This window comes from Flavobacterium sp. (assembly GCF_044348915.1).
GTDB lineage: Bacteria > Bacteroidota > Bacteroidia > Flavobacteriales > Flavobacteriaceae > Flavobacterium.
In genome coordinates this window covers 1-50,915 of record NZ_JBIKRX010000014.1, presented here as the reverse complement: position 1 = coordinate 50,915, position 50,915 = coordinate 1, and the positions used below count along the sequence as shown (strand labels likewise).

49 protein-coding genes are annotated in these 50,915 nt (G+C 35.6%); 25 read left to right on the top strand and 24 right to left on the bottom strand.

What is annotated here, in order from left to right:
* The 6 genes from ACIQ1E_RS04295 to ACIQ1E_RS04270 all read right to left on the bottom strand — a co-directional run.
* Nucleotides 1-188: c-type cytochrome (locus ACIQ1E_RS04295; protein WP_396169004.1), on the bottom strand; the 188-nt coding region annotated here is incomplete at its 3' end.
* Between the two features lie 315 nt (nt 189-503).
* Nucleotides 504-1,820, bottom strand: coding sequence for a Fe-S cluster assembly protein SufD (sufD, locus tag ACIQ1E_RS04290; RefSeq protein WP_396169002.1), 1,317 nt, complete (start codon nt 1,818-1,820; stop codon nt 504-506).
* Nucleotides 1,821-1,894: 74 nt separating this feature from the next.
* Entirely contained in the window at nt 1,895-2,641 is a 747-nt protein-coding gene (gene sufC / locus ACIQ1E_RS04285) for a Fe-S cluster assembly ATPase SufC (protein ID WP_396169000.1), read from the bottom strand.
* Between the two features lie 11 nt (nt 2,642-2,652).
* A complete protein-coding gene (locus ACIQ1E_RS04280) occupies nt 2,653-3,141 on the bottom strand; it encodes a flavodoxin family protein (protein WP_396168999.1) in 489 nt (162 codons plus the stop codon).
* Between the two features lie 7 nt (nt 3,142-3,148).
* The gene (sufB, locus tag ACIQ1E_RS04275; RefSeq protein ID WP_396168997.1) at nt 3,149-4,597 is read right to left on the bottom strand and encodes a Fe-S cluster assembly protein SufB; all 1,449 of its coding nucleotides are present in this window, start codon (nt 4,595-4,597) and stop codon (nt 3,149-3,151) included.
* Nucleotides 4,598-4,693: 96 nt separating this feature from the next.
* Nucleotides 4,694-5,023, bottom strand: a complete 330-nt coding sequence (locus tag ACIQ1E_RS04270; RefSeq protein ID WP_315145104.1) for an iron-sulfur cluster assembly accessory protein — start codon at nt 5,021-5,023, stop codon at nt 4,694-4,696.
* Nucleotides 5,024-5,191: 168 nt separating this feature from the next.
* Here ACIQ1E_RS04270 and ACIQ1E_RS04265 point away from each other — a divergent pair, with 168 nt between their 5' ends.
* The 8 genes from ACIQ1E_RS04265 to ACIQ1E_RS04230 all read left to right on the top strand — a co-directional run bounded on the left by ACIQ1E_RS04265 (nt 5,192) and on the right by ACIQ1E_RS04230 (nt 13,893).
* Complete coding sequence (locus ACIQ1E_RS04265; RefSeq protein WP_396168995.1) at nt 5,192-6,052, top strand: MBL fold metallo-hydrolase; 861 nt, start codon at nt 5,192-5,194, stop codon at nt 6,050-6,052.
* Nucleotides 6,053-6,125: 73 nt separating this feature from the next.
* Nucleotides 6,126-7,745: a S8 family peptidase gene (locus tag ACIQ1E_RS04260; protein WP_396168993.1), complete on the top strand. Its 1,620-nt coding sequence runs from the start codon at nt 6,126-6,128 to the stop codon at nt 7,743-7,745.
* Between the two features lie 66 nt (nt 7,746-7,811).
* Nucleotides 7,812-9,686 (top strand): M1 family metallopeptidase, encoded by a 1,875-nt coding sequence (locus ACIQ1E_RS04255; protein WP_396168990.1) that lies wholly within the window; start codon nt 7,812-7,814, stop codon nt 9,684-9,686.
* A 51-nt stretch (nt 9,687-9,737) separates the two neighbouring features.
* The gene (locus tag ACIQ1E_RS04250; protein ID WP_396168988.1) at nt 9,738-10,913 is read left to right on the top strand and encodes a geranylgeranyl reductase family protein; all 1,176 of its coding nucleotides are present in this window, start codon (nt 9,738-9,740) and stop codon (nt 10,911-10,913) included.
* Nucleotides 10,914-11,049: 136 nt separating this feature from the next.
* Complete coding sequence (locus ACIQ1E_RS04245) at nt 11,050-11,580, top strand: hypothetical protein (protein WP_396168986.1); 531 nt, start codon at nt 11,050-11,052, stop codon at nt 11,578-11,580.
* Nucleotides 11,577-12,443 carry an ABC transporter ATP-binding protein gene (locus ACIQ1E_RS04240; protein ID WP_396168983.1) on the top strand — a complete coding sequence of 289 codons (867 nt, stop codon included), beginning with the start codon at nt 11,577-11,579 and terminating at the stop codon, nt 12,441-12,443. The genes ACIQ1E_RS04245 and ACIQ1E_RS04240 overlap by 4 nt, the downstream gene beginning before the upstream one ends.
* The gene (locus ACIQ1E_RS04235; RefSeq protein WP_396168981.1) at nt 12,440-13,276 is read left to right on the top strand and encodes an ABC transporter permease; all 837 of its coding nucleotides are present in this window, start codon (nt 12,440-12,442) and stop codon (nt 13,274-13,276) included. Before ACIQ1E_RS04240 ends, ACIQ1E_RS04235 begins: the two co-directional genes overlap by 4 nt.
* Nucleotides 13,273-13,893, top strand: a complete 621-nt coding sequence (locus ACIQ1E_RS04230; protein WP_396168980.1) for a hypothetical protein — start codon at nt 13,273-13,275, stop codon at nt 13,891-13,893. The genes ACIQ1E_RS04235 and ACIQ1E_RS04230 overlap by 4 nt, the downstream gene beginning before the upstream one ends.
* A gap of 73 nt (nt 13,894-13,966) precedes the next feature.
* Here ACIQ1E_RS04230 and ACIQ1E_RS04225 read toward each other — a convergent pair whose 3' ends face one another.
* Nucleotides 13,967-15,718, bottom strand: coding sequence for a DUF885 domain-containing protein (locus ACIQ1E_RS04225; RefSeq protein WP_396168978.1), 1,752 nt, complete (start codon nt 15,716-15,718; stop codon nt 13,967-13,969).
* 115 nt (nt 15,719-15,833) lie between these two features.
* Entirely contained in the window at nt 15,834-16,772 is a 939-nt protein-coding gene (locus ACIQ1E_RS04220) for an L-threonine 3-dehydrogenase (protein ID WP_396168976.1), read from the bottom strand.
* 223 nt (nt 16,773-16,995) lie between these two features.
* On the opposite strand from ACIQ1E_RS04220, the gene ACIQ1E_RS04215 reads away from it, so the two are divergent.
* Complete coding sequence (locus ACIQ1E_RS04215; protein ID WP_396168975.1) at nt 16,996-17,604, top strand: hypothetical protein; 609 nt, start codon at nt 16,996-16,998, stop codon at nt 17,602-17,604.
* Nucleotides 17,597-20,959 (top strand): transcription-repair coupling factor, encoded by a 3,363-nt coding sequence (mfd, locus tag ACIQ1E_RS04210; RefSeq protein ID WP_396168973.1) that lies wholly within the window; start codon nt 17,597-17,599, stop codon nt 20,957-20,959. Before ACIQ1E_RS04215 ends, mfd begins: the two co-directional genes overlap by 8 nt.
* A gap of 60 nt (nt 20,960-21,019) precedes the next feature.
* Here mfd and ACIQ1E_RS04205 read toward each other — a convergent pair whose 3' ends face one another.
* The gene (locus tag ACIQ1E_RS04205; protein ID WP_396168971.1) at nt 21,020-22,057 is read right to left on the bottom strand and encodes a hypothetical protein; all 1,038 of its coding nucleotides are present in this window, start codon (nt 22,055-22,057) and stop codon (nt 21,020-21,022) included.
* A gap of 172 nt (nt 22,058-22,229) precedes the next feature.
* On the opposite strand from ACIQ1E_RS04205, the gene ACIQ1E_RS04200 reads away from it, so the two are divergent.
* Both ACIQ1E_RS04200 and ACIQ1E_RS04195 read left to right on the top strand, forming a co-directional pair.
* Nucleotides 22,230-22,454 (top strand): hypothetical protein, encoded by a 225-nt coding sequence (locus ACIQ1E_RS04200; RefSeq protein ID WP_396168969.1) that lies wholly within the window; start codon nt 22,230-22,232, stop codon nt 22,452-22,454.
* 32 nt (nt 22,455-22,486) lie between these two features.
* A complete protein-coding gene (locus tag ACIQ1E_RS04195) occupies nt 22,487-22,738 on the top strand; it encodes a type II toxin-antitoxin system RelE/ParE family toxin (protein WP_396168967.1) in 252 nt (83 codons plus the stop codon).
* A 63-nt stretch (nt 22,739-22,801) separates the two neighbouring features.
* Here the strand turns inward: ACIQ1E_RS04195 and ACIQ1E_RS04190 are convergent, their stop codons facing one another.
* From ACIQ1E_RS04190 to ACIQ1E_RS04170, 5 genes are all read right to left on the bottom strand, one after another.
* Complete coding sequence (locus ACIQ1E_RS04190) at nt 22,802-23,458, bottom strand: aspartate kinase (protein WP_396168966.1); 657 nt, start codon at nt 23,456-23,458, stop codon at nt 22,802-22,804.
* Nucleotides 23,459-23,578: 120 nt separating this feature from the next.
* The gene (locus tag ACIQ1E_RS04185; protein WP_396168964.1) at nt 23,579-23,938 is read right to left on the bottom strand and encodes a YraN family protein; all 360 of its coding nucleotides are present in this window, start codon (nt 23,936-23,938) and stop codon (nt 23,579-23,581) included.
* 37 nt (nt 23,939-23,975) lie between these two features.
* The gene (locus ACIQ1E_RS04180) at nt 23,976-24,872 is read right to left on the bottom strand and encodes an LD-carboxypeptidase (protein ID WP_396168962.1); all 897 of its coding nucleotides are present in this window, start codon (nt 24,870-24,872) and stop codon (nt 23,976-23,978) included.
* A 232-nt stretch (nt 24,873-25,104) separates the two neighbouring features.
* Nucleotides 25,105-26,502 carry a DUF5689 domain-containing protein gene (locus tag ACIQ1E_RS04175; RefSeq protein ID WP_396168960.1) on the bottom strand — a complete coding sequence of 466 codons (1,398 nt, stop codon included), beginning with the start codon at nt 26,500-26,502 and terminating at the stop codon, nt 25,105-25,107.
* A 13-nt stretch (nt 26,503-26,515) separates the two neighbouring features.
* Nucleotides 26,516-29,275, bottom strand: a complete 2,760-nt coding sequence (locus ACIQ1E_RS04170) for a carboxypeptidase-like regulatory domain-containing protein (RefSeq protein WP_396168959.1) — start codon at nt 29,273-29,275, stop codon at nt 26,516-26,518.
* A gap of 131 nt (nt 29,276-29,406) precedes the next feature.
* Here ACIQ1E_RS04170 and ACIQ1E_RS04165 point away from each other — a divergent pair, with 131 nt between their 5' ends.
* Together ACIQ1E_RS04165 and ACIQ1E_RS04160 are read left to right on the top strand one after the other, a co-directional pair.
* Nucleotides 29,407-30,510: an endonuclease/exonuclease/phosphatase family protein gene (locus ACIQ1E_RS04165; protein ID WP_396168958.1), complete on the top strand. Its 1,104-nt coding sequence runs from the start codon at nt 29,407-29,409 to the stop codon at nt 30,508-30,510.
* 299 nt (nt 30,511-30,809) lie between these two features.
* Complete coding sequence (locus ACIQ1E_RS04160; RefSeq protein ID WP_396168956.1) at nt 30,810-32,363, top strand: aldehyde dehydrogenase family protein; 1,554 nt, start codon at nt 30,810-30,812, stop codon at nt 32,361-32,363.
* A 261-nt stretch (nt 32,364-32,624) separates the two neighbouring features.
* On the opposite strand, the gene ACIQ1E_RS04155 is transcribed toward ACIQ1E_RS04160, so the two are convergent.
* The 6 genes from ACIQ1E_RS04155 to ACIQ1E_RS04130 form a co-directional block, all read right to left on the bottom strand.
* Nucleotides 32,625-33,110: a DUF6646 family protein gene (locus tag ACIQ1E_RS04155; RefSeq protein WP_396168955.1), complete on the bottom strand. Its 486-nt coding sequence runs from the start codon at nt 33,108-33,110 to the stop codon at nt 32,625-32,627.
* Between the two features lie 117 nt (nt 33,111-33,227).
* Nucleotides 33,228-33,953, bottom strand: coding sequence for a metallophosphoesterase family protein (locus tag ACIQ1E_RS04150; protein WP_396168954.1), 726 nt, complete (start codon nt 33,951-33,953; stop codon nt 33,228-33,230).
* A 105-nt stretch (nt 33,954-34,058) separates the two neighbouring features.
* The gene (locus ACIQ1E_RS04145) at nt 34,059-35,198 is read right to left on the bottom strand and encodes an ATP-binding protein (RefSeq protein ID WP_396168952.1); all 1,140 of its coding nucleotides are present in this window, start codon (nt 35,196-35,198) and stop codon (nt 34,059-34,061) included.
* A 50-nt stretch (nt 35,199-35,248) separates the two neighbouring features.
* Nucleotides 35,249-35,572 carry a hypothetical protein gene (locus ACIQ1E_RS04140; protein WP_396168951.1) on the bottom strand — a complete coding sequence of 108 codons (324 nt, stop codon included), beginning with the start codon at nt 35,570-35,572 and terminating at the stop codon, nt 35,249-35,251.
* Nucleotides 35,560-35,838 carry a hypothetical protein gene (locus ACIQ1E_RS04135; protein WP_396168949.1) on the bottom strand — a complete coding sequence of 93 codons (279 nt, stop codon included), beginning with the start codon at nt 35,836-35,838 and terminating at the stop codon, nt 35,560-35,562. Before ACIQ1E_RS04135 ends, ACIQ1E_RS04140 begins: the two co-directional genes overlap by 13 nt.
* Nucleotides 35,813-36,574 carry an SDR family NAD(P)-dependent oxidoreductase gene (locus tag ACIQ1E_RS04130; protein ID WP_396168948.1) on the bottom strand — a complete coding sequence of 254 codons (762 nt, stop codon included), beginning with the start codon at nt 36,572-36,574 and terminating at the stop codon, nt 35,813-35,815. The genes ACIQ1E_RS04135 and ACIQ1E_RS04130 overlap by 26 nt, the downstream gene beginning before the upstream one ends.
* A 313-nt stretch (nt 36,575-36,887) precedes the next feature.
* On the opposite strand from ACIQ1E_RS04130, the gene ACIQ1E_RS04125 reads away from it, so the two are divergent.
* From ACIQ1E_RS04125 to ACIQ1E_RS04090, 8 genes are all read left to right on the top strand, one after another.
* Nucleotides 36,888-37,892: an AAA family ATPase gene (locus tag ACIQ1E_RS04125; protein ID WP_396168946.1), complete on the top strand. Its 1,005-nt coding sequence runs from the start codon at nt 36,888-36,890 to the stop codon at nt 37,890-37,892.
* A gap of 80 nt (nt 37,893-37,972) precedes the next feature.
* Complete coding sequence (locus tag ACIQ1E_RS04120; protein WP_396168944.1) at nt 37,973-38,836, top strand: DUF58 domain-containing protein; 864 nt, start codon at nt 37,973-37,975, stop codon at nt 38,834-38,836.
* Nucleotides 38,837-38,890: 54 nt separating this feature from the next.
* Complete coding sequence (locus ACIQ1E_RS04115) at nt 38,891-40,516, top strand: hypothetical protein (protein WP_396168943.1); 1,626 nt, start codon at nt 38,891-38,893, stop codon at nt 40,514-40,516.
* Entirely contained in the window at nt 40,516-41,517 is a 1,002-nt protein-coding gene (locus ACIQ1E_RS04110) for a VWA domain-containing protein (RefSeq protein ID WP_396168941.1), read from the top strand. Before ACIQ1E_RS04115 ends, ACIQ1E_RS04110 begins: the two co-directional genes overlap by 1 nt.
* A 49-nt stretch (nt 41,518-41,566) precedes the next feature.
* Complete coding sequence (locus ACIQ1E_RS04105; RefSeq protein WP_396168939.1) at nt 41,567-42,601, top strand: VWA domain-containing protein; 1,035 nt, start codon at nt 41,567-41,569, stop codon at nt 42,599-42,601.
* A 62-nt stretch (nt 42,602-42,663) separates the two neighbouring features.
* Nucleotides 42,664-43,425: a BatC protein gene (locus ACIQ1E_RS04100; protein WP_396168937.1), complete on the top strand. Its 762-nt coding sequence runs from the start codon at nt 42,664-42,666 to the stop codon at nt 43,423-43,425.
* A gap of 45 nt (nt 43,426-43,470) precedes the next feature.
* A complete protein-coding gene (locus tag ACIQ1E_RS04095; RefSeq protein ID WP_396168935.1) occupies nt 43,471-45,225 on the top strand; it encodes a BatD family protein in 1,755 nt (584 codons plus the stop codon).
* A gap of 70 nt (nt 45,226-45,295) precedes the next feature.
* On the top strand, nt 45,296-46,042 hold the full coding sequence (locus ACIQ1E_RS04090) for a tetratricopeptide repeat protein (protein ID WP_396168933.1): 747 nt from the start codon (nt 45,296-45,298) through the stop codon (nt 46,040-46,042).
* Between the two features lie 136 nt (nt 46,043-46,178).
* On the opposite strand, the gene ACIQ1E_RS04085 is transcribed toward ACIQ1E_RS04090, so the two are convergent.
* The 3 genes from ACIQ1E_RS04085 to ACIQ1E_RS04075 form a co-directional block, all read right to left on the bottom strand.
* Nucleotides 46,179-46,634: a hypothetical protein gene (locus ACIQ1E_RS04085; RefSeq protein WP_396168931.1), complete on the bottom strand. Its 456-nt coding sequence runs from the start codon at nt 46,632-46,634 to the stop codon at nt 46,179-46,181.
* A 68-nt stretch (nt 46,635-46,702) separates the two neighbouring features.
* Nucleotides 46,703-46,942, bottom strand: coding sequence for a T9SS type A sorting domain-containing protein (locus ACIQ1E_RS04080; RefSeq protein ID WP_396169007.1), 240 nt, complete (start codon nt 46,940-46,942; stop codon nt 46,703-46,705).
* A complete protein-coding gene (locus ACIQ1E_RS04075; RefSeq protein ID WP_396168929.1) occupies nt 46,939-47,442 on the bottom strand; it encodes a CvpA family protein in 504 nt (167 codons plus the stop codon). Before ACIQ1E_RS04075 ends, ACIQ1E_RS04080 begins: the two co-directional genes overlap by 4 nt.
* A gap of 176 nt (nt 47,443-47,618) precedes the next feature.
* On the opposite strand from ACIQ1E_RS04075, the gene ACIQ1E_RS04070 reads away from it, so the two are divergent.
* The 3 genes from ACIQ1E_RS04070 (at nt 47,619) to ACIQ1E_RS04060 (ending at nt 49,629) form a co-directional block, all read left to right on the top strand.
* Nucleotides 47,619-47,975, top strand: a complete 357-nt coding sequence (locus ACIQ1E_RS04070; protein ID WP_396168928.1) for a hypothetical protein — start codon at nt 47,619-47,621, stop codon at nt 47,973-47,975.
* A gap of 111 nt (nt 47,976-48,086) precedes the next feature.
* Nucleotides 48,087-49,106, top strand: coding sequence for a phenylalanine--tRNA ligase subunit alpha (gene pheS, locus ACIQ1E_RS04065; protein ID WP_396168926.1), 1,020 nt, complete (start codon nt 48,087-48,089; stop codon nt 49,104-49,106).
* A 115-nt stretch (nt 49,107-49,221) separates the two neighbouring features.
* The gene (locus ACIQ1E_RS04060) at nt 49,222-49,629 is read left to right on the top strand and encodes a hypothetical protein (RefSeq protein WP_396168924.1); all 408 of its coding nucleotides are present in this window, start codon (nt 49,222-49,224) and stop codon (nt 49,627-49,629) included.
* Nucleotides 49,630-49,706: 77 nt separating this feature from the next.
* Here ACIQ1E_RS04060 and ACIQ1E_RS04055 read toward each other — a convergent pair whose 3' ends face one another.
* Nucleotides 49,707-50,702: an NAD(P)H-dependent glycerol-3-phosphate dehydrogenase gene (locus ACIQ1E_RS04055; protein WP_396168922.1), complete on the bottom strand. Its 996-nt coding sequence runs from the start codon at nt 50,700-50,702 to the stop codon at nt 49,707-49,709.
* Between the last annotated feature and the right edge of the window lie 213 nt (nt 50,703-50,915).

Sequence of the window (50,915 nt, the reverse complement as noted above, 5' to 3'; positions counted from 1 at the left end):
GCTCCATTAATCTGATGGCAAGCCGCACAATTCTTGTTGTATACTAATTTTCCGTTATTCAATTGTTGCAAAACCGGGTCTTCTGAAAGATTGTTTTTTGGAATAAAATAATCTTCAGTGTTTGGTTTAAAGGTAAAACTTTGTAAAACCAAGGCAAACAATATTAATATGACTACATACTTTTTCAAAAGGTATGATTTTGATTTTAAGAATATGCAAATTTAAGGATTATAGGTTAAAAAAAGCAATAAAAAAAGCAGTAGAAAATCGACTAAATAGCTTATTTTGTTATAGACACAACATTAAAACGTTGTAGTACTTTCAATAAAGAAAAACCGTTTAAATTTATGGTTTACAGCATTTGTTAAAAATCAATTTCGTGAGTATTGACAAATAGTCTGATATTTTGGACTATTTTTTAACGTTATTGGTTTACTGTATAAACGGAAAAACCCTTCTAAAAAAATGTTTTTAGAAGGGTTAATGCTAATACAGTTTTGCCTTTACAAATCAAATCCAATTTTCACACCCAATTTTAAGGCTATAATTTTAGTGATTCTTTGCTTCAATTCTGGGATTTTGATGTTTTCGATAACGGCATTCGAGAAAGCGTACATCAATAATGCTTTGGCTTCTTTCTTAGGGATGCCACGTTGTTGCATATAGAAAAGTGCAGTTTCGTCTAATTGTCCAACAGTACAACCGTGAGAGCATTTGACATCGTCTGCAAAAATCTCTAATTGCGGTTTGGCATTGATAGTCGATTTATTCCCTAATAAGATGTTGTTGCTTTTTTGGAAAGCATTCGTTTTTTGCGCTTCTTTTTCTACATATACTTTCCCGTTGAAAACGCCCGTTGAATTCTCTGAAAATATTCCTTTGTAATCTTGAAAGCTTTCGCAATTTGGCGTTGCGTGGTGCACTAAAGTGTAATGATCTACGTGTTGTTTTTCGCCAATTATCGTAATTCCATTGAGTGTACTAGTCAAACGCTCTCCAAAATGATAGAAATTCAAATTGTTTCTGGTCAAATTTCCTCCAAAGGAAAAAGTCTGAACGGAAACATGGCTTTCTTGTTTCTGAGAAACATAAGTATTGTCAATTAAATTGGCAAGGTGATTGTCGTTTTGGATTTTATAATAATCAACTATCGCCCGTTTTTGCGCAAAAATCTCGGTAACTGAATTGGTCAGAACTGGATTTTCGTTCAAGCTTTGGTGCCTTTCGATGATTTGAACATGTGAATTTTCACCTACTACAACTAAGTTTCTTGGCTGAACCAAAAGCGCTGCTTCGCTTCCTGTTGAGAAATACATGATCTCAATAGGCTTATTGACCACCTTGCTTTTTGGGATATTGATGTAGGCTCCTTCATTTGCGAAAGCCGTATTCAAAGATGTTAAACTCTCTTCTTTATTGGCAATTTGGTTGAAATAAGCATCAATAATCATCTTGTATTTTGGCTTGTTCAATGCTGATGACATCAAACAAACGTCTATGCCTTGGTGGGTAGTTGAAGACAAATGCGAGCTAAATACGCCGTCTATAAAAACTACTTTGTAGGTGTCGATTTCGTGGATGAAGTATTTTTTTACGTCCTTGAATTCAATGGCTACTTCGTGTTTTGGAAACACAGAAAAGTCATTTTTCAGGATAGCATTCAACGAAGTATATTTCCAAGACTCCTCTTTTTTAGTTGGAAAGCCTTTATTTTCGAAGTTTTTTATAGCCTCAGTTCGCACATCGTGAAGTTCAGAATGAACATCGACTTGCTCCTCGAATGCCATAAAAGACGATACTAATTTTTCTTTTAATTCCATTTTAAATAGTTGTTAGTTATGAGTTGTAAGTTATAAGTTGTGCTTTCTGCAAACTGTAAACTGTACACTGCATACTAGTTCTCGGCTTTTATCCAGTCGTATCCTTTTTCTTCTAGCTCGTAAGCCAACTCTTTTCCTCCTGATTTCACAATTTTTCCGTTGTAAAGTACGTGAACAAAATCAGGAACGATATAGTCTAACAATCTTTGGTAGTGTGTAATTACCACAAAAGCATTTTTCTCACTTTTGAGTTTGTTTACCCCATTGGCAACAATCCTTAAGGCATCGATGTCTAATCCTGAATCGGTTTCGTCAAGAATAGCCAATTTTGGTTCGAGCATTGCCATTTGAAAAATCTCATTACGTTTTTTCTCTCCACCCGAAAACCCTTCATTTAATGAACGAGACAAAAACTTACGGTCGATTTCTAACAATTCCGATTTCTCGCGAATCACTTTCAACATTTCGTTGGCTGGCATTTCCTCGAGTTTGTTGGCTTTTCGGTTTTCATTGATAGCAGTTCTCATAAAGTTGGTCACCGAAACTCCCGGAATTTCAACAGGATATTGGAAAGAAAGAAAAACACCTTTGTGCGCTCTTTCTTCTGGAGCCAATTCTGAAATGTCTTCGTTATCCAAAAGGATTTCGCCTTCGGTTACTTCGTAATTTTCGTTTCCAGCAATGATAGAAGCAAGCGTGCTTTTTCCGGCACCGTTTGGTCCCATGATTGCGTGAATTTCTCCCGCTTTTACCTCAAGGTTGATTCCTTTTAATATTTCTTTGTCTCCAATGGAGGCGTGTAAATTTTTTATTGATAACATTGTTTTTTATTTTATATAAAAGCTAATTCTATTTTATCTTTTGGGTTAAATTTATCTGCGTTGAAATGAACGTTTCCTATGTATTGCATTCCTAAATATTCGGCCGATTTTCGAAAAGGAATATAAAAGTCGGACTCTATTTCATCTGTATGACAATTTGAGATCACTCCGCATTTTTTTCCTTTAAGACTTTTTCCTGTTTCTTTTTCGATGTGAATTATATCTGTACACCTATCGAAAAACACCTTCATAATTCCACTCATATTGTACCAATAATTGGGCGTGGCAAAAATTATTGTATCGTATTTTTCTATTATGGATTTTATTAAAGGATAAAAATCATCGTCTTTGTTTTTACCTTCATAATCATAATAAGAAATTTGATAATCATTCAAATTTATAACATCAACAGCATATTGATTTGCAATTTCGGCTGCTATTTTTGTTGTATTTCCGTTGTTACGGGAAGTTCCTACGATGATTACTTTTTTATTTTCCATTTTTGGATTAACCTACTGAACCTTCTAACGAAATCTCTAACAATTTCTGTGCTTCCACAGCAAATTCCATTGGCAATTTATTCAAAACATCTTTGCTGAAACCGTTTACGATTAATGCAATCGCTTTTTCGGTTGGAATACCACGCTGATTGCAATAGAAAACTTGGTCTTCGCCAATTTTACTCGTTGTAGCTTCGTGTTCTATTTTGGCCGATGGGTTTTTACTTTCGATGTATGGAAAAGTGTTGGCGCTGCAATTATTGCCCATCAAAAGGGAATCGCATTGCGAAAAGTTCCTTGCATTGTCAGCATTTGGACCAATTTTTACCAATCCTCTATAGCTATTATGTGATTTTCCAGCAGAAATACCTTTAGAAATAATCGTTGATTTGGTGTTTTTCCCAAGGTGAATCATCTTGGTTCCTGTATCAGCTTGTTGGAAATTATTGGTAACCGCAATCGAATAAAATTCGCCTACCGAATTATCTCCTTTCAAGATACAAGAAGGATATTTCCAAGTGACTGCAGAACCTGTTTCAACTTGCGTCCAAGAAATTTTTGCGTTTTTCTCGCACAATCCTCTTTTGGTTACAAAATTGAAAACGCCTCCTTTGCCTTCTTTGTTTCCAGGATACCAGTTTTGAACGGTCGAATATTTAATTTCAGCTCCATCCATTGCAATTAGCTCGACAACTGCTGCGTGCAATTGATTTTCGTCACGACTTGGAGCGGTACAACCTTCCAAATAAGAAACATAACTACCTTCATCGGCAATTAGTAAAGTTCTTTCGAATTGCCCTGTTCCCGCTTGATTGATTCTAAAGTATGTTGACAATTCCATTGGACAATGAACGCCTTTTGGAATATAACAGAAACTTCCATCAGAGAAAACAGCCGAATTTAATGCAGCATAAAAATTATCTTTTTGTGGCACAACAGTTCCGAGATGTTTACGAACCAACTCAGGATGTTCTTTGATGGCTTCGGAAATACTCATAAAAATAATTCCTTTTTCGGCTAATGTTTTTTTGAATGTAGTAGCTACTGAAACCGAATCGACCACGATATCCATCGCTACATTATTCATCATTTTCTGCTCATCGACAGAAATTCCCAGTTTTTTGTACATTTCTAAAAGCTCCGGATCTACATCGTCTAAGGTTTTATTAGGATCGATTGCTTTGGGTGCTGAATAATAAGAAATAGCTTGAAAATCAGGTTTTTCGTAATGGACATTGGCCCATTGAGGTTCTATCATTTTTTCCCAAGCGCGAAACGCTTCAAGACGCCAATCGGTCATCCATTGCGGTTCTTCTTTTCTAAGGGAAATAGCGCGAACAATATCTTCGTTCAAGCCTATAGGAAAAGTATCTGATTCTATATCTGTATAAAATCCGTACTCGTATTCTTTGCTTTCGAGTTCAACTCTTAAATGGTCTTCGGTGTATTTTGACATTTTTATATGGTTTAAAACCAATTAAGTAATTTAAATATAATTAGGCTAAATTAACCTAATTTCCTTTTTGGTTCAAATCTTTTTTTCCTTTTTTGGTTATAATGAAAAACTCTCCCCGCAACCACAAGTTCTGCTTGCGTTTGGATTATTGAATACAAAACCTTTACCGTTTAGTCCTCCCGAAAACTCCAAAATAGTTCCCGCTAGATAAAGAAAAGATTTTTTTTCTACGGCAATGGTTATTTCATTGTCTACGAAAATTTTATCGTCCTCGCCTTTGTTTTTGTCAAACTTCAAATCATAGGACAAACCAGAGCATCCACCACTTTTTACTCCTACTCTCACATAGTCTTTAGCAGCGTCAAAACCATCGTCTTTCATCAAATCGATGATTTTATTTTTGGCAGTATCAGAAACTTTAATCATAATCGTTATTTTGATTTTGTCTAAATAAAAGGCAAAGGTATTACAATTTAGGTATCATGTCAAACAAGATAACATTTTTATAACTATAATTGGATAGAAAAAGTCTATTTAACTAACCTAAAACAAAAGCATTGCCTAAATTTGTTTCTTTTTTTAAAACAAATATTAATGAATTTATATCCCATAGAAACTGGTAATTTTAAATTGGACGGCGGCGCAATGTTTGGCGTAGTGCCAAAAACAATCTGGAATAAAACAAACCCTGCAGATTCAAACAACTTGATAGACTTAGCCGCAAGATGTTTGCTTATCGAAGAAGGAAATCGCTTGATTTTGATAGACAACGGAATGGGCAACAAACAATCCGACAAGTTTTTTGGTTATTATTCGCTTTGGGGAACGCATTCTTTGGACAATTCCTTGGCAAAATACGGTTTTCATCGGGATGACGTCACCGATGTTTTCTTGACACATTTGCATTTTGACCATTGTGGAGGAAGTGTCAATTGGAATAAGGATAAAACAGGTTACGAATTGGCTTTTAAAAACGCCAAATATTGGACCAATGAAAACCATTGGGAATGGGCAACAAAACCCAATCTTCGTGAAAAAGCATCATTTTTATCTGAAAATATTTTACCTATTCAGCAAAGTGGACAATTGCATTTTATAAAAAGACCCGAAGGTGATTTGTTGGATAAATCAGAATTGGGTTTCGGGATTTTCTTTGCCGATGGTCACACCGAAAAACAAATGATGCCAATGATTCAATACCAAGAGAAAACAATCTGTTTTATGGCTGATTTGTTGCCAACAGTGGGTCATATTCCTTTACCTTATGTAATGGGCTATGACACGAGACCTTTATTGACAATGCCTGAAAAATCAAAGTTCCTGAATGCCGCAGCTGAGAACAATTATTATTTATTCTTGGAACACGATGCCCAAAATGAAATCATAACAGTCGAAAAAACAGAAAAAGGGGTTCGTTTGAAGGATGTTTTTACCGTTAATCAAATCTTTATATAATGTTAATTTTGTTTTGATATATGCCAAAATTGATATTTTTACATCAAATTTTAACTTTTTTAAAAAATCACCTATGATTAATTTTAAACCTATTTTGATCTCTGCCTTTGCAGTAGTGGTATTAGCGGGATGTGGAGCTTCAAAAAACGCTTCGAACAGCACTGCTTTGATGATCCAAGCTCCCGTAAACGTTCAAAAAAAGACACCTCTAAAAGAAGCTGATTTAAACCGTTGGAGCCATTTAGATATTATAAAAGACACCGTTCCAGGAATGAGTGTTGATAAAGCTTATGCAGAATTGTTAAAAGCCAAAAAAGGCAAAAAAGTAATCGTAGGAATTGTAGATTCAGGTGTTGATATTGAGCACGAAGATTTAAAAGCCGTTGTTTGGACTAATAAAAAAGAGACTCCAGGAAACGGAATTGACGATGACAAAAATGGATATATTGATGATATTCACGGGTGGAATTTTCTTGGAGATATTGTCAAAGAAAACATAGAATACGAAAGAATTATTGCCAATAAAAGCTTGGTGAATGAAGCAACTTACCAAGAAGCAAAAGCTTTGAATGACAAAAAAATTGTGTCCTCAACTAATGGAAAAACACAATTAGAAACAATGTCCGCAGAGGTTACAAATGCAGACAAAGTTTTGACAAAACATTTTGGAAAAACAAGCTATTCAATCGAAGAGGTAAACGCTATCGATTCGAAAGACGAAGAACTTTCCAAAAGTAAAATGATGCTGCAGCGCGTGAATTCTTTTGGGATGACAGTGCCTGAATTTAAAATAGCTTTACAAAAAGAATTGGATGGCTACAATAAAGTAATTAATGGCGACAACCTAAAGACCAATTACAGAAAAGTATTAGGAGACAATCCAGATGATATTACCGATACCAAGTATGGTAACAATAATGTAATGGGACCAGACAAAGAAGAAATTCTTCACGGAACCCATGTTGCTGGAATAGTTGCCCAAGTTAGAAACAACGGTTTGGGTGGAGATGGAATTGCAACTAATGTCGAAATTCTTACTGTTCGTGCTGTGCCAGATGGAGACGAATATGATAAAGATATCGCTTTAGGAATTCGCTATGCTGTGGATAACGGAGCCAAAGTAATCAACGGAAGTTTTGGAAAATCATTTTCGCCACACAAACAGTGGGTTTATGACGCCATAAAATATGCTGAAAAGAAAGATGTTTTGATCGTACACGCAGCAGGAAATGATGCTAAAGATATTGACGTGGCCAATAATTTCCCTAATGATTCAGATGATAAAATAAATGAATTCGCAGATAATTTAATCACCATTGGAGCCTTGAATTATGAATATGGGAATAAGGTTGTGGCTAGATTTTCAAACTTCGGAAAAATAAATGTTGATGTTTTTGCTCCAGGTGTAAAAATATATGCTTCAACACCTAACAATACTTATAAATTATTACAAGGAACCTCAATGGCTGCACCAAATGTTGCCGGCGTAGCTGCTTTAATTCGTTCGTATTATCCAAAATTATCAGCTAAGCAAGTGAAGCACATTTTGATGGATTCAGGCGTAGCGATTCCAATTGATGTTATCGTTGGAGGAAAACCTGCAGACGTTCGCCCATTTGCTAATTTGTCTAAAACAGGCAAAATGGTCAATGCCTACAACGCTTTGTTGATGGCTGAAAAAATGTCAAAATAATAAAATTTTAATTTTAGTTAAAAAATGGAAGGGATAAAACTCTTCCATTTTCTATTTTATCAAAACATGAAAAAAATATTAATAATTGCTTCCATTTCATTGAGTTTTGGAACTCTTTTAGCGCAAAGTTCAACCTATTGGCAACAACAAGTCGATTATAAAATGAACGTGCTAATGAACGTCAAAAATTACCAGTACAAAGGCAAGCAGGAATTGGTTTATACCAATAATTCTCCCGATACTTTGAAACGTGTTTATTATCATTTGTTCAATAATGCATTTCAACCCGGAAGCGAAATGGACGCCAGACTTCAAAGCATCAAAGATCCAGATGCTAGAATGGTCCATAAAATAAAAGTAGGTGATACCGAAATAAAAGAAAGCCGAATCAAAACTTTGAAACCCGATGAAATTGGGTATTTGAATGTTTCAAATTTCAAACAAGATGGAGTAGTTGCCAATGCAAAAACAGTAGGGACAATCCTCGAAGTGACTTTGGCCAAACCGATTTTACCCCACACGAAAACCACTTTTACTTTAGATTTTGACGGCCAAGTTCCAGTTCAAATTCGTCGTTCGGGCAGGAATAATGTTGAAGGAATCGAATTGTCTATGGCGCAATGGTATCCAAAAATAGCCGAATTTGATTTTGAAGGTTGGCATGCTGATCCTTATATAGCTAGAGAATTTCACGGAGTTTGGGGAAATTTTGATGTGGAAATTACCATCGACAAAGACTATGTATTAGGGGGAACTGGATATTTGCAAAACAAAAACGAAATTGGTTATGGCTATCAAGATGCCGGAATTACTGTTGTGCACCCAAAAAACACCAAATCTCTAACTTGGCATTTTTATGCTCCAATGGTACATGATTTTACTTGGGCTGCTGATAAAAATTATCTTCACGATATTGTAAAAGGGCCTAACAATGTCGATTTGCATTTCCTTTATAAAAATAATCCAAAAATTATTGATAATTGGAAAGCTTTACAACCATTGATGATAAAAGTTATGGATTTTTACAACAAGACCGTTGGCGATTATCCTTATAAACAATATTCCTTTATTCAAGGAGGCGATGGCGGAATGGAATATGCAATGTGTACTTTAATCCTTGGAGAGGGCAAAATGGAAGGGCTTTTGGGAGTTGCAACACACGAGTTAGGGCATTCGTGGTTTCAACATATTTTAGCTTCCAATGAAAGCAAACACTCGTGGATGGATGAAGGATTTACTTCCTACATCGAAGATTTGGCAATAAATGAAATCTCAGTGACGAAAAAAGAAAATCCTTTTGAAGCTTCGTACAAAGCGTATTACCAATTAGTACAATCAGGCAAAGAGCAGTCGCAAACTACTCAAGTTGATCGGTATGACGAAAACAAATCATATTCAATTTCAGCCTATAGCAAAGGCGAAATATTTTTGTCGCAATTAGGATACGTAATTGGCAAAGAAAACCTCGATAAAACCCTCAAAAAATTTTTTAACGATTTCAAATTCAAGCATCCGACGCCCAATGATATTAAGCGTACTGCCGAACGTGTTTCAGGAGCCATCCTAGATTGGTATTTAACCGATTGGACTCAAACTACCAATACAATTGATTATGGAATTAAGGAAGTAAAAGGAGATGGGAATTCTTCAAAAATCACCTTGGAAAGAATCGGCAGAATGCCAATGCCAATCGATCTTTTGGTCGAATATACCGATGGTACCAAAGAGAGTTTTTACATTCCGTTGCGAATGATGAGTTTTGAGAAAAAGAATCCGAATAGTTTAATAAAAAGAACTGTTTTGAGCGATTGGGCTTGGGCTTATCCTACCTATGAATTTAGTATTTTCAAAAACAGGACTGCAATCTATAAAATAACCATCGACCCAAGCGGATTAATGGCCGATGTGAAGCAAGCAGACAACACTTATGAGATAAAATAACTCTGAAATTAAACCAAAAAGCTGCAAATCGAATGAAATAATTTGTTTTTAATGGCTAATAATTTAGTTTTGGAAAAAAAACGAATGAAATCATTTGATGTAGCCATAATCGGAAGTGGTCCTTCGGGCGCTTCAGCAGCGTTTGAATTGGCCAAAAGTGGAATTTCTACTGTGATAATCGAAAAAGAAATTTTGCCAAGATATAAAACCTGTGGTGGTGGTTTAGTGTTCAGAGGAAGAAAAAAAATGCCTTTTGATGTATCATCTGTTGTGGAAAGAGAATTCTATGAAGTCGACACTTATTTTGCAAATACGCCTTTAAAATTCACCACAAACAGAGACCAACCCATTGTCAGTATGATTATGCGTGATGCTTTTGACAGTTTAATTGTTGAAAAATCAAAAGAAAAAGGAGTTGTTCTTTTACAAAATCATAAAGTTTTAAACATTAGTTTCGGCGACATACAAACGATTCACACCTCGGAAGGGGATGTACAAGCAAAATTTATCATAGCCGGTGACGGAGCACTAAGTCCAGTGTCAAAAATGGTGGGCTGGGAAGAAACTAGAACTATAATTCCGGCTTTAGAATATGAAGTTGAGGTTTCTGCGGCAGATTTCGAACGCTTGTCAAAAAATGTTCGTTTTGATGTGGACGTCATTCCATTAGGTTACGGTTGGTGTTTTCCTAAAAAAAATCATTTGTCTATTGGAGTGGGAGCTTTTGTGAAGTCCAAGCAGAAAATAGATTTGAAAAAAATTTATGCCGAGTATCTGAAAATTTTGGGTATTAACGAAATCATTAGCGAAGAAGCTCATGGATTTGTAATTCCGGTTTCGCCCAGAACCGATACATTTGTTAAAAAGAACGTTTTTTTAATCGGGGATTCAGCAGGATTTGCCGATCCTATTACCGCCGAAGGCATTTCCAACTCCATTTTAAGCGGTGTCTTGGCTGCTCAATCAATCGCAGAAAGTAAGCTTGACTCTGCCCGAGCTGCACAATTGTATCAAGAAAAATTAGAAAACAGTCTTTTGCCAGAAATTCGAACAGGAGTTATTTTGGCTAAATTTTTCTACGAGAAAAAATCCTTGCGCAACCTTTTCCTCAAAAAATACGGTCAGGTTTTAGCCAATGCAATGACCGACGTTTTTATGGGAGACAGAACTTATCCAAAAGATTATAAGGCTTCTATTCGCAGAAAAATCAAAGAAATTATTTTTTGATACCCAAAAGCGCTTTCGAATGGAAAGAATCATTATTGTTTAATTGGATTTTAAGCTGATTTCAAAAAAAATGGTACTTTTACTTTTTGAGCAATAGTTGCCTGATGTTTTTCCAATCTTTAAACCACCAAAACGCATGCTGATAGAAGTTTGTGTCGATAAACCAGTTTCTAGACCCTACATTTTATTGAAAAGGGCAGAATCCTATGTAAAATCAACAGCATCTTTACAGGCATTTTGTATTACGAGTATTTTGTTAAGTTACTACAATTATATAGCATTACAAGACGCAGACGGAGCCTTTTATTTGTTTCATTTATTTTTTTTAGTTTATTTTTTTAGTTTGGTAATCACCACTCAATTGGACGCTTATAGCCGATACCAAAATTATAAAATGGCCAAAGACTTATTGCATCAATATGGGTTTAAAAAACCGCTGATTAGAGTTTTCTCTAAATCGAAATGCCAAAGAGAAGCCGCAGCCGCAGCAGGAAATTGTTTGGGATTTAAGAAAGAAGTCAACGATTATTTTTACAGTATGGGTTTTCGATGGTATCATATTTTACCGCATATAATCTTAAAGAAACCCCAAATTTTCTTTACCAAAGACTACTGGTTATCCACTTTTTTTGTAGCGAATTACAAAAGCAAATATTTTTATTGGTGAGAAAGCTAGAAATTCAAAACATGGCTTTGAGCTATGGCAATCAAAGAATTTTAAAGGGAATTGATTTTGAAATTACCGAAGGTAAAATTACAGCACTCATTGGTCCCAATGGCGCAGGAAAAAGTTCTGCTTTTAGAGTATTGGCTGGATTGGTTGCGCCTGAAAGTGGAAAAATTTCTTTGGATGAAAAACCATTAAAAGATTTTAGTATCCTCCGAAATCATTGTGGCTATTTGTTAGAAACCGCCGACTTTTATCCCTATCTCAGTGGTAAAAAAAATCTAGAACTTTTTATAGGTCTTACGAATTCCAAAGCCAATGCACTTGATTTATTGGAAAAAGTTGGACTATCGCAAGCCGCCGATAAAAAAGTGCAGCATTATTCCCGTGGAATGAAACAGCGATTGGGATTGGCGCAAGTTCTTATAGACAATCCATCCTTTTTAATTTTAGATGAACCTTTTAATGGACTCGATCCAGAAGTCAAAGAGCAAATTCTTAAACTTTTGGTCGAATTGAAGAAACAAGGAAAAGGCATTTTGGTTTCCACACATCTTTTAGAAGATATCGAAGTCATCGCCGATGATTTTATACTATTGAATCAAGGCGAAATCTATCTTTCTGGAAGTATGGAAAGCTATCGCACTGACAAACAAAATGTAACGTTGCATTTTGAAGAAACGGTACCAAAAGATATTGAAATTGAGTTTGATTTTTTCATTATAGATCATAAAATAGGACTCAGCGCAAGCATCGAAGAAACCAAAACCGTTGTCAAAAAGCTTCATGAATTGGGATTTATTCCCTACAAAATAGAACGCTCCAGTATTTTGTATGATAAATATATGGAAATAGCCAAATGAGACACTTACTACAATTTGAAGGGATAAAATTACTCCATCGACCAAGAACTTTTTTAAGTATTGGCTTGATGTTGGTTTTAGTTGGACTCATTTTTTGGGGATTAAATGCAGAAGGCGAGAATGCTTTGGGGTATTTATTCCAATCCCTCGGCGACAATTTTCTAATGCAAGGTTCAATTCTCAACGGTTATATGGTCAGTTTTTTAATTCTGAACACGCTTTGGATTCATATTCCTATTTTGATAGTTATTGTAACCGGTGATTTATTTAGTTCCGAATTAGAATCAGGCACCATTCGATTATTGATGACAAGACCCATTAGCCGAAATCGTGTAGCATTGGGCAAATTTGCTACTGCGGTGCTTTATGTGTTCGTTTTTGTATTGATTTTTTCCTTGGTTTCATTAGGACTTGCGTTGCTTTTGTTCGGTAGCGGTGATTTGATTGTGGCTTTCAATGGTTTGCAAATTATTCCAGAAGCCGATTTGCTTTGGCGCTTTTTTGCAGCGTTCGGATATGCTTTTTTGGCAATGAGCACTTTTGCTATTTTCTCGGTCGCCATTAGTTTCTTTACCCGAAAATCATTGGTAGCGATTTTAATCACTTTGGGAATCATCGTGATAAGTACCTTGCTGCAAACATTGGCTTCATCACTTTTTATGGGCTGGGAATTTTTTCTAATAACCTATCATTTTGCCCAATGGCAATTATTTTTTTATTCAGAAATAGATTGGGTTTCTTTGCTCAATTCCTCACTTTGGTTGATGGTTTTTTCAAGTTTTTGTATAGTTGTTTCATTGATCAGATTCAATAAATTAAAAATTACCGAATGAAACATTTTATACTTTCCATTGCGCTTGTTTTTATTTGTTTTGGCGTCAAAGCTCAAACGGATCTCGCCGACAATCTCAAGAAAAAATACACCATTAATCGAGGTTTTGAAACCATGGTCAATATTAGCATTGATGTTCCAGGGCTGACGATTCCTCCTAAAGACATTAGTGCTATTTATGAAAAAGGCAAAAAACCACAAATCAAAGGCAAAGGGATTTTATTGTTACCAAAAAAGGGATTTTTAAACCAATTTTCAGACTTATTGAACGTCGAGGCGCATTGGATTCTTTTGGAAGAGAAAGGAGATGTATTGCATTACAAATTAGTGTCTTTGGACCCGAAAAGTGATTGGGTCACGGCAGATTTAAAAATTTCGAAAACCAATCTTTGCATCGACGAAATCAATTTGACTACCAAGGAATCGGGTGTATATCTGATAAAACATTCTTATGGAAAAGGAGTTTTTCCAACGACAACAGAAATCAGTTTTTTGACCAATAAATTCAATATTCCGCTGAAGTTTTTGGGCAAATCGAGTATCAAAAACATCAAAGACAAAGAGGGAAAAGTAAAAGGAAAAATAGTTTTACGCTTTACTAATTTTAGGATGTTGTAAAATCATTTGGAATTAAAAAAGGGCTAGTTTCAATTGCGAAACCAGCCCTTTTTTAGACAAAGAATTCCAATATTTATAAAATATTATTCCAGGTGTTTTTGTCTTTCAATAACAATTCGCGCATAATTTGAATAGGAGGCATTCCGTTATCGAGCATTGCATCATTAAATTTTTGTAAGCTATAATTATCGCCTTCTTGTTTTTTGTAATCTTCCTGTAATTTCAAGATTTGTAATTTACCTAAAGTATAAAACAAATAACCGGGATCATAAGTGCCTCTCAAGGCTTCTTGACTTGAAGATTTTTCACCTTGATACCAGTTATTCATAAAGAATTTGGTAGCATCATCCACATTCATCCCGTAGCAATGTGTTTTGACCGACACACACAAACGACAAAGACGTAACAAGGCTTCGCCTGATTGTGCCATACGGTATTTGGCAGCTTTTATTGGGTCTCCAGAATTGCCAAATCCTGCGTCTAGCATCATTTTTTCGGTATAATGAGCCCAGCCTTCGATAAAGGCATAGCTACCAAAAATCTTCTGAATTTTTGAAGCATCTGAAGCATTCAAGTGCAAAAACTGAGTATAATGGCCCGGATAGGCTTCGTGCACAGACACCACATCAGTCGTATAGAAATTAAATTGTGCCAACCAATCTTCGGCCTGTTTTGGCGTCCATTTTGGATCAACGGGAGTAATGTAATAGTATGCTTCGGTAGCTTTGGTTTCAAAAGGACCAGGAGTATCCATCGATGCTGTGCTTGTTGCTCTGGCAAAAGCTGGAGTTTCTTCAAGCTTTACACGAACTTCTGAAGGGATAGTAATAATTTTATTGTCAATCAAAAACTGCCTAATGGCTTCTAGGTTTTTCTTAGAATCCGGAATCAAATTTGCTGCCGTTGGATGTTCCTTTTGCATATCATTGTAGACATCTATAGGCTTTTTGTTGGGGTTAATAATTTTTGCGGCAGCATTAAATGAAGCTTGTTCTTTTTGTAACTCTTTCATCCCAATGGCTAAAATTTCATCAGCTGACATTGTAATTCCTTCGTTATATAAGAGCATTTTTTGATAATTTTCTTTTCCAATGGCATATTCGTTATTGGCTTTAGGCAGTTTTTCTTTTTCTAAAAAGGAAACATATCCGTTTATGGCGTCAATCGCTTTTTTATTGGCACTATTGAAAGCCTTCATTAAAGAATCATTTTTTACGTCTTTTAACGCCACCAAAAGATCGTTCCCCAGGAAAGAAGCGGAACCTTTTGCAATTTCTATTGCTAATTGAATGTGCGGTAATGCTAATGAATCCTGCAAATTTGCCTTGGCATCTTCATATAACTTTGGCGCTTGGTTTTCAATGGCAATGATGGATTTAATTTGTTGTTCGAGAGGGGCAAAATTCCTTTTGATATAAATATTTACATCAATGGCTCCGGCATAAGTCATCGGATTTTTGGTGTAGACTGCCAGATTTTCAAAGTTGAGCAATTCCCTTTTGATATTAAAGCCCAACATTTTCCAATCATAAAAAGTTTTGGTGCTCAAAGAAGTGGAGTCTATTTCTGAAAGGTTTTTTTCATACTCTTTTAGTCTAGCTATTTCAGTCGCGATGGAAGCCTTGCTGTAATCAGTAATTTTACCATCATATTCGTGATACCCCAAATAAACCCCAGTTTGCGGACGCCAAGCAAGATACCCATCGATAAATTCATCAGATAGTTTTATAAAAGCCGCATCGCCCGAAGCGGAATTTTTATCATTTTTATTGCAGCTAATAAATGCAAAAGTGGAGACAAAAAGGAGGAGGATAATTTTTTTCATAGTTCAAAAGATGAATTGATTTGTAGAATAAAGTATAGGTTTTAGTAACATTAAACAGGATTTAAAATCAAAAGTAGGATTTAAACCAATAGGTTTCCGTTTTTATGTAACTTCTTTACCGCAGGTTCTTCAGCATATCGACCGTCATTGTTTCTAAATCGAACTCGTGCTGCCAGTCCCAGTCTTCTCTAGCTTTAGAATCATCGATACTTGCCGGCCAGCTATCGGCGATGGTTTGACGAAAATCGGGTTGATAGGAAATACTAAATTCAGGAATGTGTTTCTTGATTTCGGCAGCAATTTCGGTGGGAGTGAAACTCATTGCGGCCAAATTATAGGAAGAACGAATTTTAATTTTTTCTGATGGAGCTTGCATAATTTGTATCGTTGCAGCAATGGCATCATCCATATACATCATCGGCATTTTGGTTTCTGAAGATAAGAAACACTCGTATTTTCCATCGCTCAAAGCCTTATGATAAATATCTACAGCATAATCCGTAGTTCCGCCACCCGGAGGAGTCGACCAGCTGATTAATCCGGGATAACGAACGCTTCGCACGTCGACACCAAAATGCGTATGGTAATATTCGCACCATCTTTCGCCAGCTTGTTTGCTGATTCCGTAGACCGTTGAAGGTTCCATAATGGTATATTGCGGCGTGTTTTCTCGTGGCGTTGTAGGTCCGAAAACCGCAATACTCGAAGGCCAGAATATTTTTTTTATTTTCTTGGCTTTGGCCAAATTCAAAACGTGAAATAGCGAATTCATATTCAAATCCCAAGCAAAAGCTGGATTTTTTTCGGCTGTTGCCGATAGTAATGCGGCCATCAAATAAATGTCGGTGATGTGATGCACTTCGACAAGATGCTCAATTTGATTGAAATCCAAGGCATTTATGACTTCAAAAGTTCCCGAATTGACAACCTCATTATTCAATTTTCGAATATCGGAAGCAACGACATTTTCCGTGCCATATAATTTTCGAAGCTGATGTGTAAGTTCTGTTCCAATTTGCCCGCAAGCACCGATAATCAGTATTTTAGGATTCATAGATATAATTTTAAAAACACAAAGATAACGTTTTCGTAAACATCAAAAATTTCAATAATATGCATCAATTTTTGAAAATTAGCGCCAATAATTGCGCGTTATTTCATAATTTTTATTCTGAAAACGCAAGAAATTTATCGCTCAGATATTAGATTCTTATTCTATAGGTGCGAATTCGTATTTGTAAATTTACTTCGTAACTTTGCGACTTAACTGATCACGGATGAAATTTAAATATCTATATATCCTTTTGCTGGTTTTTGGTTTGTTTTCTTGTAAAGACGAGAACGAAAAACGTCAGGCAGAATCCATAAAAGACATTAAAAAGAAAGAAGTAATTTTTTCGAATATTGAAAAAGGTTGGGTTTTCAATGCCAAGCCTATCAATTCAACTGCCCAAGAGAAAACGGTATCTTGGAAAGAATGGCGGGCATTTTTGACAGATTTAGATCAAAAACCCAAGAAAACCATCGGCGCTTTCCAAAAAAAAGCAGCCGAACTCTCTAAAAAAGTAATGGCTTTGAATGAATTTTTACCTACTGAATTCAACAATCCACAGATGAAAAGTAGAATTAGCATCTTGATCACCAAGGTGCGAATGCTAGATTTGTACATTCATTTAAAAGACATTCCAGATCAAAAAGTAGTGGCGCTAATCCCCGAAATCAATACGCAATTGGTCGCTTTGCAAAACCAAATGGACAAAATTGTACAAAAAAGCAATATTCCTCTCGAAGAAGGAGAGTCGGAATTATTGAAAATGATAAAGGACACTGCCAGAGCCATTCCGAACACGCCACAACTAGACCCAAATACACCTCGCGTTGAGTAAAAAAAATCTATATACAATTTATGACAATTCGGCAAAAGTCAAGCAAATTGTCGATAGCTTACAGCAAGCCGACCTAAAAATTCAATTGAATGGATTGATAGGTTCGTCGCTTTCGTTTGTGGTGCAATCGCTTTTCAAAAAGACCGAAAAACCATTTTTATTGATTTTAAACGATAAGGAAGAAGCGGCCTATTATTTGAACGATTTGGAGCAAATGATTGGCGAAGAAGACGTGCTTTTTTATCCCGGTTCCTATCGACGTCCGTACCAAATTGAAGACACTGACAATGCCAATGTTTTGCGTCGCGCGGAAGTTTTGAACCGTATTAACTCACTCCAAAAACCTGCCGTTATCGTTAGCTATCCGGAGGCCCTTTTCGAAAAAGTGGTCACCCGAAAAGAATTGGATAAAAATACTTTGAAAGTGAGTGTTGGAGACCAAATTTCGATTGATTTTATCAACGAAGTTTTGTTCGAATACGAATTCAAAAGAGTCGATTTTATTACGGAACCCGGCGAATTTTCGGTTCGTGGTGGAATTGTCGACGTGTTTTCTTTTTCCAATGATAATCCATACCGAATTGAATTTTTCGGCAATGAAGTCGATAGCATTCGAAGTTTTGATGTAGAGACACAATTGTCTATCGAAAAGCAAAAGAAAATCACAATTATTCCCAATGTCGAGAATAAATTTTTTCAGGAAAATCGTGAAAGTTTTTTGGAATACATCAACAATCAAACGGTTTTATTTATTCAAGAGGGCGAAGGTTTATTCACAAAATTGGATCGACTTTTTGCGAAAGCAACAGAGATTTTCGAAAATCTAAATGCCACGGTAAATCACGTTGCGCCGAATCAATTATTTCTGAATCAGGCAGAATTCATCAAGAAAAGTTTGGATTTCTCGGTGGTTGAACTAAGTGCTAAAACTATTTATAAAACCAAAAAGACGTTTGAATTTCACATCAAACCGCAACCTTCGTTCAATAAGCAATTCGATTTATTGTTGAATAATTTGAATGACAACCATTTTAATGGGTACCAAAATTATTTGTTTTGTTCGAATGACGCTCAGGCAAAACGGTTTCACGATATTTTTGCATCAATAGACGAGGAAAACTCAGAAAATATCCGGAAGCAATACAATACCATTGTTTTGCCCATTTATCAGGGGTTTATTGACGAGGAAAACCAATTGGCCTGTTATACCGACCACCAAATTTTCGAACGTTATCATAAATTTAGCATCAAAAGCTCTGTTTCGAAGAAGCAAAATATTACTTTAAAAGAACTCACAACTTTGTCCGTTGGTGATTATGTAACCCATATCGATCACGGAATAGGACGGTTCGGCGGTTTACAAAAAATTCAGGTCGAAGGCAGAACTCAGGAAGCCATAAAATTAGTGTATGCCGATAATGATATTGTTTATGTGAGCATTCACTCGCTCTACAAAATTTCGAAATACAACGGAAAAGACGGAACGCCTCCCAAAATTTATAAAGTGGGTTCGAATGCTTGGAAGATTCTGAAGCAGAAAACCAAGGCGCGTGTTAAGCATATTGCATTCAATTTGATTCAATTGTACGCCAAGAGAAAATTAGAAAAAGGATTTCGTTTTGCGCCCGATAGCTATTTGCAAAACGAATTGGAAAGTTCTTTCATTTATGAGGATACTCCCGACCAAACCAAATCGACTGCCGAAGTCAAAGCCGATATGGAAAGCGACCGACCGATGGATCGCTTGGTTTGTGGAGACGTTGGTTTCGGAAAAACGGAGGTTGCGATTCGTGCTGCTTTTAAAGCTGTGGACAACTCCAAACAAGTCGCGATTTTGGTTCCCACAACGATTTTGGCTTACCAACATTATAGAACTTTTACCGAAAGACTAAAAGACATGCCTGTTTCTGTGGGTTATTTAAACCGTTTTAGAACCGCCAAACAAAAAGCAGAAACCCTAAAACAATTAGCCGAAGGAAAACTTGATATTGTCATTGGAACGCATCAATTGGTCAATAAAAATGTAGTTTTCAAAGACCTTGGATTGTTGATTGTGGATGAGGAACAAAAATTTGGCGTGAACGTCAAAGACAAACTCAAAACCATTGCTGCCAATGTCGATACCTTGACCTTAACAGCAACGCCCATTCCGAGAACTTTGCAGTTTTCGTTGATGGCAGCACGAGATTTATCTGTAATTACAACTCCTCCGCCCAATCGTTATCCTATCGAAACGAATGTAGTTGGGTTTAGCGAAGAAACGATTCGGGATGCTATTTCGTATGAAATTCAGCGCAACGGACAGGTTTTCTTCATCAATAACCGAATCGAAAATATCAAGGAAGTGGCTGGTATGATCCAACGTTTGGTTCCTGATGCAAGAGTGGGAATTGGTCACGGACAGATGGAAGGCAAAAAATTGGAGGAATTGATGTTGGCTTTTATGAACGGAGAATTCGATGTTTTGGTGGCCACAACCATTATCGAAAGCGGTTTGGATGTTCCAAATGCGAATACGATATTCATCAATAATGCCATTAATTTTGGACTGTCCGATTTGCATCAAATGCGCGGTCGTGTTGGGCGAAGCAATAAAAAAGCATTTTGTTATTTTATTTGTCCGCCCTACTCGGCGATGACGGATGATGCGCGAAAACGAATTCAGGCCTTGGAACAATTCTCTGAATTGGGAAGCGGTTTCAATATTGCGATGAAAGATTTGGAAATTCGCGGAGCAGGGGATTTATTGGGAGGCGAACAATCGGGTTTCATTAACGAAATTGGTTTTGACACCTATCAGAAAATAATGAACGAAGCTATCGATGAATTGAAGGAAAACGAATTCAAGGATTTGTATGAAAACGAAAACACAGGCGTTGAAAAAGAATACGTGAAAGACCTGCAAATTGACACCGATTTTGAGTTGTTATTCTCGGATGAATACATCAATAATGTTACCGAAAGATTAAGTTTGTATAACGAATTGGGCAATGTCACCAATGAGGAAGAGCTCGTTGCTTTTCAAAACAAACTAATTGACCGTTTTGGACCGATGCCGCCACGAGCCCTGGCTTTGATGAATAGTATTCGCATCAAATGGATTGCTACCAAAGTAGGAATCGAGAAATTGGTAATGAAAAAAGGCAAGATGATTGGCTATTTTGTATCCGATCAGCAATCCGATTTTTATACTTCCAACCGCTTTCATCAAGTAATTCAATTTGTGCAAAAGAACAGCAACATTTGTGTAATGAAAGAAAAGCAAACTCCAGCTGGTTTGAGACTTTTATTAACTTTTGATAATGTAAAAACTACTAGAAGGGCTTTGGAATTGATGGAGATGTTGGGGAGGTAAATTGTTTAAATTATTAAAGCTTCCAGCCTTTCAAAGGCTGGAAGCTTTGGAGAAAGTTTATTAATTCATCAAATAATTATATTCTTTCAATCTATCTACTTTTCTAATTTCAAATAAATCCTCGACATAATAGCCGTAATTCACTTTGATTTTTCCATCACTTATTTCAGTATATTCTTCAGGGAAATTTTCTTTCATTTGTTTAAAAAAAACATCTTCATATTCAAACTCAATTGGTGTAATGAAATTGATTTTGTCTGGTTTAAATAAGTCGGGAGAAATTGTATGAAATAGTCCTTTAGGTTTTAAGGGAGTTGCCCATTTTCCTTCTTTTGTCATATAAACGTCATCAAATAAATATTTTATCTGGATTAATTCTCCTTTGTATTCCAATATGTACAATAAACAATAATCATATTCTACAAAATTAGACTTAAATGGAATGTATTGTTGCCGGCGCGGAGAGGAATGTGTATAAGAAGTGAATTGAATGGTATTTTTTTTAAAACCACCATAGATGTTTTTTATAATTTCATATTTTGCTATTGCTCTAGAATCTAAAGCGCCCACATTACAATAACTTGATGGAGATTCCCAAACTTTGATTTTTTTGCCAATAAACACATAGAGCTTGGTTGGTTTTTCAGGATGAGCAGGCCAAACTTCGCAGGGTTCTAATTTTAACTTAAGATTAATTTTCTTCTTTTTTACTAAATCAGCAACCAAGTGTTTTTCAGTTGTATGATATGTAGATTCAAAAAACAGAGAGTCCGATAATTTAGCTTTTATTTCAAAATTCCCTAAACTATCAGTTTGTGTCCTATAATTTTTATTATTGAACAATTGATTAAACACTTCTGAGCGTTTACTCCACTCTAGATATGAAGGGTCTTTTCTGTTTTGAAATTTTGATTTTTCTTTCCAATTTACATATAAGGAATGATTGTGTTTCCTTTCTTTATTTATAGTATCATTTTTGATAATATAAACAACACGATCATTGAATTTCCCTGAATTAAAGGCTTTCCCTCTTACTACTATTTCTTGAGAAAAAACCATTTGAAATGTTAGTAAAAACAATAAAATATATCTTTTCATTTTTGGTTATTTAGAGCCTTAAATATAGGGCTTTTCTTTTTAATATTTGGAAAAGTAATAATCATTTTTATAGGATTTAGGCTTAAAAAATGAAACAGTTAGTTAAATTTTGGGATTTGTTTTTAAAAGCCAAGTCAAATGGATACATTTGTTAAACTAAACTTTTTAAGTTATGAATTTAGCCACCAGAAAATATAATTTCATTCAAGAGTTGACCACGATTGACGAAAGTTTGTTGGAAAAACTTGAAATTATTTTAAAAACCAGCAAAAAGGATTGGTTTGACGATTTAAGCTCAGAAGAGAAGAAAGAAATTGAAATCGGTTTAAAACAAGCAGAAAATGACGAATTTATTAGTCACGAAACTGTAATGAATAGATTTGCCAAAAGGCATTAAAAATCGAATGGACACCACAAGCCGATAAAGGTTTGGCAATTGTTATTGAATATTTAGAAGCAAAATGGACTTTTAGAGAAATTTTGCAATTGGAGGAGAACATTACCCAAGTTACCAACCAGATTGGCCTTTTTCCTGACTTATACCCAAAATCTGAAACCTACAAAAATCTTCACAAAGCTTTAGTTGATAAAAATAATTACTTGGTTTACAGAGTTAATTATAATAAACATTGTATTGAAATAATTAATTTTAGAGGTACAAAACAAAAACCAAAATATTAGAAAAATAAAAAAGCTTCCAGTCTTCTAAAAGGCTGGAAGCTTTAAAATTTATAGCAAGAAATACTAATTCTTCAAATCCTTAATTACTTTGAAAGCCACATCCACTTCGTCTTCGCTTACCAAAATGGTAAATTCGTTTGAAGTCGAAATCACTTCGTTGATGATAACACCTTCCCAAGCCAAACGTTGGAAAATGAAATAATATATTCCAGGAACAACGATATTTTCTTTTGGTAATTTTACCGTAATCGAAGCCAAGTTTTCCAGTTTTTGAATCAATTTTTCGTTGGCAAAATGCTTGTCAACCAAATGATTTACAGTGTTGCTTACCACAATATTGGTTTCGTTTACACCGCGTGAAGACGTATAAAAAATATCTGAAAAAGCATTGATGTCGGTAATTAAATCGGCTTGTTTGTTCAAAACAGTTTCCGATGCGGCAAATGTATAGTCGGTCAAAGAGGATCGAACAGTGATTTCGCCAATGTTTTTTATAACCTTATTGATTTTGTGGTTCAGTCTGAAATCCAACTCTTCGGTTAGTCTTTTTAGAGCCATTACAACGGCACCTTGTTTTACTTCCTTACCGAATTCCGGCTCTAATTCAACCATAATATTTCGGGACAATGAAGTCAGATTAATAATGCCAAGGGACAAAGCATTCAATAAAAATGGTTTTGTTTTGATGTAATTTTCTACAATTGAGGAAACGGTTTTCATAACTTTTTTTAAAAAGAATTAGTTACTCCTAGTAGGAGCTGTTTGTGATAATCTAACAAAATGATATGCAAAAATAGATAAAAAAACAATTTGTTACAAATTAAACAAATAAAAATTTAATTAAAAATGATAAAATGCATCTGTAAGATGTTCAACAGCAAAAGTTTTACCTTCTTTATGAATGGCAATGATGTCAAAACGCACCTCAATATCTAAGTCATTCAAAATTACGTATTCGTTTACGGCTTTGACCAAAAGTTGAATCTTTTTAGGTTTTACGAAGTCTTGTGGAAGGCCAAAATCGAGTGAGGAACGCGTTTTTACTTCGATAATGGCTAGTGTATTTTCTTTTTTAGCAATAATATCTACTTCGGCTTTTTGGAAAGTCCAATTGGTTTCTAGAATTGCATAACCGTTCTTTTGAAGGAATTCAACAGCCATTTCTTCACCTAGTTTTCCTAAATCATTGTGTTCGGCCATTTTTGAAAGTTAGAAGTTGGAGGTTAGAAGTTGGAAGTTATTCAAAAGTCAGTTTTGAAGTTTTTGTATTTAATTCTAATAAAACTTGTTTGCCAAAAATTAAGGCTCTGTTGTCACGAAAATGTCCTGCAGGGAAATTATACAGAATCGGAAATGAATAACCTTTAGTTACATCATCAATAATTTGGTTGGCATTTTTTCCCCAAGGAATTTCGTTGTCTCTCATTTTGGTCATTCCACCCACGATTAAACCTTTCAAATCATCAAAACAACCGCAACGTTTGAGACTCATCATCATTCTATCGATATGATACAAATATTCGTCGATGTCTTCTATGAAAAGAATTTTTCCTTTACAGTCGATTTGTGCATTCGAGCCCATCAAACTGTATAAAATCGATAGATTTCCGCCCACGATTTCACCTTTGGCTTTTCCTAATTTGTTGGCTGCATCAAAAGGAATTTCATATTTCAGGCTTTCGCCAAAAAGGGATTTTCGTAAAGTTTCGATAGTTTCAGGAGTCGCTTTTGCCACTGTTATCGGCATTGCGCCGTGAATTGTAGCAATGTTTAATTTGTTTAGATAACTATGAATAATGGTTACATCGCTAAAACCAAAGATCCATTTTGGGTTTTGTTTGAATTTTGTAAAATCCAACAAATCGATGATTCGAACCGTGCCGTAACCACCACGTACACACCAAATCGCTTTGATGTTGGGGTTGTCCATTTGTTCTTGCAAATCGGCTGCGCGCTGCTCATCGGTTCCTGCTAACTGATTATTGTCTAAGCCAATTGTTTTACCAATAACAACTTCTAATCCCCAACTGCGCATCAAATCTATGGCAGGTTTTAAATTGTCATCGGTATTTTTTCGGGCCGTTGCAAGAATGGCTATAGTATCTCCTTTTTTTAAACTTGGTGGAATGATCATAGGTGCTTGTGCTTGAATAATGAAAAATTGTAAAACAAAAATAAGCGTTAAAAGGGATTTAAAATTCTTTGCGCCCTTTTTAAAACAGTTTAGGTTTAGAATCATAATGGGTGTTGTTTCAACACAAATGTAAACAAAGAAAATCTAGGATTGAAATAATTTTGTAGGTAGAAGCATATCTCCAAACCAAGGTCTTTTTACTTTCATATAGCTGAGAATTGAGTTTAAGGCTTTAATTTACTGTGATGTCATCTATTTGCATTGTTGAGGTAACCTCCGGTCTGCCTGCTGTATTATATTCAAAAATAAAAAATCCGTTCCCATTTAAGTTGGCTGGAATGGTATAAAACCCACTACTGGTAAAATTTGAAGCATACCCTGATTTGGTGCCACTAGCAATGGTAAAGCTTGAAGTGATATCTACAAGTGTAGCTTTGCTGTAATCACTACCGGGAGTATAATCTCTAGAATAGAACACTTTAAAAACAGGCCCATTATAGAAACCGTCTTTGGTTTTGAATGATAATTTTTTTCCGGGAGTAAAAGTTATAGGCATTGCCAAATAGGCAATATTAGTGCCACCAGTATTGAAGGAACTCATTTGAATATATTTGTTGGAACGAAAACTTGCCACATTCCAATATTTCCCTCCTTTGAAAGCGTCATTTACATATTTAGGGTAGATGGAGCCTGTAGTTGATGTTGCATAACTTTCGAAGTTCTCTATAAAAGTTGGTACATATTGTATGCTATTCCCAACTATTGGAAGATGATAATCGATTCTTTTATTCTCCATTTTAACGTCACGCTCTGTTCTCAAGATGATTTGATAAGTAGAGTTGTATCTAGTCAATACGCCACGGATCTTTCCTCTGTTTTCAGACATTTTGTATCCGGCAAAATTTGCATAACGGGAGGTTCTTACAGTAAAATTGCTAGTCCCGGTTTGGGTTATAAAACTGCTCGAATCGTAGTCATCTGTTCGTACTAAGTCAAAGGTTTCGCTAGCGGACTCTCCAATAAACTGCACATCATCGAATTCAACCAAAGTATTCAAATACGTGTCGCTCACTTGCGCTAAAGTAATTTTACGAACAATTGCATCTTCACTCACCGCATCGCAAGAAGGAATGAGGTGTTTTGGATATTCGAGAGTTGGCAGTCGGTTGACCGCATATTGTTCTGTTGGAGGAGCGCCAAAGATTAAACCCCTTGCAAAACTAGATGGGTTAGCATAAGCCAAACCTTTCAGTTTTAAAAAGACCTTTTTCCCAGGTTTAAAATTTTTGGTATACATATTTACCTCATCAACTGATAAGTTGTAACCTTTGGAGCCATCTATGGCTTGAACATAAAAGCTTTTATAAAAATTCCCACCTTCGTCGCTCGAAATTATATATCCTTCGATAATGTCATCTGTAGTATAGGTCGGTGTGTTCGGAACTACACTAGGAGGCGTTGCAACTGGGTTTTTGGCCACGGCGTAAATATCGGCGATCGATTTAGTTTTTGTCAAACCGGGATCTACACAGCCTCCGAATTTTGGAGTATCGTAAGTGTCATCCACACAGCTAGATAAGAAGAAGATTGCCATTAAAATGATGAAGCTGTTTTTAATTGTATTTCTCATAACAATCAATTGATTAGAAGTTTAAATAAATATTTACCATAAATGTTCTTCCGTACCCGTAGAAATATTTTGGGCCAAAAGAGCGAGTTGGGCCAGTATGGTCTTTATATAATTCGCTATACGATGCATTTCTTGCTTGTTCGAATCCACCCGTTTTATATTGAATGTCGAATACATTGTTCACGTTGGCAAACAAGCCTAAAGTTTTTTCTTTAATTCTCCACGTTTTCCCTCCGACAAGATTCACCAATGCGAAGGCATCGAATTTTTCTTGAGCCAAATAACTCGCTGACAATGCTGCATCATAAGGGAAATTGGCTTCATCTGAATTACTGATAAATTGAGTTGTTCTTAGTAGTGGTGCGACATCTAAATAATTATTAGACAAATAATTTACATTAGCACTAATCCACCAAAATTTCGGATCGCGATATTCAAGTCCTGCAGAATAAGCTTGTTGAGGCATTCCGGCGATTTTATATCCTTCCATATTTGCTGGACCATTGAAAATAGCATCGGTTACTCCGTCGGCGTTTATTACTAGATTGGGGTTATTGGTATATTGGTAATCTCCATAAGCAGCGACAGCGGTAGCTTTTAAGGTAGAAGTAAATTGGTATTCTATCCCAGCTTCAATTCCTTTGTTTCTTTTGTTTTGACCTGAAACTACTTCCGAAACAAATTCGCCATTTCCTACACTGATATTATCAGCATAATAAAACGTAATATCGGTGGTGTTTTCGGTTTCGTTGAAGTAGGCTGTAAAACGCGCTTTTAGGTTGGGCATTCTAATGATATAACTTGCGTCAACACTATTGATGTTTTCGTTTTTGATGTTGTCTGTTACTCTATTATTCAAACGAGCATTAGGAAAAACATCTTTGTGATTGGGAGCTTTTGTCATATAAACTGCATTGACATCAAAGTAATGTTGTCCTGTAATTTTATAAGTTGCTCCTCCTTTGAAACCAAAATTATCAAAGTCCATTTTTTGGCTTTTTCCTAACGAGTTATCTGGATAATATCCATTTTTATATAGACCGTCTCTCTGATAACTGCTTTTAGAAAAAGATTGTCCTAGATAGAAATCTATTTTGTCATAAGTAAATTTGAATTGTGTAAAAGCTTCTAATCGTGCTGCATCGATTATGTAATTGTAGCCATATTTATCTCCTACGCCTACGGTTCTGTTAGGATTATTTAAATCTGATTGTTCTTCACCTGGAAAAGTACCAAAAGTGTTGATGTCATTATAATAAGTTCCTCCTAAAAGATCGATTAAGTTTTTGAAATTGGATGATTTAGTTTTGGTAAAACTGGCTCCGGCATTCAGCACGATATCATCGGCTAACTGTGATGAAAGGATGGTGTTGGCAACCATAGTTTTGTCATCGGTTCTGTCTTCATATAAAACATAACGGCTTCCGTTGGATAAGTTTTCATCATTGATGCGGTACAAAGCTGTCCAATCCATTTGTGGTTGTGCTAGGAAAGTCGTTTTGGCTTGTTCAGCTCCTGTATAGTCTGGTGTATAAGTAGCCACATCATTGCTGTAGGTATAGAGTGTAGTGTAATAACTCGGTAATTTTTTGTAGTAGTTTGGATCTGGGTTGTCCGCTTTTTGAAAATCGATTCGGCTGTTTCCGATTGCACCAAATTGGTACGAAAGATTGGTGTGAATTTTAGTTTTCGAATTAATTTTCCAATAATGGCTTAAAGTAAAAATGGGTTCTTCGACATCTTTTACTCTCGAATTTCTTTTTTCTCCTTCTTGATCACCCCAATACGAATTGTATTTAAAGTTTTTCAAATCGGCAACTTCTTGAGTGTTTGGCGAATTTTTCCCTCTTCGGTTTTGTGCGTAAATGGCGGTAAAGTTCAGGCTATGGTTGTTACTTAGCTTCTTTTCGATACTTGCAAACAGTGAGTTTGCAGCATAATTAGTGCCGTCGAAATAACCATTTTGGGCCCAGCGTCGGCTGCCTGAAACCACAAACGCCCAGCCATTTTTGTTCAGGCCTGAAGCGTAGGTTGCCATTGCTCTAAAGCTGTAATTGGTATTGGTACTCAAAAACGAAATTCTACTGCCTGGTCTGTAAACCGAGGCTCTGGTAGTAATATATTGAGTGCCCGCAATTCCTCCGAAAGTATAATCGGATGGAGCAGAGCCATTGGTAAATTCTTGATTTCTTGTAGCATCATTTAGACCGCCCCAGTTACTATATTGCGGTCTTCCGTCTGAAAAGCGATTCATCGAAACACCGTTGATAAGGATAGTGGAATATTCATTGTCGATACCACGGACGCTAAATCTGGCTTGTCCGAAACTGAAAGCTGCTGCCTGTAAAAACACATCTCTAGATGCCTGAAGCAATCCCGCAGTACTTTCGGAACCACTGTTGTCATCACTCAAATCATTGTCGGTAATTGTAATCAACGTCAATTGTTGCTCGGCAGTAATGTCTTCTTCTAAATAAATAGTGCCTATGTCCAGCGTTTTTTCTTCTTTAATTTCAATTTGAAGTAAATGTTCTTTGTAGCCAATTGTTCTAATCCGGATGAATTGATTCCCGACCTCTATTTGGTCAAAAGAAAACTTTCCTTTGCTGTCTGAAAGTTGCATTAAATTGGTGTTTTGAATCGATACAATCACACTTTGCATCGGGTTTTGTGTTTTCGAATCGACCACTTTACCGGTAAGTTTGGACGTTGTTTGCCCAATGGTGAAAACGGTGTTAAATACAAATATTGTACTCAAAATGATTTTTTTCATAGTATCCATCGTTATAAAACAATTAGCGCAGAATAATAATTTTACCTTGTACTAAGCTAAATTTGTAATTTTATTGATTATTTTTGTAGCTAATATTGTGTTATATTGTGTTGAAAATTAGTAAATTAATTATGAAAAGTAAAATTATTATCACTGTTTTACTAGTATCCTTTTTTTTGAATCAGGCTATTGCTCAACACAAAAAGTATACCTTACGAACTATTGCATTTTATAATTTCGAAAATTTATTTGACACTATAAATAACCCAAATTATGACGAGGAATGGACCCCTAAAGGGCTTCAGGGGTGGACTTCAGAAAAATACAAGCAAAAACTAGAAAATCTCTCCAAAGTCATTGCGCAAATTGGGACTAATGAGACGCAAAAAGAAGCTCCTACACTACTAGGGTGCTGTGAGATCGAAAACCGTGGGGTTCTTGAAGACTTGGTAAAACAATCTAACCTTTTAAAAGACGATTATGGAATCGTACATTTTGATTCCCCTGACAAAAGAGGAATAGATGTAGGACTTTTGTATAAAAAGAAATATTTCAAACCTACCAGTTATACCAATATTCCGCTGATTATTTATCGTGGAAATAGTGAGGTAATGGAGAAAGATACCGATGAAGATAAAGTCGAAAATGACAAAATAGAAGTTGCCACTAATAATCGTATTTACACCAGAGACATTCTTTTAGTAACTGGTTTTCTAGATGGAGAGGAAGTCAACGTGATGGTCAATCACTGGCCTTCTCGTTCGGGAGGTGAGAAAAAAAGCAGCCCATTTCGTGAGGCAGCAGGGCGATTAGCAAAGAAGGTAATGGACTCCATTTACAAAGTAAATCCAAAGGCAAAAATCATTTTAATGGGCGATTTGAATGATGGAACGTATAACAAAAGCGTAAAAGTATGCGTCGGAGCAAAACTGAAAAAATCCGAAGTACAAGAATTTGGAGTTTACAACCCTTTCGAGCAGATGGCCAAAGACGGAAATGCTACTTTATTTTATAGAGATTCAGGGGATATTTTCGACCAAATAATGGTGTCCGAAACCTTAATTCAAGAGGACCATTCTACTTATCAATATTGGAAAGCAGGCATTTACAACAAGCCCTTTATGATCGAAAAATTTGGCAGATACACCGGATATCCTTTACGCCATTCCGAAAACGAAATTGGCTATAGCGATCACTTTCCGGTCTATATTTATTTGGTCAAAGAGGTAAAATAATGGTAGTCTTACCCACAGAAGGAACCAATTGAAATTTCCACGAATTTAGCTGTATATTTTCAGGAGCTAGTTCCCGCTTTCCGTTTCAACCTTGTTCCATAAAGGCTATTTTTCTAAGACAAAAAAGGAGCTTCCTGCGGTCGCTCTTTTTTGCCTAGAAAAAATTAGCCTTTCTGCTCACAAGGGTTTCCACTATAATCGGGGCTAGAAAACAAATCAAAATTTGAATTATTTAGAAAATTTCATTCGAATACAATATATTTGTAAATAATATAACAATTCTAACCCATAAAGTTACAATGATAACATCAGCCAATTCATTCGGACTAGAGTCATCCCTAAAACAATTAGGAATCGAAGCCCTAAACCAAGGAACTTCAACAGGAGTAAACCATTTTGCCAACGGAGAAATCCTTGAAAGTCATTCGCCAGTCGACGGACAATTAATCGCATCTGTAAAAACCACATCAGCTGCTGATTATGAAAAAGTAATGCAAACTGCCAGCGAAGCTTTTAAAACATTCCGATTAATGCCTGCACCACAACGAGGTGAAATTGTGCGTCAATTTGGAGATAAATTAAGAAAAAATAAAGAAGCTTTAGGCAAACTGGTTTCCTACGAAATGGGGAAATCATTGCAAGAAGGCTATGGTGAGGTTCAGGAAATGATTGATATCTGTGATTTTGCCGTGGGACTTTCGCGTCAATTGCACGGACTAACTATGCATTCAGAACGTCCAGGACACAGGATGTACGAACAATATCATCCAATGGGAATCGTCGGAATCATTTCGGCTTTTAATTTTCCCGTTGCGGTTTGGGCTTGGAATACGGCATTGGCTTGGATTTGTGGCGATGTTTGCGTTTGGAAACCATCCGAAAAAACACCTCTTTGTGGGATAGCTTGTCAAAACATTATCGCCGAAGTTATTAAAGACAATAATTTGCCGGAAGGAATTTCTTGTTTGATTAATGGAGATTATAAAGTGGGAGAATTAATGACAAACGACAAGCGTGTTCCGTTGATTTCGGCTACAGGTTCTACCCGAATGGGTAAAATCGTGGCACAAACCGTGGCAGCTCGTTTAGGAAAAACATTACTAGAATTGGGAGGGAATAATGCCATAATTGTAACTCCAGATGCCGATATAAAAATGACTGTCATCGGAGCCGTTTTCGGAGCCGTAGGAACTGCTGGACAACGTTGCACTTCGACCAGACGTTTAATTATTCACGAAAGTATTTATGACAAAGTAAAAGAAGCTATAGTTTCGGCTTACGGCCAATTGAAAATAGGAAATCCATTAGACGAAAATAATCACGTTGGTCCACTAATCGACAAACAAGCTGTCTCAATGTACACCAATGCACTGACTAAAGTAGTCGCCCAAGGCGGAAAACTACTTGTAGCGGGAGGAGTACTTTCTGGCGAGGGATACGAAAGTGGTTGTTATGTAAAACCAGCTATCGCCGAAGCTGATAATGCTTTCGAAATTGTGCAACACGAAACCTTTGCCCCTGTTTTATATTTATTAAAATATTCGGGCACGGTAGCCAATGCAATCGAAATTCAAAACGGAGTTGCTCAGGGACTTTCATCAGCCATTATGACCAACAATCTTCGCGAAGCCGAATTGTTCTTATCGGTTGCCGGTTCCGATTGTGGGATTGCCAATGTCAATATTGGAACTTCAGGTGCAGAAATAGGTGGTGCCTTTGGAGGAGAAAAAGAAACAGGAGGCGGACGCGAATCCGGTTCCGATGCTTGGAAAATCTATATGCGTCGTCAAACCAATACCATCAATTACACTACGAGTTTACCCTTGGCACAAGGAATTAAATTTGATTTATAACCGCATCGATTAATGCTAAATTGGCACACAGATGACGCGGATTAAGCCGATGAATGCAGATTAAAAAAGGTTTAAGATGTGTAACTTTAGATTATGGAGTGTTCTAAAAAAAAACAGCGATAATCAGTTCAATCCGCGTCATCCGCGTGCCATTTAAAGCCAACTGATAAACACTAATTGAACTTAGGTTTGTAAAAAAATATATCCATTAAAAAAGCGGCAAGATTTTCATCAAGCCGCTTTTTATTTGTTTTGAATTGACTAATCTAAATTGAAGGAAGCACCAATATTAAAAGTCGATCCGTTATTGTATTTTGACATAGCATCAGTATCATATTTCGCAAACGGAACAGAAAATTCAGTAAATATTCCAAAACCATTCGAGAAGAAATATCGTGCTCCAAGATGTCCACCAAAGTTTTTCAAACCTATATTCAAACCTGGATAAACGTCAAATTTTGGTGAAATATTCAATACACTTCCTAAATTGGCATTGAATCTTGCTTTAGCATCAAAACGATATTCAGCATCAACATTATTGATATCGCTACCTCCTAACAAATAGCTAGCAAGAACCCCAATAGAGAAATTTTCTCCTAATCCGAAATCTGTCGAGGCCAAAATACCTGTCCCTCCATTTTGAATCGTCATACCGATATTTAGTTTTGTATCTCCTTTTCCTTTAAAAGCCTGGGCATTCACCATAAAAATGGTGCCTAATAATACGATTGTAAAAATCTTTTTCATTTGTTAATTTTATTGTTTTTTAATTGTCAAATGTAATTCGCATATAATCATTGATGCTTGCGATCAATTATCGATTATGCCCATTTCATTGTTTTATTTTTTTTGCAAATATAGTATTTAATTTCTCCCTTTTTCAGTCGGATATAAACTAGGTAATGGTTCGCTTTGCCAGAATTCTTTGGTGTCCACATCCATAATGGTTAGAGGCCCTTTGAAAGCGGCTCCTGTATCTACATTCCAAACATTGGCCATTTGCACTGGAACAGTTTGGTCAATTCTAGAAACCGGTGTGTGACCAATGAAAATTTCTTGGTATAAAGTCAGTCGTTTGGGATACAATACATCATCCTTTCTCATTTTTTTATCCAATGACATAGCGGTTTCCCACAATGTTCTATCCCAATAAAACAACCTCGGGAAATATTCATAATCAACACCATTAAGGTTAGTAAAGCCAGCGTGAATAAACAAGCGATTGTGTTCGTCGATATGAAAATTTTGTAACGATTGTATGAATTCGATATGTTGTTTGATCGTTTCAGAGCTTACAGCACTATAAGCCAAAACCGTCGCTTCTCCACCGTGTTGGTACCAAAGTTTATTGTCTTTAGTCTTAGTGAGCCAATCCAACAGTAGTTCATCGTGGTTGCCAAGAATGAAGATGCAATTGTGCGTCGTTTTTAGTTCGATCAAATAGTCTATAACTTGGGGCGATTGGCTCCAGCCATCCACAAAATCACCCAGAAAAATCAAGGTGTCTTTTGGAGTAACTTGGGCTCTTTCCATAATTTGGTGCAGCGCCCGCAAACCCCCGTGAATGTCGCCTATAACTAGTGTTCTCATTTTATTTGTTATTTACCGCAAATTTGCAAATTATTTAATGATTCAAAGTATTTAATTCACAAGTAGAGAGGTGACGACTTAGAGTACTGATTTTCGGTTAATTTTTCACTGCACATCATACTTCATTTTTCTCAAAATTCGCAAGGCTTCTTTAAACGACAAATATACGTAAGCAAAAGGCTTCAAAAGTAGTTTGACATCAATCAGTTTTTGCTTGGCATCGTCAAATCCGTTCAGGTAACAAATCATAAAGGTCGATGGGAGATTCTCTAAATCTTTCTGTTCTCGCTCGTTTAACGAAAGGCCTTTTTGGAGTTTATCTAGCAAAGAAATATTCGAATTGTAAATATGAAACAACATTTTTCGATTGAATTCTGGCGGCTGAAAAAGGAATTCTCGTTCAATTTTATAGTATCCATTGTCGTGAAAATGAATCGTTTGTTTTTCTAAAGGATAAAAGCTGGTTTTGTCATTCAACCCCAGAGGGACATATTCCAAAATCGTAAAAGTATCGTCGTCAAAAGTAATCGTCACCACATCCTGAGCCGAATAAAACAACTTGATTTGCTCGTTGATGAGTTCGATGTCAACTCGGGAAAGATAAGTAGTTTCTCGGTATTTTTTTGGTACTCCAGCCCAGCAAATGACAAATAATTCCTTGAAAACCTTATATTTTGGTGCCATATCCTTGTGCCGAAAATTCATAAAATCGATGACACCATCGAGCGTGTAACCAATACTATTTCTGGAATTATTTTCGATACCAATGACGGTTTCGGTGTTTTGATAATTTTTTTCAACTTCTTCTTCAACTGGAACGGTGTTACTGCCGCGGCGAATAAAAACGCTGTTAACGGGAATGGTGTGAATGCCTTTTTTGAAATGCGAAGTTTTACTTTTGGCTTTAATCGTTACCAATCCGACCACTTTGTCTTTGGGCAAATTGGGAAAAGGCACATTCTCATATTGAATTTTCGGTGGATTTTCGAGATACGCATTGACCAAATTCTGAATTCGACTGTCGTCAAAAAAATCATCGCCCACAATTTCGTTTTCCTGATCTTCGACACCCACAACGATATAGGAATTATTGGCGGGATTCGAATTGGATAAGGCGCAAATGTGTTTCAAAAACTTGGCTTTTCCTTCACGCGAATGTAAATTCAACTGGCGTTTTTTGTCATAAAAACTACTCTCATCATTGTGAGCCAATAGATTTTTGATAAGAAGCCGTTTGTTAATCATTTTTTAAAAATAAAAAAGAGCAATGTTAAAATTTGCTCTTGTGATTGCATTTAAAGCCATTTAGTTTCTTTATAATGGCTGTTTATGATGTTGGTAATAAGATAATTATTGTCTTTGTTTTCAAAAAAAACATACCAAGTTGTTCGTTGATTCGATTTATAGAAAATGTATTTTGAACCAAAAGTTTTTAATGCCGCAGGTGTTTTTTTTGAAGGGAAAGTAGCAATATCACTTTCTATGAAATCGATGATTTTGTCTTTGTACAATATAGAATTTTCTAGATAACTAAAATATTTTTCGTGGAACAGATCAAAAATCAGCCCATTGAGGTAAATCTCTACTTCGGGTTTGTAAAGAATAATTACTTTTTCCACGGAAGGGATTTTATATATTCTGTAGTTCGTTTTCTAAATTCTTCAACAGTGAGCCCTTTTTTAAATTCTTCATCAAAATTAAAACTAGTTTGTTTTTTAAGTATTTCAATTTCATTTAAAACCGCTTGGTCTTCGATGGATAAAATCCAATCTATAATTTCTTTTTTTTGTGTTGCGATTTCCATTTTTATAGAATTTAATTCAAAGTTACTGATTTTATTTATTCCATCTAAAACAAACCTAACTAATTGATTCTCTTTTAACAATTGTCGCCGATGCCTGAGCGGTGGGCAAAACAATCAAATCAGCAATATTTACATGATACGGTCTGGAAATTACAAAGTGAATAATATCGGCAATATCCTCTGCTGTCAAGGGTTTCAAGCCTTTGTAGGTATTGGCAGCTTTGTCCTTGTCGCCTTTGAAACGCACTTCGCTAAACTCGGTTTCGACCATTCCAGGATGAATTGCTCCCACCCGAATTCCATAAGGATTCAAGTCGATTCGCATACTTTTATTCAAGGCATCAACAGCGTATTTTGAAGCGCAATACACATTTCCGTTCGGATACACTTCTTTTCCAGCAATGGAACCAATGTTGATAATATGACCCGATTTCTGTTCGATCATTTTCGGAATTATGGCTTTCGAAACATACAAAAGTCCTTTGACATTAATATCAATCATTGCGTCCCAATCCTCTAAATCGCCACCTTGTATGGGACTTAAACCATGTGCATTTCCAGCATTATTGATCAAAACATCAATTGTATAAAAATCAGTTGGCAAAGAATTAATGCTGTCAAAAACGGCTTTCTTATCGCGAACATCAAAACACAAAGTATGGATTTCTGTAATTTCAGAAAGTTCTTTATCGAGTTCCTTCAATCGATCTTCCCGTCTTCCGCAGAGAATAATTTTATAATTATTTTGTGCCAATATTCTTGCCGTTGCTCTTCCAATTCCGCTCGTTGCTCCCGTCACTAAGGCTGTTTTTTTCATTGTTTTTGTTTTATATTTAAAATAGTAAAAAGACACTATTTTTTGAGATTTTATAATTGGTTTTGTTCTGAATCATCTTTAAAAAAGGCTTATTTTGTCAAAGATAAAAAGCCATAAAAATACTAGTGAATTCCCAATTTTAGGCCATTTTTTTTTAAAACTTTAAAAATATGAAAATACTATCACAAAACATCCTTAAAATTCAGGACTTGTGAGAAGTTTTAACCATTTTTTAACATCGTACTTCTAAAAAAAAATTCAATTTGCACCGTCAAAAAGGACGATTAAAAATTACAGCAATTAAAATACGAAAATGGAAGAAAATACAACGACTTTGGACATTAGAGCAATCAATGAAAAAATAGAAAGAGAAAGTGCCTTCATCGATTTGCTAACCATGGAAATGAATAAAGTAATCGTAGGTCAAAAACATATGATTGAGCGATTATTAATTGGACTTTTAGGGCAAGGACATATTTTACTTGAAGGAGTTCCAGGATTGGCAAAAACATTAGCGATTAACACATTGGCGCAAGCCGTTCAAGGATCGTTCAGTAGAATCCAATTTACTCCTGATTTATTGCCTGCCGATGTTGTAGGAACTATGATTTATAATATTAAATCGAATGAATTTTCTATAAAAAAAGGCCCCATTTTTGCCAACTTCGTTCTGGCTGATGAGATCAATCGTGCGCCTGCCAAAGTGCAATCGGCATTGTTAGAGGCGATGCAGGAAAAACAAGTAACTATTGGCGATACCACTTTTAAACTAGACAAACCGTTTTTAGTATTGGCTACACAAAATCCAATTGAACAAGAAGGAACGTATCCTTTGCCAGAAGCGCAAGTCGATCGTTTTATGTTGAAAACGGTAATTGATTATCCAAAAATGGAAGACGAAAGAATGGTAGTTCGTCAAAACCTTAAAGGAAGTTACGAAAAAGTAAATGCAGTTGTTTCTGTAGAACAAATTTTGCGTGCGCAAGAAGCCGTTCGTGAGGTTTATATGGATGAAAAAATTGAAAAATACATACTTGATATCATTTTTGCCACTCGTTATCCTGAAAAATACAAATTGGCCGATTTGAAACCTTTAATCAGTTTTGGATCTTCTCCTCGTGGAAGTATCAATCTTGCCAATGCTGCAAAATGTTATGCTTTTATAAAACGCCGAGGCTATGTAATTCCGGAAGATGTTCGTGCCGTGGTTCACGATGTATTGCGTCACAGAATTGGAATTACTTACGAAGCCGAAGCTGAGAATATCACATCAGTTGATATCATCAACAAAATCATAAACGAGATTGAAGTACCGTAAATTAGTTTGCAGTGATCAGTTTGCAAGTGGTCAGTGACTTACTGAAAACTAAATACTGAACACTGAACACTTTCTCTATAATGGAAACAAAAGACCTCTTAAAAAAAGTACGTAAAATAGAAATCAAAACCCGAAGATTGAGCGATCACATCTTTTCGGGTGAATACCACACATCGTTCAAAGGACGCGGTATGACTTTTAGCGAAGTACGTCCGTATCAATTTGGCGATGATATTCGTGCTATCGATTGGAATGTTACTGCTCGTTACAATGAAGCTCACGTCAAAGTTTTCGAGGAAGAACGCGAATTGACAATGATGTTGATGGTGGATATTTCTGGTTCGGAAAGTTTTGGGTCTAAAAATCAATTCAAAAAAGACATCGTTACCGAAATTGCTGCGACAATGGCTTTTTCGGCTACCAATAATAATGACAAGATTGGTTTGATTTTGTTCTCCGACCAAATTGAATTGTACATTCCGCCCAAAAAAGGACGTTCACACGTTTTGAGAATCATTCGAGAACTGATCGAATTCGAACCAAAAAGCCATAAAACAGATATTGCTCAAGCCTTGAAATTCTTGTCAAGTACGCAAAAAAAGAAAGCTATTGTGTTTGTGATTTCCGATTTCATTTCAGAAGATTATGAGCATACTTTGAAAATTGCGTCGAAAAAACACGATATCACAGGCATTCGAGTATACGACATTCGAGAAGAAAAAATGCCCAATTTAGGAATGGTTTCTATGCTAGATGCTGAAACGGGCGTGACACAATTGATTGATACGGGTTCTAAATCCGTGCGATTGAATTATGAAAGATTTTATCAGGAAAAGCTGAAATATTTCAAAGAAACCTTTAGTAAATCGGGTGCAGGAGTTGTAAATACAAGAGTTGATGAAAGTTATGTAACCAAACTATTAGGCTATTTTAAATCCCGTTAAATTAACTGTAAACCTATAAGGTTTTTTAAAACCTTATAGGTTTAAATATTAAGAATGAAAAAACTACTACTATACTTTCTGTTTACTACTGCTGTTTTTGCCCAGCAAAAACAACTTATAACCAGTATTGATACTACCAAAAATAAAATTGGCGCGGAGTTTAAACTTACGTTGAAAACCAATGTCGATACCTTGTCGAAAGTGGTTTTTCCGAATGTAAAAAACTTTGGACCTCTTGAAGTAATTTACTCATATCCTATTGACACCATCTTAAAAAATGACCGATATGAATTAGTCAAAAAATATGGTTTAACCCAATTCGATTCTGGAAAATACACGATTCCAAGTGTAAAGATTTTAATCAATAATAAACCCTATTTATCCGATTCAATTCAAGTTGAGGTGGCAAATGTACAAGTAGACACATTGAAACAAAAAATGTTCGATATCAAGGATATTGTTCCAGCTAATGAAGGAATCGGCGATTGGTGGAAATATGTATTGGTTTTACTATTGATTGCGGGGATAGGTGCTTTGATTTATTGGTACATCAAAAAGCGTCAGCAAAACAAAATTGAAGAAGAAATTTATAAAACTCCAATTGAAAAAGCGACTAGTTTGCTTGATACTTTAGAGAAAAAAGAATTGTGGCAACAAGGCGAAATCAAAGCCTATTATAGCGAACTAACTGATATTGTTCGGAACTATATTGAGGAAGCGATAGAAATCCCAGCGATGGAAAGTACCACTTCTGAGCTAATCGAAGGCCTGCAAATGGCTTCCAAAAAGAAAAGAATGAAGCTGTCGAAAGAAACTTTTGATAATTTATTGACAGTTTTAAAACAAGCCGATTTGGTAAAATTTGCCAAATCAAAACCAATGGATTTCGAAATTACCGAAGACCGTAGAAAAATTGAAAGAGCTATTGTCACTCTAGATAAAGCGATTCCGGTTGTTGTTGAAAACAATGATGAAATGTTGCTCAACGAAATGCAACGTCAGGAACAATTGAAAAGAGAATTAAGAAAGCAAAGACAGAAACGTATTTTAATAACTTCTGTTGCTGTGTTTCTGTTACTCTTTATAACAACGACTTATTTTGTGGCCACCAAAGGATTTACTTATGTAAAAGACAATATCATCGGACATCCATCCAAAGAATTATTAGAAGGCGAATGGATCAAAAGCGAGTATGGAAGTCCTATTGTGAGAGTCGAAACACCACAAGTTCTTAAAAGGGTTGACTTGACTAAAACATTGCCAAAAGACGGAATGGCATTGATCAAGGATATGCAGTCTTTTGCTTACGGAAGCCTAATCGATAATTTTTATATTATGGTCTCTACTTTGTATTTCAAGCAGGAGACACAAATCGATTTGTCCAAATCATTGGATGGCGCTTTACAAACTATGGAAGCGCAAGGAGCACAAAATATGATTGTAAAGCAAGAAGATTTTGAAACCAAAGAAGGAATCAAAGGAATGAAAGGTTTTGGTACGTTTTCGCAAATAGACGGCAAAAACCAAAGCAGTACTAAATTATATTATGAAGTTCTAATCTTTAGTCAGGAAGGCGGATTGCAGCAAATTATTATTGTTCACGAAGAGGGTGATCAGTATGCAAATCAAATTTCGGAACGAATTTTAAGCTCTGTCGAACTTCAAAACACGAAGCAATAATGGAAAAGTTAAGTTTTTTAAATCCAGAATTTTTTTGGCTTTTTCTACTAGTTCCATTAGCAGTTGCTTGGATGTATTGGAAAAAAAATGAGCAAACGGCTAATTTAAAAATGAGTTCAACTCAGGGTTTCAAAGATGCGAATTCGCTATTGGTGAAATTGAAGCCGATGCTCAATGTAATGAGAATACTAGCCTTAAGTTCTTTGATTATCGCGTTGGCAAGACCCAGAACGGTAGATATTAGCAATCAAACTAAAACTACTCGAGGGATTGATATTGTAATGGCAATAGACGTTTCGGGAAGTATGCTTGCCAAAGATTTGCGACCTAATAGAATGGAAGCATTGAAAGACGTTGCCGCCGATTTCGTCGAGGAAAGACCCAACGACAGAATTGGACTTGTAGTTTATGCTTCTGAGGCCTATACCAAGACGCCTGTAACTAGTGATAAAGCAATAGTTCTCGATGCCATCGGAAGTATAAAATACGACCAAGTTTTGCAGGACGGAACAGGGATTGGGATGGGATTGGCAACGGCGGTAAACCGTTTGAAGGAGAGCAAAGCCAAAAGCAAGGTGATCATTCTATTAACAGACGGTGTAAATAATGCAGGATTTATTGAGCCAGAAACAGCCGCAGACATAGCCAAGCAATACGGAATTAAAGTGTATACTATCGGAATTGGTACCAACGGAATGGCCGAATCGCCTTATGCGTTATCGCCTACGGGACAGATTTTATTTCAAATGATGAAAGTGGAAATAGACGAGCAATTGTTGAAAAACATCGCCAGAAAAACCGAAGGGAAGTATTTCCGAGCCACAAGTAACAGTAAGTTAGCAGAGATTTATTCGGCTATCAACAAATTAGAAACCACCGAAATCAAAGAGTTACGATTCTATGATTACGATGAAAAATACAGACCTTTTGTTTGGATTGCTGGTCTTTTGCTTTTGCTAGAATTGGGATTGCGAAACACGGTTTACAGGAGTTTTATATAAGAACATTGCTATTGGCTATTGGCTAATGGCTAATTACTTTTTTTTGAGAATGGAATTAGACGAATCAAAATATTTATATCTGCTTATGGTAATACCAATTTTGGTATTACTTTTTCTGTACAATCAGTATTGGAAAAGAAAAAAACAGCGCGAATTTGGCGATTTAGATTTAATTAAAAAATTAAGTCCAGAAAAATCAATTTTTAAGCCAATTTTAAAATTAGTAGTTATTTGTTTGGCTTTCGTTGCACTCATTTTAGGATTGGTAAACCCTAAGATTGGTACCAAAATGGAAACTGTGAAAAGGGAAGGAATTGACATCGTTTTTGCGATGGACGTCTCTAAAAGTATGCTTGCCGAAGACGTTGCTCCAAATAGATTAGAAAAAAGCAAACAAATCGTTTCGCAGATTATCAATCAATTGGGGAATGATAGAATCGGAATCGTTGCTTATGCAGGTAGTGCATTCCCAGTTTTGCCAATAACAACCGATTATGGAGTGGCTAAAATGTTTCTTCAAAGTATGAATACCGATATCGTTTCTTCACAAGGAACATCGCTGAACGAAGCCATTAAATTATCGGCAACTTATTTTGATGATAAAAGCAAAACCAGCAAATTATTGATCCTGATTTCGGATGGAGAAGACCATTCTGAAGGAGCTGAAGAAGCAGCCGAAGAAGCGAATAAATTGGGAATGAAAATCATAACCATTGGAGTTGGAACCGAAAAGGGAGGGACAATTCCATTAAGAGTCAATGGTGTTATTGAAAGTTTTAAAAGAGACAATAATGACCAAGTGGTAATTACAAAATTAAATAAAGAAGGATTAACGGCTATTGCCAAATCCACTAAAGGAGGATATGTTGATGGGAATAACACCAAACAAGTGCTTGATTACGTAAAAAACGCACTTGATAATATTCAAAAAACAGAATTTGAATCGACACAAATGGCCAATTTTCAATCGCAATTTCAGTGGTTTTTAGGTTTTGCATTCGTGCTGTTAGTATTAGATGTTTTCCTGTTGGAAAGAAAGACAAAATGGGTTCAAAAATTGAATTTATTTAACGAAAAAGAGTAGCCCCCCAACCCCCGAAGGGGGAGTTCGCGGATGCTTGAAAGTTATAAAACACAATATTTCAAATGATTAAAAAATATTTCATATTTGTTTTCTTATTCTCCTTTTTGGGGTTAGAGGGCTATGCCCAAAAAAAAGACAAAACATTGCCAGAAGCTAACGAGCAGTATGCTGAAAAGAAGTTTGTTGAGGCTGAAGCCAATTATAGAATTTCACACTCAAAATTTCCCAAAAGAACGGTAGCTCCTTTCAATTTAGGGAATTCAATATACAAACAAAATCAATCTGCAGAAGCTAAATATGCCTATGCATCAGCACTTACTGTAACCAAATCAAGAGTGCAAAGACATAAAGTATTTCACAATTTGGGAAATGTGTTTATGAAAGAAAAAAATTATACAAATGCAGTCGAAGCCTATAAAAATGCCTTGCGTAACAAGTCTTCAGATGAAGAAACGCGATACAATTACGCTTTAGCGAAGCAGAAGTTAAAGGAAAATCCACCTAAAGACGATAAAAATAAAGACAAAGACAAAAATAAAGATAAGGACAAGGATAAAAAGGACGATAAGAAAGACGGCGAAAAAGATAAAAAAGACGATAAGAAGGACGGAGATAAAGACAAAAAGGATAATAAAGGAGATCAAGATAAAAAAGACGAAAAGCCGAAGGATGAAGGGAAACCAAAACCGACTGCTGGAGGAATCTCAAAACAAAGAACGGAAAATCTTTTAGACGCTGTAAATAACGAAGAAAAGAAGATTCAAGACAAAGTAAATGCACAAAAAGTAAAAGGAAAACCAGTCCAAACTGAAAAAGATTGGTAATGCCACAAAAGGAAATTTACTTGAAATAAATGACTATCAATTGAAATGAAAAGAATTGTAATACTATTGTTTTTAATTACCCAATCGCTTTTGGCTCAAATTCAATTTGAAGCAAAAGTGAGTAAAACAACGCTTGGTTTGAATGAAAGACTGCGAGTAGATTTTGTTATGAATATGGATGGGGATAATTTTAATCAACCTTCTTTCGAAGGATTTAAAGTTATTGCAGGACCAAGTCAGCAAGTGAGCCAATCTTGGGTAAACGGAAAGAGTTCTTTTGAAAAAATCTATTCGTATTATCTATTGCCAATGCAAAAAGGGACTATTACCATTAAGCAAGCCACGATAGAATACAATAATCAGATATATAAAACTATTCCAATCAAGATAACAGTTACAAATGCTGTTCAACAGGAAAGAGATCCAAATGACACCCAGATTTCGGCAGATGACAATCTGTATCTTGTAGCTGATATTTCAAAAGGGAATCCTTACATCAACGAACCAATCACGGTGGTTTACAAGCTTTATTTCAGTTATAATATTGGAATTTCAAATTGGAGAGAATTAGACAAACCCAAATACAATGATTTTTGGAGCCAAAATATCGACATCAAGCAGCTTGTTGGCGAAGAAGGTATGTTCAAAGGTGAGAAATATCGTTTTGTGGTATTGCGAAAAACAGTTTTATATCCACAAAAATCAGGCAAATTAGTAATTGAACCTTTGTCGTTGGATATCGATGTGCAATTGCCAACCAATCGTAGAGATATGTTTGGTCGTGTTGTAGTGAATAATGCCAACAAAAGAGTTTCGGCTGGAGCCAAAACAATTGCAGTAAAAGCACTTCCAGAAGCAGGGAAACCAGCCGATTTTTCAGGAGCTGTTGGTAAATTTGATTTTAGAGTTACTCCTTCTAAAACCAATTTGAAAAATGGTGAAAGTCTGGATTTAATAGTTAGTGTATCAGGAAATGGTAATATGAAGTTATTCAATTTGCCAAAACCCGTTGTTCCCAACTCGCTAGAAATGTACGATCCTGTCCACGACGAAAAAGTGAATACGAATTTGGCCGGAATGTCAGGAAAAATTTCAGACAAATACACAATCATTCCTCAATTTAAAGGGAATTACCCTATCAAACCAATGCAGTTTTCTTATTTTGATTTAGGTTCAGGAACCTACAAGACCATAACTTCAAAAGAAATTATGATCAATGTTATGGATGGGCCTTCAGCCAATGATCAAGTTGCGAGCACAGCACCTACAAATACTAAAAACTATATTTCAAGCAACGAACAATTCAAATACATTAAGTTGAAAACCGATTTAATTTCAATGAAAGAAGAGGATTTCTTTGGTTCAAAAATGTTTTATGGATTATTGTTATTGCCTTTTATGATGGTGCCTTTGATTGTTTTATTCAAAAAGAAAAAAGAAGCCTTAGACAAAGATGTTTTTGGAAACAGAATAAAAATGAACAACCGATTGGCAAAGAAATATTTATCGGAAGCCAAAAAACAAATCAACAACAAAGAACCGTTTTATGTGGCTTTGGAAAAAGCAATGCATAATTTCTTGAAAGCCAAATTGCATATCGAGACATCAGATATGACCAAAAGTAATATTCAGGAATTGTTGCTTTCCAAAAACGCTGGTTCCCAGACGGTGATCGATTTTATTACGCTGACTGAGAACTGCGAATTGGCAAGATTTGCACAATCATCGAGCGCCGATATTCAAAAAGATTTTGATAAAGCAGTACTGATAATTTCGGATCTAGAAAAACAAATTTCTTAATAATATAGGATAAAATAATACATAGAAAATAAGCTTTGCGCCTTTGCGTCTTTGCGGTAAAAAACAAATAATGAAAAAGTTACTAATACTATTTTTACTAACAACCCAATTTTTCTTTGCCCAAACAGGCTTTGATAAAGGAAACGCCTTGTACCAAAAAGGAAAATATGCGGAGGCTATTGCGGCATACGAATCGGTTATTGGTTCCAAAAAGCAATCAGCTGAATTGTATTTCAATCTAGGAAATTGCTATTATAAATTAAATAAAGTGGCACCAGCAGTTTACAATTACGAAAAAGCATTAGTGCTTAATCCTGACGATGCCGAGATTACAAACAATCTGAAATTTGCACATAAAATGCAAATAGATGAGATAAAGGAGATACCACAAGTGGGTTTTTCAAAAATGGTTCACGATTTCAGCTCAATTTTTCATTATAATACTTGGGCTTGGATTTCGGTAGGTTTATCCACTTTGTTTCTATTCTGTTTTGCGGGTTATTATTTTTCGAGGTATACAATAACCAAAAGACTATTTTTCTTTGGAATGTTCGGCCTTTTGTTGTTGCTATTGATTAGTGTTTCAACCGCAATTTCAGAGAAAAATCATTACGAAAGCGAAAAACCAGCTATCATATTTGCTGAAATGGTTTTGGTAAAAAGCGAACCACAAAGAGCCAGTAATACCGTTTTTACCCTTCACGAAGGAACCAAAGTTTTTGTTCTGGAAACATTGGACAATTGGAGAAAAATTCAATTGACTGACGGAACCGAAGGTTGGATTGAGAAAACTGCGATTAAGGAAGTGAAGGATTAGTGTTCAGTGATCAGCGTTAAGTGTTCAGTTCAAATACTGATCACTAAATACTGATCACTGCTTACTTTTTTTTCAGGTCTTCATACCATTTTTCAATCGAAGGATAAAGGAATTCTGCAAAGTAGCTACTACTACACTATTTAATTTGTTGAAATTCTATTGGTTTTGACGATTTTGGTATTTTTACTATATGAAAAAGATTAACCACATCTTGTGCAATTCCTAATTTTCGATTTATTGACACCGCAATGTTATTATTGTTTTCTGTAATGTTTGCAATATCAATAGTCGTAGCACTATTTCCATCATCAATAACTACTATTATTTGGTATTTATCAAAATCTACGTTGGTTTCTGTGAATGTTGCAGTTATATTGTTGCGTATTGAATTAAAATTAGTTAACAATGCTTGCCATTCACGGTTAGTAGTTATTACTATATTTTGTTTAGTATAAAAAGTATTATTAGTACCCAAATGCCCGTTTCCAATCAAAACAGGCGTAATAGTTTGCGGTTCAAAATCATTTTTATCGTTATTATTAGTGCAACTTAATGTAAAGAACAGTACTAAGGAAAAAATTATTGTTTTCATAAAATGTAGATTTAAAGGTTAAGGTCACTTCTTTGCAGTGAACTATTTATTGTTTGATAAAGTAATTTTTACTCAACTACAATTTGATGCGTTTCAATGTAGTCATTAATTAAGATTTCTAATACATATATTCCTTTTTTCAATCCTTGAACCGATAATGTTGCTTTATTATCCGTAATTTGAACTTTTGAATTTGCTTTACCCATCAAGTCAAAAAGTGTTCCTGAAATTATTGCTTCTTTGTCAGGCGAATTATTTTTATCTACTAAATCAATAAAAACAATCTCTGATGAAGGGTTGGGGGCTATTTCCTTTTCAAATCATCATACCATTTTTCAATCGAAGGATAAATGAAACCTGCCGTTTTTTGAATAGGACGATAAAATAGCGATTTGTCTAAAGTCTCTTTTCTAGCAAAGGTATTATTGAAATTTATTTTTTCGAATAGATTCAGAAAGATACTCAGAATTAATATTGTCTTTAAAAGTCTAAAAAAGCCACCGCCAAGGTTGTTTATTACACCCAGTTGTGCAAAATCGGCAACACTAGTCAGAAATTTTGCCAAAAGGGAAATGCCAATTACAACCACAAGAAAAGTAATAATAAAAGCCGAAATCTGAATCGTTTTTGGATTCCAATGCACAATTGCTGACAGCATTACTCTAGCTAAAAATGAAAACTTGATAGCCAAATAAATTCCTAAAATCAACGAAACCAAAGAAGCCAACTCGACAAAAAGACCGTTTTTTATACCTTGAAACAAGCCTAAAATAAGGATTACACCCAGAAAAATATCTAAAAAACTCATACTAAAAGAGATTAGGTTAAAGAACAAAGATAAGAGAACAAAGATAAGAGAATAAAGAAAATAGAATAAAGAAAATAGAGAAGTCAAAAATACAGTTCCTATCTTTGTCGAAATTAATTTTTTAAACTCAAAGAATGAAGTCTTTTCTCTTTATTCTTTCTTCTATTTTCTAAATAATGTCAAGAGATATACAACTGAAAGAACGCTGGGAACAGCTAGTCAACCTACTTTCTAATCAATTTTCGCAAGGCGAAGACCTCGATTTGGACGCCATCATTTATTTAATTGGTGTGCAAGAACTGGGGAAAGTGCATCGGACTTACGAAAAAGACGAGAAACTCAACCTGATGCACATCGCCATTTGCCGATTATTGGAACCATACGGTTTCTATGAATTCGAATTTTTCGACGAAGACGGTTGGCCGCATTATAAAGTAAAAGAAGAATTGCCCCCACTTAAAGCGGGCGAACAATCGGTTTTGATGAAAGAAGCCATCGTGAATTATTTTATCGAAAGAGAACTGATAGAATAGTATTCAGTGTGCAGTCGCAGTGATCAGTTAAGAATTTTAGAAAAACTTCTAACTTCTAACTTCTAACTTCTAACTTTTGCATAAATTTGCAAACTTAATTATTGGATGAAAATGATAGACAAGATAAAAGAATATATTGGCGAAGCGCAAGCTTTTTCAACACAAAACAAGGAAGAACTTGAAGCATTTAGAATTAAATTTCTAGGAAGCAAAGGACTTTTAAAAGATTTTTTCGCAGAATTTAAAAACGTTCCAAACGAGCAAAAAAAAGAATTTGGACAAGTAATCAATTTGTTAAAAACTTCAGCTGAAGAAAAAGTAAAAGCCATTCAAGAAGCTTTAGAAAGTAAAGAGGAAATCAAAGGTTTTTATGGAGATTTGACTCGTTCTCCGGAACCAGTAATAATAGGTTCCCGTCACCCAATTTCATTAGTCAAAAACCAAATTATCGACATCTTTTCTAATGTTGGTTTCAATGTTTCCGAAGGGCCAGAAATAGAGGACGATTGGCATAATTTCACCGCATTGAACTTGCCAGAATACCATCCAGCGCGTGATATGCAGGATACTTTTTTCATCCAAACCAATCCCGATATTTTATTGCGCACCCACACTTCATCCGTGCAAGTGCGCTATATGGAAAATAACAAACCGCCTATCAGAACGATTTCTCCAGGAAGAGTTTTTCGTAACGAAGCCGTTTCATCGCGTTCGCATTGTATTTTCCACCAAGTCGAAGGATTGTATATTGACAAAGACGTTTCTTTCGCCGATTTGAAGCAAACGCTTTTGTATTTCACCAAAGAAATGTTCGGAAAATCAAAAATCCGTCTTCGTCCATCTTATTTTCCATTTACAGAACCAAGCGCTGAAATTGATATTTACTGGGGTTTAAAAACCGAAACCGATTATAGAATTACCAAAGGAACCGGTTGGTTAGAAATTGGTGGTTGCGGAATGGTGGATCCAAATGTTTTGAAAAATTGCAACATCAACTCAGATGAATATACTGGTTTTGCCTTTGGAATGGGAATTGAAAGAATTGCCATGTTGTTGTACCAAATTGGGGATATTCGAATGTTCTACGAAAATGACGTTCGATTTTTGGAGCAATTCAAAGCGAGTATTTAGATTTAAGAATGTTGATTAACGATTTTTGATTTCAGATTTTATACATCAAAAATCAACATTCGTAACCCGAGAGCTTTGCTCGAACTGGCGAAGCAATTTGAAATCATCAATCATTATGAAATCCGACATTATCATCCCCGAAGTAGAAAACGTTTTCCTCGCCGCAGTTCAGGAATGGAGCGACGACTTTATGGAAAAAGTTTGGTATATCTATTTAGTAAACGACAGCGATTTCAAACTCGATAGCGTAATGGTTGTCTCCAAAGCTTTTGGAACCATTGATGGCGAAATGAAAAAAACGTCACTTTTGCGTCACGCTTTTGTCGAAGTTCCAGCAGTTACTTTTGTAAAAATCGAAATGGTCGAAAAAAGTGTTTTGGTACTCAACAATGAGTTTATGGTTACTTTCTTTATTGGCAACACCTTATACGACCGAAAATTTATTTTCAAAGCCAATTCCATCACTCCAGATTATGTCGAGGAAGTGCCGCTATTGTTTGTCGACGGGGTGATTGTGAGGTAAAAAATAACAAATAACAAAGAGAATAGAAAAAGACTAACTCTCTTTTTTCTATTCTCTTTGTTATTTATTCTAAAAACTTAATCCAACTTCTCCGTCAGTTTCTTAAACACCGCTTTTGCTGATTTTCCTTCGTATAAAATACTATAAACAGCATTGATAATCGGGGTTGTAGCTCCATAACCCAAGTTGAGGTTGTAGGCACTTTTGGCAGCATAATATCCTTCAGCAACCATACTCATTTCCATCATTGCTGATTTTACAGTATAGCCTTTCCCAATCATATTGCCGAACATCCTATTTCTAGAAAAAACAGAATATCCCGTAACCAATAAATCGCCTAAATAGGCCGAGTCATTGATGTTGCGCTTCATTCTGTGAACTTTCTTGATGAATTTTTTCATCTCTCGAATACCATTACTCATCAAAACCGATTGAAAATTGTCACCATAACCCAATCCGTGCGCGATTCCCGCTGCAATGGCATAAATATTCTTGAGCATAGCTGCATATTCGGTACCAATAATGTCGTCAGAAATTTTGGTTTTGATATAATTTCCAGATAGATTTTTGGCTACGATTTTGGCTTTTTTGGCATCGCCACAAGCAATGGTAAGATAGGACAAACGCTCCAAAGCGACTTCTTCGGCGTGGCAAGGACCTGTGATTACGCCAATATTTTCGAATGGAATGTTGTAGGTTTTGTTGAAATGTTCGCCAACAATTAAACTGGTTTCAGGAACAATTCCTTTGATGGCGGAGAAAATGACTTTGCCTTCTAAACTTTCGGTTAGTTTTTCAAGTTCTCCATTCAAAAAAGCAGATGGAATAGCAAAAATGATATAATCTGCATAAGCGACAGCTTCATTGATGTCGCTGGTCAAATTAAGTTTTTTTATATCGAATTCGACAGAACTTAAATAATTGGGATTATGATGGTGCATTTTTATATGTTCAATAGCATCTTCATTTCGCATATACCAAGCAATTTCGGGGAGGTTCACACATAGCATTTTCGCAATTGCTGTTGCCCAGCTTCCTCCGCCAATTACGGCAAATTTTAAATTTTCGGCCATTATTTTAATAGATTTAATCAAAAGTACTTAAAAATTCAGTAATATAGCAAAACTAAGCTAGAGAAAAGAATTGTAAAACGCAAAAATGTAACTAATCAGTCTCAAATATAGGGATTTTATTTCATGTCAAAATGACGTGAAATAAAATTCGAATTCATGCCACATAGTCATTGGATTTATTAGGTGAATCTTTTTATATTTTGTACTTTCATG

What these genes read in the sequence shown, in the direction of transcription:
- ACIQ1E_RS04145 (WP_396168952.1), bottom strand. Translation starts at nt 35,198, where the DNA reads ATGATTAACAAACGGCTTCTTATCAAAAATCTATTGGCTCACAATGAT.
- ACIQ1E_RS04175 (WP_396168960.1), bottom strand. Translation starts at nt 26,502, where the DNA reads ATGAGAAATACAATTAAAAACAGCTTCATCATTTTAATGGCAATCTTC.
- ACIQ1E_RS04150 (WP_396168954.1), bottom strand. Translation starts at nt 33,953, where the DNA reads ATGAGAACACTAGTTATAGGCGACATTCACGGGGGTTTGCGGGCGCTG.
- ACIQ1E_RS04075 (WP_396168929.1), bottom strand. Translation starts at nt 47,442, where the DNA reads ATGAGTTTTTTAGATATTTTTCTGGGTGTAATCCTTATTTTAGGCTTG.
- ACIQ1E_RS04280 (WP_396168999.1), bottom strand. Translation starts at nt 3,141, where the DNA reads ATGGAAAATAAAAAAGTAATCATCGTAGGAACTTCCCGTAACAACGGA.
- ACIQ1E_RS04060 (WP_396168924.1), top strand. Translation starts at nt 49,222, where the DNA reads ATGAAATCCGACATTATCATCCCCGAAGTAGAAAACGTTTTCCTCGCC.
- sufC (WP_396169000.1), bottom strand. Translation starts at nt 2,641, where the DNA reads ATGTTATCAATAAAAAATTTACACGCCTCCATTGGAGACAAAGAAATA.
- ACIQ1E_RS04170 (WP_396168959.1), bottom strand. Translation starts at nt 29,275, where the DNA reads ATGAAAAAAATCATTTTGAGTACAATATTTGTATTTAACACCGTTTTC.
- ACIQ1E_RS04225 (WP_396168978.1), bottom strand. Translation starts at nt 15,718, where the DNA reads ATGAAAAAAATTATCCTCCTCCTTTTTGTCTCCACTTTTGCATTTATT.
- ACIQ1E_RS04220 (WP_396168976.1), bottom strand. Translation starts at nt 16,772, where the DNA reads ATGAATCCTAAAATACTGATTATCGGTGCTTGCGGGCAAATTGGAACA.
- ACIQ1E_RS04200 (WP_396168969.1), top strand. Translation starts at nt 22,230, where the DNA reads ATGAATTTAGCCACCAGAAAATATAATTTCATTCAAGAGTTGACCACG.
- ACIQ1E_RS04245 (WP_396168986.1), top strand. Translation starts at nt 11,050, where the DNA reads ATGCTGATAGAAGTTTGTGTCGATAAACCAGTTTCTAGACCCTACATT.
- ACIQ1E_RS04255 (WP_396168990.1), top strand. Translation starts at nt 7,812, where the DNA reads ATGAAAAAAATATTAATAATTGCTTCCATTTCATTGAGTTTTGGAACT.
- ACIQ1E_RS04105 (WP_396168939.1), top strand. Translation starts at nt 41,567, where the DNA reads ATGGAATTAGACGAATCAAAATATTTATATCTGCTTATGGTAATACCA.
- ACIQ1E_RS04180 (WP_396168962.1), bottom strand. Translation starts at nt 24,872, where the DNA reads ATGATCATTCCACCAAGTTTAAAAAAAGGAGATACTATAGCCATTCTT.
- ACIQ1E_RS04270 (WP_315145104.1), bottom strand. Translation starts at nt 5,023, where the DNA reads ATGATTAAAGTTTCTGATACTGCCAAAAATAAAATCATCGATTTGATG.
- ACIQ1E_RS04160 (WP_396168956.1), top strand. Translation starts at nt 30,810, where the DNA reads ATGATAACATCAGCCAATTCATTCGGACTAGAGTCATCCCTAAAACAA.
- sufB (WP_396168997.1), bottom strand. Translation starts at nt 4,597, where the DNA reads ATGTCAAAATACACCGAAGACCATTTAAGAGTTGAACTCGAAAGCAAA.
- ACIQ1E_RS04115 (WP_396168943.1), top strand. Translation starts at nt 38,891, where the DNA reads ATGAAAAAACTACTACTATACTTTCTGTTTACTACTGCTGTTTTTGCC.
- ACIQ1E_RS04190 (WP_396168966.1), bottom strand. Translation starts at nt 23,458, where the DNA reads ATGAAAACCGTTTCCTCAATTGTAGAAAATTACATCAAAACAAAACCA.
- pheS (WP_396168926.1), top strand. Translation starts at nt 48,087, where the DNA reads ATGATAGACAAGATAAAAGAATATATTGGCGAAGCGCAAGCTTTTTCA.
- ACIQ1E_RS04185 (WP_396168964.1), bottom strand. Translation starts at nt 23,938, where the DNA reads ATGGCCGAACACAATGATTTAGGAAAACTAGGTGAAGAAATGGCTGTT.
- ACIQ1E_RS04230 (WP_396168980.1), top strand. Translation starts at nt 13,273, where the DNA reads ATGAAACATTTTATACTTTCCATTGCGCTTGTTTTTATTTGTTTTGGC.
- ACIQ1E_RS04125 (WP_396168946.1), top strand. Translation starts at nt 36,888, where the DNA reads ATGGAAGAAAATACAACGACTTTGGACATTAGAGCAATCAATGAAAAA.
- ACIQ1E_RS04130 (WP_396168948.1), bottom strand. Translation starts at nt 36,574, where the DNA reads ATGAAAAAAACAGCCTTAGTGACGGGAGCAACGAGCGGAATTGGAAGA.
- ACIQ1E_RS04100 (WP_396168937.1), top strand. Translation starts at nt 42,664, where the DNA reads ATGATTAAAAAATATTTCATATTTGTTTTCTTATTCTCCTTTTTGGGG.
- ACIQ1E_RS04215 (WP_396168975.1), top strand. Translation starts at nt 16,996, where the DNA reads ATGAAATTTAAATATCTATATATCCTTTTGCTGGTTTTTGGTTTGTTT.
- ACIQ1E_RS04235 (WP_396168981.1), top strand. Translation starts at nt 12,440, where the DNA reads ATGAGACACTTACTACAATTTGAAGGGATAAAATTACTCCATCGACCA.
- ACIQ1E_RS04205 (WP_396168971.1), bottom strand. Translation starts at nt 22,057, where the DNA reads ATGAAAAGATATATTTTATTGTTTTTACTAACATTTCAAATGGTTTTT.
- ACIQ1E_RS04250 (WP_396168988.1), top strand. Translation starts at nt 9,738, where the DNA reads ATGGCTAATAATTTAGTTTTGGAAAAAAAACGAATGAAATCATTTGAT.
- ACIQ1E_RS04085 (WP_396168931.1), bottom strand. Translation starts at nt 46,634, where the DNA reads ATGAAAACAATAATTTTTTCCTTAGTACTGTTCTTTACATTAAGTTGC.
- ACIQ1E_RS04095 (WP_396168935.1), top strand. Translation starts at nt 43,471, where the DNA reads ATGAAAAGAATTGTAATACTATTGTTTTTAATTACCCAATCGCTTTTG.
- ACIQ1E_RS04165 (WP_396168958.1), top strand. Translation starts at nt 29,407, where the DNA reads ATGAAAAGTAAAATTATTATCACTGTTTTACTAGTATCCTTTTTTTTG.
- ACIQ1E_RS04055 (WP_396168922.1), bottom strand. Translation starts at nt 50,702, where the DNA reads ATGGCCGAAAATTTAAAATTTGCCGTAATTGGCGGAGGAAGCTGGGCA.
- ACIQ1E_RS04155 (WP_396168955.1), bottom strand. Translation starts at nt 33,110, where the DNA reads ATGAAAAAGATTTTTACAATCGTATTATTAGGCACCATTTTTATGGTG.
- ACIQ1E_RS04070 (WP_396168928.1), top strand. Translation starts at nt 47,619, where the DNA reads ATGTCAAGAGATATACAACTGAAAGAACGCTGGGAACAGCTAGTCAAC.
- ACIQ1E_RS04090 (WP_396168933.1), top strand. Translation starts at nt 45,296, where the DNA reads ATGAAAAAGTTACTAATACTATTTTTACTAACAACCCAATTTTTCTTT.
- ACIQ1E_RS04260 (WP_396168993.1), top strand. Translation starts at nt 6,126, where the DNA reads ATGATTAATTTTAAACCTATTTTGATCTCTGCCTTTGCAGTAGTGGTA.
- ACIQ1E_RS04110 (WP_396168941.1), top strand. Translation starts at nt 40,516, where the DNA reads ATGGAAAAGTTAAGTTTTTTAAATCCAGAATTTTTTTGGCTTTTTCTA.
- sufD (WP_396169002.1), bottom strand. Translation starts at nt 1,820, where the DNA reads ATGGAATTAAAAGAAAAATTAGTATCGTCTTTTATGGCATTCGAGGAG.
- ACIQ1E_RS04120 (WP_396168944.1), top strand. Translation starts at nt 37,973, where the DNA reads ATGGAAACAAAAGACCTCTTAAAAAAAGTACGTAAAATAGAAATCAAA.
- ACIQ1E_RS04265 (WP_396168995.1), top strand. Translation starts at nt 5,192, where the DNA reads ATGAATTTATATCCCATAGAAACTGGTAATTTTAAATTGGACGGCGGC.